Annotated in this window: 45 protein-coding genes and 10 pseudogenes (1 of these 55 running past the window's edge); 24 read left to right on the forward strand and 31 right to left on the reverse strand. The window is 58.4% G+C overall.

Annotated features, from left to right (window positions below; genetic code table 11):
- The 4 genes and pseudogenes from QMO80_RS32400 to QMO80_RS32415 form a co-directional block, all read left to right on the forward strand.
- A complete protein-coding gene (locus tag QMO80_RS32400) occupies positions 1 to 462 on the forward strand; it encodes a helix-turn-helix domain-containing protein (RefSeq protein WP_127758547.1) in 462 nt (153 codons plus the stop codon).
- A gap of 286 nt (positions 463 to 748) precedes the next feature.
- Entirely contained in the window at positions 749 to 1,567 is an 819-nt protein-coding gene (locus tag QMO80_RS32405) for a recombinase family protein (RefSeq protein ID WP_245483064.1), read from the forward strand.
- A 202-nt stretch (positions 1,568 to 1,769) separates the two neighbouring features.
- Positions 1,770 to 1,829: pseudogene (locus QMO80_RS32410) on the forward strand (hypothetical protein); the annotation flags it as partial.
- 634 nt (positions 1,830 to 2,463) lie between these two features.
- A pseudogene (locus QMO80_RS32415) lies at positions 2,464 to 3,026 on the forward strand (transposase); the annotation flags it as partial.
- A 536-nt stretch (positions 3,027 to 3,562) separates the two neighbouring features.
- On the opposite strand, the gene QMO80_RS32420 reads toward QMO80_RS32415, so the two are convergent.
- Positions 3,563 to 4,573 (reverse strand): ATP-grasp domain-containing protein, encoded by a 1,011-nt coding sequence (locus QMO80_RS32420; protein ID WP_127758546.1) that lies wholly within the window; start codon positions 4,571 to 4,573, stop codon positions 3,563 to 3,565.
- A 571-nt stretch (positions 4,574 to 5,144) separates the two neighbouring features.
- Here QMO80_RS32420 and QMO80_RS32425 point away from each other — a divergent pair.
- Together QMO80_RS32425 and QMO80_RS32430 are read left to right on the forward strand one after the other, a co-directional pair.
- Positions 5,145 to 5,753, forward strand: a complete 609-nt coding sequence (locus QMO80_RS32425) for a reverse transcriptase domain-containing protein (RefSeq protein ID WP_283201828.1) — start codon at positions 5,145 to 5,147, stop codon at positions 5,751 to 5,753.
- A gap of 44 nt (positions 5,754 to 5,797) precedes the next feature.
- Entirely contained in the window at positions 5,798 to 6,133 is a 336-nt protein-coding gene (locus QMO80_RS32430; RefSeq protein WP_283201829.1) for a hypothetical protein, read from the forward strand.
- 522 nt (positions 6,134 to 6,655) lie between these two features.
- Here the strand turns inward: QMO80_RS32430 and QMO80_RS32435 are convergent.
- The 21 genes and pseudogenes from QMO80_RS32435 to QMO80_RS32540 form a co-directional block, all read right to left on the reverse strand.
- Complete coding sequence (locus tag QMO80_RS32435; RefSeq protein ID WP_164865588.1) at positions 6,656 to 7,288, reverse strand: 4'-phosphopantetheinyl transferase; 633 nt, start codon at positions 7,286 to 7,288, stop codon at positions 6,656 to 6,658.
- Between the two features lie 1,285 nt (positions 7,289 to 8,573).
- Positions 8,574 to 9,359 carry an ABC transporter permease gene (locus QMO80_RS32440; protein ID WP_127758558.1) on the reverse strand — a complete coding sequence of 262 codons (786 nt, stop codon included), beginning with the start codon at positions 9,357 to 9,359 and terminating at the stop codon, positions 8,574 to 8,576.
- Positions 9,356 to 10,186 (reverse strand): ABC transporter permease, encoded by an 831-nt coding sequence (locus QMO80_RS32445; RefSeq protein ID WP_164865587.1) that lies wholly within the window; start codon positions 10,184 to 10,186, stop codon positions 9,356 to 9,358. The genes QMO80_RS32440 and QMO80_RS32445 overlap by 4 nt, the downstream gene beginning before the upstream one ends.
- A 13-nt stretch (positions 10,187 to 10,199) precedes the next feature.
- A complete protein-coding gene (locus QMO80_RS33105; protein WP_369685959.1) occupies positions 10,200 to 11,312 on the reverse strand; it encodes an ABC transporter ATP-binding protein in 1,113 nt (370 codons plus the stop codon).
- Positions 11,309 to 12,424 carry a PotD/PotF family extracellular solute-binding protein gene (locus QMO80_RS32460; protein ID WP_127758555.1) on the reverse strand — a complete coding sequence of 372 codons (1,116 nt, stop codon included), beginning with the start codon at positions 12,422 to 12,424 and terminating at the stop codon, positions 11,309 to 11,311. Before QMO80_RS32460 ends, QMO80_RS33105 begins: the two co-directional genes overlap by 4 nt.
- Before the next feature lie 126 nt (positions 12,425 to 12,550).
- Positions 12,551 to 13,904 (reverse strand): annotated as a pseudogene (locus QMO80_RS32465) (Glu/Leu/Phe/Val dehydrogenase).
- Between the two features lie 129 nt (positions 13,905 to 14,033).
- The gene (locus QMO80_RS32470) at positions 14,034 to 14,531 is read right to left on the reverse strand and encodes a UPF0262 family protein (protein ID WP_127758581.1); all 498 of its coding nucleotides are present in this window, start codon (positions 14,529 to 14,531) and stop codon (positions 14,034 to 14,036) included.
- A 14-nt stretch (positions 14,532 to 14,545) separates the two neighbouring features.
- Positions 14,546 to 15,718 (reverse strand): annotated as a pseudogene (locus QMO80_RS32475) (acetyl-CoA C-acetyltransferase).
- Positions 15,719 to 15,792: 74 nt separating this feature from the next.
- Positions 15,793 to 16,422, reverse strand: a complete 630-nt coding sequence (locus QMO80_RS32480) for a 3-oxoacid CoA-transferase subunit B (RefSeq protein WP_127758582.1) — start codon at positions 16,420 to 16,422, stop codon at positions 15,793 to 15,795.
- Positions 16,423 to 16,439: 17 nt separating this feature from the next.
- The gene (locus QMO80_RS32485) at positions 16,440 to 17,138 is read right to left on the reverse strand and encodes a CoA transferase subunit A (RefSeq protein ID WP_127758583.1); all 699 of its coding nucleotides are present in this window, start codon (positions 17,136 to 17,138) and stop codon (positions 16,440 to 16,442) included.
- A 39-nt stretch (positions 17,139 to 17,177) separates the two neighbouring features.
- The gene (locus QMO80_RS32490; RefSeq protein WP_127758584.1) at positions 17,178 to 18,074 is read right to left on the reverse strand and encodes an NAD(P)-dependent oxidoreductase; all 897 of its coding nucleotides are present in this window, start codon (positions 18,072 to 18,074) and stop codon (positions 17,178 to 17,180) included.
- A gap of 57 nt (positions 18,075 to 18,131) precedes the next feature.
- Entirely contained in the window at positions 18,132 to 19,895 is a 1,764-nt protein-coding gene (locus QMO80_RS32495; RefSeq protein WP_164865581.1) for a hydantoinase B/oxoprolinase family protein, read from the reverse strand.
- Entirely contained in the window at positions 19,895 to 21,943 is a 2,049-nt protein-coding gene (locus QMO80_RS32500; RefSeq protein ID WP_245483062.1) for a hydantoinase/oxoprolinase family protein, read from the reverse strand. Before QMO80_RS32500 ends, QMO80_RS32495 begins: the two co-directional genes overlap by 1 nt.
- A gap of 108 nt (positions 21,944 to 22,051) precedes the next feature.
- On the reverse strand, positions 22,052 to 22,504 hold the full coding sequence (locus QMO80_RS32505; protein ID WP_127758523.1) for a thioesterase family protein: 453 nt from the start codon (positions 22,502 to 22,504) through the stop codon (positions 22,052 to 22,054).
- A gap of 2 nt (positions 22,505 to 22,506) precedes the next feature.
- The gene (locus QMO80_RS32510) at positions 22,507 to 23,214 is read right to left on the reverse strand and encodes an ABC transporter ATP-binding protein (protein ID WP_127758524.1); all 708 of its coding nucleotides are present in this window, start codon (positions 23,212 to 23,214) and stop codon (positions 22,507 to 22,509) included.
- Positions 23,207 to 23,965: an ABC transporter ATP-binding protein gene (locus QMO80_RS32515; RefSeq protein WP_127758530.1), complete on the reverse strand. Its 759-nt coding sequence runs from the start codon at positions 23,963 to 23,965 to the stop codon at positions 23,207 to 23,209. Before QMO80_RS32515 ends, QMO80_RS32510 begins: the two co-directional genes overlap by 8 nt.
- A complete protein-coding gene (locus tag QMO80_RS32520; RefSeq protein ID WP_127758525.1) occupies positions 23,958 to 24,944 on the reverse strand; it encodes a branched-chain amino acid ABC transporter permease in 987 nt (328 codons plus the stop codon). Before QMO80_RS32520 ends, QMO80_RS32515 begins: the two co-directional genes overlap by 8 nt.
- Positions 24,944 to 25,807, reverse strand: a complete 864-nt coding sequence (locus QMO80_RS32525; RefSeq protein WP_127758526.1) for a branched-chain amino acid ABC transporter permease — start codon at positions 25,805 to 25,807, stop codon at positions 24,944 to 24,946. Before QMO80_RS32525 ends, QMO80_RS32520 begins: the two co-directional genes overlap by 1 nt.
- Before the next feature lie 73 nt (positions 25,808 to 25,880).
- Positions 25,881 to 27,134 carry an ABC transporter substrate-binding protein gene (locus QMO80_RS32530; RefSeq protein ID WP_127758527.1) on the reverse strand — a complete coding sequence of 418 codons (1,254 nt, stop codon included), beginning with the start codon at positions 27,132 to 27,134 and terminating at the stop codon, positions 25,881 to 25,883.
- Positions 27,135 to 27,171: 37 nt separating this feature from the next.
- The gene (locus tag QMO80_RS32535; RefSeq protein WP_127758528.1) at positions 27,172 to 27,945 is read right to left on the reverse strand and encodes an SDR family oxidoreductase; all 774 of its coding nucleotides are present in this window, start codon (positions 27,943 to 27,945) and stop codon (positions 27,172 to 27,174) included.
- The gene (locus QMO80_RS32540) at positions 27,945 to 28,838 is read right to left on the reverse strand and encodes a 3-keto-5-aminohexanoate cleavage protein (protein WP_127758529.1); all 894 of its coding nucleotides are present in this window, start codon (positions 28,836 to 28,838) and stop codon (positions 27,945 to 27,947) included. Before QMO80_RS32540 ends, QMO80_RS32535 begins: the two co-directional genes overlap by 1 nt.
- Positions 28,839 to 29,318: 480 nt before the next feature.
- Here QMO80_RS32540 and QMO80_RS32545 point away from each other — a divergent pair, with 480 nt between their 5' ends.
- Positions 29,319 to 29,927: a GntR family transcriptional regulator gene (locus QMO80_RS32545; protein ID WP_283201830.1), complete on the forward strand. Its 609-nt coding sequence runs from the start codon at positions 29,319 to 29,321 to the stop codon at positions 29,925 to 29,927.
- A gap of 436 nt (positions 29,928 to 30,363) precedes the next feature.
- Entirely contained in the window at positions 30,364 to 31,068 is a 705-nt protein-coding gene (gene traR, locus QMO80_RS32550; RefSeq protein WP_283201831.1) for a transcriptional regulator TraR, read from the forward strand.
- Positions 31,069 to 31,071: 3 nt separating this feature from the next.
- Here the strand turns inward: traR (QMO80_RS32550) and QMO80_RS32555 are convergent, their stop codons facing one another.
- Positions 31,072 to 31,380 (reverse strand): transcriptional repressor TraM, encoded by a 309-nt coding sequence (locus tag QMO80_RS32555; protein ID WP_283201832.1) that lies wholly within the window; start codon positions 31,378 to 31,380, stop codon positions 31,072 to 31,074.
- Positions 31,381 to 31,705: 325 nt separating this feature from the next.
- Positions 31,706 to 31,798, reverse strand: a pseudogene (locus QMO80_RS32560) (conjugal transfer protein TraH); the annotation flags it as partial.
- Positions 31,799 to 32,432: 634 nt separating this feature from the next.
- On the opposite strand from QMO80_RS32560, the gene QMO80_RS32565 reads away from it, so the two are divergent.
- From QMO80_RS32565 to QMO80_RS32575, 3 genes and pseudogenes are all read left to right on the forward strand, one after another.
- The gene (locus QMO80_RS32565; protein ID WP_283201833.1) at positions 32,433 to 33,809 is read left to right on the forward strand and encodes an aspartate aminotransferase family protein; all 1,377 of its coding nucleotides are present in this window, start codon (positions 32,433 to 32,435) and stop codon (positions 33,807 to 33,809) included.
- Complete coding sequence (locus QMO80_RS32570) at positions 33,809 to 35,392, forward strand: M81 family metallopeptidase (protein ID WP_283201834.1); 1,584 nt, start codon at positions 33,809 to 33,811, stop codon at positions 35,390 to 35,392. Before QMO80_RS32565 ends, QMO80_RS32570 begins: the two co-directional genes overlap by 1 nt.
- Before the next feature lie 357 nt (positions 35,393 to 35,749).
- Positions 35,750 to 36,227: pseudogene (locus QMO80_RS32575) on the forward strand (transposase); the annotation flags it as partial.
- A gap of 139 nt (positions 36,228 to 36,366) precedes the next feature.
- On the opposite strand, the pseudogene QMO80_RS32580 reads toward QMO80_RS32575, so the two are convergent.
- A pseudogene (locus tag QMO80_RS32580) lies at positions 36,367 to 37,389 on the reverse strand (reverse transcriptase domain-containing protein); the annotation flags it as partial.
- Between the two features lie 674 nt (positions 37,390 to 38,063).
- Between QMO80_RS32580 and QMO80_RS32585 the strand changes: the two are divergent.
- A pseudogene (locus QMO80_RS32585) lies at positions 38,064 to 38,260 on the forward strand (IS5/IS1182 family transposase); the annotation flags it as partial.
- A 16-nt stretch (positions 38,261 to 38,276) separates the two neighbouring features.
- On the opposite strand, the gene QMO80_RS32590 reads toward QMO80_RS32585, so the two are convergent.
- The gene (locus QMO80_RS32590) at positions 38,277 to 39,161 is read right to left on the reverse strand and encodes a MurR/RpiR family transcriptional regulator (protein WP_283201835.1); all 885 of its coding nucleotides are present in this window, start codon (positions 39,159 to 39,161) and stop codon (positions 38,277 to 38,279) included.
- 656 nt (positions 39,162 to 39,817) lie between these two features.
- On the opposite strand from QMO80_RS32590, the gene QMO80_RS32595 reads away from it, so the two are divergent.
- From QMO80_RS32595 to traR (QMO80_RS32635), 9 genes and pseudogenes are all read left to right on the forward strand, one after another.
- Positions 39,818 to 41,416 (forward strand): ABC transporter substrate-binding protein, encoded by a 1,599-nt coding sequence (locus QMO80_RS32595; RefSeq protein ID WP_283201836.1) that lies wholly within the window; start codon positions 39,818 to 39,820, stop codon positions 41,414 to 41,416.
- Between the two features lie 4 nt (positions 41,417 to 41,420).
- A complete protein-coding gene (locus QMO80_RS32600) occupies positions 41,421 to 42,362 on the forward strand; it encodes an ABC transporter permease (protein ID WP_127758520.1) in 942 nt (313 codons plus the stop codon).
- A gap of 1 nt (position 42,363) precedes the next feature.
- A complete protein-coding gene (locus QMO80_RS32605) occupies positions 42,364 to 43,245 on the forward strand; it encodes an ABC transporter permease (RefSeq protein ID WP_127758519.1) in 882 nt (293 codons plus the stop codon).
- Between the two features lies 1 nt (position 43,246).
- A complete protein-coding gene (locus QMO80_RS32610) occupies positions 43,247 to 44,269 on the forward strand; it encodes an ABC transporter ATP-binding protein (protein ID WP_127758518.1) in 1,023 nt (340 codons plus the stop codon).
- Entirely contained in the window at positions 44,266 to 45,279 is a 1,014-nt protein-coding gene (locus QMO80_RS32615) for an ABC transporter ATP-binding protein (protein WP_127758517.1), read from the forward strand. The genes QMO80_RS32610 and QMO80_RS32615 overlap by 4 nt, the downstream gene beginning before the upstream one ends.
- Before the next feature lie 247 nt (positions 45,280 to 45,526).
- Positions 45,527 to 46,040: pseudogene (locus QMO80_RS32620) on the forward strand (glutamate dehydrogenase); the annotation flags it as partial.
- A gap of 77 nt (positions 46,041 to 46,117) precedes the next feature.
- The gene (locus QMO80_RS32625) at positions 46,118 to 47,761 is read left to right on the forward strand and encodes an MFS transporter (RefSeq protein WP_127758516.1); all 1,644 of its coding nucleotides are present in this window, start codon (positions 46,118 to 46,120) and stop codon (positions 47,759 to 47,761) included.
- 503 nt (positions 47,762 to 48,264) lie between these two features.
- Complete coding sequence (locus QMO80_RS32630; RefSeq protein WP_164865580.1) at positions 48,265 to 48,771, forward strand: UPF0262 family protein; 507 nt, start codon at positions 48,265 to 48,267, stop codon at positions 48,769 to 48,771.
- A gap of 179 nt (positions 48,772 to 48,950) precedes the next feature.
- Positions 48,951 to 49,700: pseudogene (gene traR / locus QMO80_RS32635) on the forward strand (transcriptional regulator TraR).
- Here the strand turns inward: traR (QMO80_RS32635) and QMO80_RS32640 are convergent.
- The 5 genes from QMO80_RS32640 to traA all read right to left on the reverse strand — a co-directional run bounded on the left by QMO80_RS32640 (position 49,660) and on the right by traA (position 55,990).
- A complete protein-coding gene (locus QMO80_RS32640) occupies positions 49,660 to 49,971 on the reverse strand; it encodes a transcriptional repressor TraM (RefSeq protein WP_369685960.1) in 312 nt (103 codons plus the stop codon). The pseudogene traR (QMO80_RS32635) and the gene QMO80_RS32640 overlap by 41 nt on opposite strands.
- Positions 49,972 to 50,282: 311 nt before the next feature.
- Positions 50,283 to 50,912, reverse strand: coding sequence for a TraH family protein (locus QMO80_RS32645; RefSeq protein ID WP_283201837.1), 630 nt, complete (start codon positions 50,910 to 50,912; stop codon positions 50,283 to 50,285).
- A gap of 17 nt (positions 50,913 to 50,929) precedes the next feature.
- The gene (locus QMO80_RS32650; protein WP_283201838.1) at positions 50,930 to 52,192 is read right to left on the reverse strand and encodes a conjugal transfer protein TraB; all 1,263 of its coding nucleotides are present in this window, start codon (positions 52,190 to 52,192) and stop codon (positions 50,930 to 50,932) included.
- Positions 52,161 to 52,691: a conjugative transfer signal peptidase TraF gene (gene traF, locus QMO80_RS32655; RefSeq protein ID WP_283201839.1), complete on the reverse strand. Its 531-nt coding sequence runs from the start codon at positions 52,689 to 52,691 to the stop codon at positions 52,161 to 52,163. The genes QMO80_RS32650 and traF overlap by 32 nt, the downstream gene beginning before the upstream one ends.
- Positions 52,688 to 55,990: a Ti-type conjugative transfer relaxase TraA gene (gene traA, locus QMO80_RS32660; RefSeq protein ID WP_283201840.1), complete on the reverse strand. Its 3,303-nt coding sequence runs from the start codon at positions 55,988 to 55,990 to the stop codon at positions 52,688 to 52,690. The genes traF and traA overlap by 4 nt, the downstream gene beginning before the upstream one ends.
- Before the next feature lie 245 nt (positions 55,991 to 56,235).
- Here traA and traC point away from each other — a divergent pair, with 245 nt between their 5' ends.
- The 3 genes in view from traC to traG are tightly spaced (at most 4 nt apart) and all read left to right on the forward strand, a layout consistent with a single transcriptional unit that may run on beyond the window.
- On the forward strand, positions 56,236 to 56,532 hold the full coding sequence (traC, locus tag QMO80_RS32665; protein WP_127758571.1) for a conjugal transfer protein TraC: 297 nt from the start codon (positions 56,236 to 56,238) through the stop codon (positions 56,530 to 56,532).
- 4 nt (positions 56,533 to 56,536) lie between these two features.
- Complete coding sequence (gene traD / locus QMO80_RS32670; protein WP_127758572.1) at positions 56,537 to 56,752, forward strand: type IV conjugative transfer system coupling protein TraD; 216 nt, start codon at positions 56,537 to 56,539, stop codon at positions 56,750 to 56,752.
- A protein-coding gene (gene traG / locus QMO80_RS32675; protein WP_127758573.1) for a Ti-type conjugative transfer system protein TraG crosses the window boundary here: on the forward strand, positions 56,739 to 57,671 show its 5' portion. It continues 996 nt past the right edge of the window; only the first 933 of its 1,929 coding nucleotides appear in the window; it begins with the start codon at positions 56,739 to 56,741; the stop codon falls past the right edge of the window. The genes traD and traG overlap by 14 nt, the downstream gene beginning before the upstream one ends.

Here is a 57,671-nt window from a genome sequence, read left to right on the forward strand (position 1 = left end):
ATGCCCGCGAAGTACGGCGGCAAGCGATCAAAGATGGATACCCTCATCAACGAGGGCACCTTCAATCCAAGCCCCGAGAAGGTGCGCGACCCGAAGTTCCGCGGCAGCGAGTTCTTCGATCCGCACGACGCCGTCCAGGTCAAATACGAGATGCTGCGGCGCGTCTCCATCGACAACGTCTCGGTAACGGACGCTTCCGACGAGTATGGTGTTTCCAGGCCAACCTACTACCAGGCCAAGGCAAACTTCGACACGAGGGGGATTGCCGGACTGGTGCCAGCAAAGCCGGGTCCCCGCGGACCCCACAAGATCGACGACAAAGTCCTGGCATTTCTGCAGGCACGACTGGTCCCGGGCGAACCCGTTCATGCACGCGAGCTCGCCAAGCTGGTCCGCAACGAACTCGATATCGCAGTTCATCCCAGGACGATCGAACGGGTGTTAAAAAAAACGATCCGTTAGACGTTGTCACGGGACCGGCATGTTCTTCGCCGGCCATCACGGAGCAATACGAGGTGCTGCGCAGCACGGCTCTCGGCGAAGCTCTGCCGCTTAAGGCCCGTAGCGGCCTCATGCTTTTTCTGCGCCGCGGCATGTGGGGATGGGCCCGGGCCGTGCCTGCAGCGACAAGCCCTGATCAAGAGCAGTTTTACCTGTCATCGGCCGTCCGGCCGGCGCACGGGGACCTCAGCGCCGTCGTTCATGTCCTGGCGACCATCGCCATGAGCATCCACCAACGGAGAGCACCATGAATGTACACCTGAAAGTCCAGTCTCATCACCTCGAACGCAGCGCCTACCTCTACATCCGCCAATCTTCGATGCGGCAAGTCATCGACAATACCGAGAGCGCCATGCGGCAATATGCGCTTCGCGGCCGCGCCATCGCCCTTGGTTGGCGAGAAGAGCAGATCATCATCGATAACGATCAGGGTGAATCCGGCGCATCGGCGGTCTGGCGTGAAGGATTTCAGCGGCTGGTCAGCGATGTCGGCATGGGGCATGCCGGGATCGTCATGGGCCTGGAGGTCTCCCGTCTGGCGCGCAACAATGCCGATTGGCAGCGGCTGCTCGAGATCTGCGCCCTTGCCGATACCCTGATCCTCGACGAAGACGGTGTCTATGACCCGGGAAGTTTCAACGACCGGCTCCTGCTCGGCCTGAAGGGAACAATGAGTGAGGCCGAACTGCATGTGATCAAGGCACGCCTGCGAGGCGGCATCCTCAACAAGGCCCGGCGTGGCGAGTTCCGTTGCCCCCTGCCAACCGGGTTGGTCTATGATCATTCCGGCAATGTGACGCTTGAACCAGACATGCAAGTCAGAGAGACGATCGTCCATTTCTTCGAGACGTTCTCTCGCGTCGGATCCGCCTCCCAGACCGTCAAGGCCTTTCGTCAGGAGGGCATTCTCTTTCCCTCACGCCTGCACGACAGCCAGACGGTTTTCCGGCCACTGACGCCTTCGACGGCGATGCGCGTAATGCACAATCCACGTTACGCCGGAGCCTATGCCTATGGCCGCCGCCGCTATCGACGAACCATCGATTGGCAAGAGGATTGTGCGTGAACAAGATAATGATCATTGGACGGCATGTATTCCAGATGCCCATCCCGGCTACATCAGTTGGGAGCAGCATCAGGAGAATCTGAGGATTCTAAAGTCGAACATCTGCCATAAATGGAACGCGGCTGTCGCATCACCTCCGCGGGAAGGCCCGGCGCTGCTGCAAGGGCGGGCCGTGTGTGGGCAATGCGGCAGGCATTTTCGCATGCGCTACGCTGCCCGACGCGGTCGGCAGGAAGCTTGGTACGTTTGTGATCGCGCCCGTAGCAATCGCGGCGAACCCTTGTGCCAGGCGATCGCTGCACCTCCCGTCGACGAAGCCATCGGCATGCTGATCGCCGAGCAGATGACCCCGGCAGCCATCGAACTGGCGATTGAAGTCCGCAAAGAGATCGAAGCGCGACATGAAGAGGCGGATCGGCTGCGCTGTCGCGCGATCGAGCGCGCCCAAACGGAAGCCGATCTCGCCCAGCGCCGTTTCATGCTCGTCGATCCCAATAACCGCCTGGTCGCCGACACGCTCGAAGGCGAATGGAACGAGAAGCTCCGCATCTTGGCTAATGCCCGCGAAGAGCGCGAGCGCGCCCGGGAGAACGATCAATTCATCCTCGATAAGGCCATCCACGAGCGGTTGGTCGCAATGACGGCGGACTTCAAAAAACTCTGGACAAATCCAGAGACCCCGAACCGCGAACGAAAGCGCCTGCTTGCCCACATCATTGAGGACGTCACCCTCCTCAAGCTACCGAAGAGAGGCACAACCAAGGCTCATATTCGCTTCAAAGGCGGCAAAACCCAGACCCTCGTCACCATGAGCCCAAAATCTCCCAGCCAGCAGGTGAAGACGAATCCCGACATCATCGAACTGATCGATACACTCCTCGACAATCATATTTTTTCCGAGATCGCAGAGATTCTCAACGAAAGCAAAGGTGCGCGAATTACTGGCGGACCAGGATGCTCTTTCTGCTATCATCCTGCGGCTGCTGAAGCTTGGCGACAGACTCGCCAACGCGCGACGGATTTGGGCAAAAAGCTTATCACCGATGCCCGAGGTAGTGAAGCATGTCAGATCTTAATGTCAATCCCGGGTATCGGGGCCATCACCGCCACGTCTTATATGGCAGCGATTGAGGATCCAAACAATCTCCCCAAATCCCGATCGGTGGGGGCCTGGCTTGGGCTGACGACCCGCCGTTACCAGTCGGGAGAGGTTGATTATGATGGGCATATCTCCCGTCGCGGCGACGCGCATTTACGGGGGCTGCTCTACGAAGAGGCTGTGACACTCCTCGCCCGTACTCAAGCAACAAGTAGATTGCGCGATTGGGGGCTGAAACTGCGTGAACGGGTCGGATTTAAGCGCGCGGCGGTTGCCGTGGCGCGTAAGCTGGCAGTCATCATGCATGCAATGCTCAAATCAGGTGAGCTTTTCAATACAGCGGAAATCGTGACTGCGTGATCAATCCCTTATCCCTGAAGGTTTTGGCGCTCATGAACTGAACGTGAAGAGCTGTCCCTGCCGGGGACATAGGCTGAGCTATTCCGTTCATTGTGTTGCACCTCTCACTTCAGCAGTGCGCTGTGGACAATGGAAAGCCCCTCCTGCGAAGCCCCATCGTGCGGCGGCCGTGTGTCGACCGCGAAGACGACCATGCTCCCGGGATACAGTTCTATAGCCTCAAGGTGTAAAGACTCATCAGAAAGAAAAGGACTTGCCAAATGGCCCACGATTAGAGGACACAATGACATTGGATGGCGCCGGAAGATCGGGCCGCTTCGAGTGGCTCGGGTTCTTGGCAACGGTCGTTGCCTTCTGCGCCAACGAGATCGGCGTCCATCGACCCATCAACTCCTCCTGCGCGTCGACGCTCGAGTCAGAGGAGAGGAAAACTTCCACGCCATCCGTTCTGTGCCTGCCTCGCTATGTCGCCCCCGAAGCCGTGCGGACGACAGAGTGACGACTCAGCGGCGCTACCGAAAGACGCAACGTCATTCTTAGAGGATAGTGGTTCCGAAATACCGCGTGTGGGCGGTATCCAGGATGCGGTTGACCAAGCTCACTAAGCTATGTCCGATGGTCTCCGCAGCCACGAAATATGACGAGTCCGTTGCGAGTGACGGATTGGCGTTGATCTCTAGGACAAAAGGCTGGCCGGAGCGGTCGATCCTGAAGTCGACACGTGCGTAATCCCGGCACTGGCAAGCGCGGAATGTTGTAATCGAAATATCCCGCAGGACTGTCGCAAGCCTGCTCTCGATCTGTGCCGGGCAAATCTTCGACGGGGCCGCAGCCGCGACGTACTTCGCTTCCCAAGTCATAAGACGCGTTGGGCGGTCGCCGAAGTCATGCTCCACAAGAGGCAACACCTCGAGATCTCCGTTTCCAAGCAGCGGCACGCTGATTTCCCGCCCGTCAACGTATTCTTCCACCAGCGCCTCCTGCGCATACTGCTTGACAATCGCTTCCACGGCCCGCTTTAGCTCATCAGGTTCACGTACGAGCTGCAATCCCAGGCTGTCATCTTCGCGAGGCGGCTTCACTACCACTGGAAATCGCAAGTCGCCGGTATCCACGGTGTCGTAATGCATCACGCGAAAGTTCGGCGTCGGCACGCCGTGTGCGCGGATAAGCCTCTTGGCGATCACCTTGTCTTGCGCCAGCGCATGCCCGAGCGGGCTCGATCCGGTGTACGGAATACCGGCCATCTCGAGAATCGCCGGAACGTGGGTGTAACGGGCTTCGCCTTGAATTCCCGCAGCCAAGTTGAAGACGATTCCCGAAGGGCGGGCTTGCGAATCTGGCGGCATGAACCGCTCGAGCGTCGCGAGCAGTCCTTTATCACCCTCACACAGCAGCACCTCGTGGCCGCCCTCTTGCAGCGCCGCCACCACACCGTCGCTGGAGTCCTGTGGCCAAGCATAAGGCTCCGCCGGCTGCGGATAAGCCTGACCGAACCGGTTGATCACGCCCGTGACATCTTTGTTCCTAACGACAGCTACTCGCATCAGCTACTCCTTGGATGTTTGCCCGTTGTCACATTCATTCACTCGGATTTGGCGTCCGTACCCTGATCTCCAGCTGTACTGTCCGCTCGGTTGGCCTGGTTTGTTCGAGCGAGTGTCATGTGAACTCAAGACCGCGCGACGGCCATGGTCGGAATGAGAATTGTGGCAGTGCACATGCAATTGGCATGCCACCAAAGTGTTGCGAGCAGGAGTACAAAAAGTTCGGGTTTCGCCCTTGGCGGCATGATACTAGCGCCTAAGGGTGTCTGACTTTGAACACAGACGTCGTCAACAGGACACCGGATATAAATCTTAAAGACACGGAACCGGTGGCGAGGATTTGCAGTCGTCATGGTGATAGTGAATCAGACCTGGCGGCAAATTCAATCCCAAAATGCACTCAAACCCGCGTCGGACGCCATGTTGCCGATGCTCCAATCCATTCTCCGTCAGGGATATTGCGCGCCGGCAGTCCGGCGGGTTTATATCCCCAAGCCCGGGAAGATGGAGAAGCGCCCGCTCGGGGTGCCAACCGTATCGGACCGGGCGCTCCAGCGTAGTACCGCTGAGGTTGCTGTCCGCGATCTACGAGCAGGACTTTTTGCCCTGCTCGTTCGGGGGCAGGCCAGAGCTCAGCGCCCACCATGCCCTGTCGACCCTCAACGAGGTGATCTCAGGTGGCACGACGGGCTGGGTGCTGGAGGCGGATCTGAAGAATTTCTTCGGGAGCTTATCCCATGAGTGGATGCTCCGGTTTATTGCACATCGAGTCGGGGACCCGCGCCTGATCAGCTTGATCAGACGCTGGTTGAAAGCGGGCGTCCTTGAAAACGGAGCTGTCCACCCGAGTGACGAAGGAACTCCACAAGGTGGTTCGATCAGCGTTCTGCTGAGCAACGTTTACCTGCACTATGTGCTGGACCTATGGTTCGAGCGCGTCGTGAAGACCCGGTTACGGGGCGAGGCTCGGCTGGTGCGCTACATCGACGACTTTGTGATCTGCTTCCAATATCGCTCGGACGCACTTCAGGTCGAGGAGGCCCTGCGTCACAGGTTGGGGAAATTTGGCCTCACTCTTGAGCCGAGCAAGACCAAGTTGGTCGAGTTTGGCCGTTCGCACAGCGGCACGCGAGCAAACGCGGCAGAAACCGCCCGGAGACATTTTACTTTCTGGGTATGACGCTGTACTGCACGCGGAACCTGAAGGATAACTTTAAGGTTGGCATGCGCACGGAGAAGTCGAGACTTCGACGGAGCGTCTTGTCGCTGCAGGCGCTGATGCGGGAAATGCGGCATCACACGATCAGGAAACAGGTCGGCGCGATTAACGCTGTCCTACGCGGCCACTATGGCTACTACGGTGTCGCCGGAAACTACCGGTCGCTCACCAAGGTCTATAGAGCTGTGGAACGTTATTGGTTGAAGATGCTGCGCAGCCGCAGCCGGGATGGTGGCCATCTCACTTGGGGCGCCTTCCAGCAGATTAAGGAACGGACCCCACTACAGCAACCAAAGCTGCGGCTCCCATACCGGGCGCTGCGAGCACTTGCGATACTGTGAAACAACTGCCGAAGAACGTGGTGCGGTAAATCCGCACGCCACGTTCTGTGGGAACCGGAGGTGGGTGACCACCTCCGGTGACCCGGTGGCGATGGGCAACCATCGTCCCTACCGGGACCAGCAACTCATACCAAGCTTATTCCCTGAGCTCACACGAATAAGCCCGATCCACCGCTGTCGCCAGACGGAGTCAATGCACCGATCAGGTCAGCGCTTGAGCCCATCCCCACATCCACGGCGCAAAAGAGCAGCAAGCCGTTGCAGGCCCATAAACGGCAGCGCACCGCTCAGATTACTGGACGCGATGGCCGACAGTTGGATTGGGCATGCCATAGGGCTTCCTCACCGGCCAGTTCGCGGCGCCGGGGTCTTCTTGCTCTGCCGGTCAACCCCCGATCCGACCGGCCGGGCCGGTTTGCAAGGGCGGAACGGAGGCGAGTGATCCTCCCCCCGCCCTTCCGGGCCATCGAGTATGACGTTCCGTCATTAAAGGAAGAGCAGCCGATGCATGGCGATCTAGATCTAGACAAGGGAAAGGGATGGAATCCCAAAAAAGCTTACGAAGTGGTTCTCAAATAAGCTATAGCTGCCAATCCCGCTATTCATAATCCCATTTATCTTGTCTTCGCCAACGTAGTTTGCGCGGAATGTGCGACCTCTTGGATCTACATGAATCTCTGCTTCATTAAAATCAATCATGACATTTGTAATGGGGTTGACTGCTTTAAACACTGCCTCCTTTGCACTGAAGATTAAGGTTGCGTCGTTTATCAAGCCTATCCCACAAGTGCGGAAGTTTGCAAGTTCCCGATCGGTCAGAACCTCATGAACAAAATCCGAAGAAACGCTACCTTGTGCTTCTATATCTATTCCAATACCACGGAAGGGTTGATCGCTCTTTGTTACGACGACTAAAGCGAGTGTTTGCGAATGAGCAATGCTCCCAACGATTCCTTTCGGCCAAATTGGCTGTCGGAACTCTCCGGTCATAATTGGGGAGGCGGCATGGCCCATAGACGCTAAAGCAACCCGGGCAAAATGCCGCCCCGTCGCATATTCGATACGCCGCTTCTCAACGGCTCGCTCCAGGTGAGCTAATTCACGCGCATAGAGCTCCTGCGTATAATCACAAATCTTTCCGATGACACCAACCAAGTGATTCCCTAACTCGAACTTAACTGGGCGATCCCCATCTAAGCAGGGAAGATAAATGGGTATAGTTTTTTGCATAAGTCACCTATTCTGGCCCGCCGGTCGTGGTCAAGCCTCGCCAGGCGGGCCTTCCGCTCCGGTCGGCTGCCATGGATCTCGCGCTTCAGCTTCTCGATCTCAAGCCGGAGCCGGGCGATCAACGCATCCGTTCCGGACGGGTTCGGCAACAGCAATAGTATTCTTCAGCTTTGCGAGGTCGATTCCGACAAAAGCTTCTCTATAGTCTACCACCGCTTGTCCTCCTGTGATGAGGATCGACTGGCCCGTCCGAGCAACCCTCCGAAGACCAGTGTAGGGCGAGTCACCCAGGCGCGAAGCCGGACAGGACACTCTTATCGAGCACATCTATTGAGCAGTTGAGCTGAATGGTTTTTGCTCTCTATGCTAAGAACGATGATCCCAAAGCCGAACTTGTCGATCTCGAGCAGCTCATATCCTGCGGAAGATGATCCTGGCTCAAAGCCATGCTGAAGACTACCACAAACTGGCGAATCTTCAAGCAATTGCAATTACATAACGCTACTCTGGTTGGCTGCTTGAGGCGCTTGCGATCAACCTTGTCCAGTCGAGGCCGGCAATCAGCAGGCCAAACTATTCAGCCCACATGGTCATTGCGCCGTCCTTGATTGGAGAGAAAGGTAAAGCATCCATTCTCCAGCCTCCAGGATCATTCCTGACCCGTCCCAGTAAACGCAGATTGCTAGGCTTGGCGCGCAAAACGAAGATATCGTCGCAATGGGTCAATCCCTATGCGCCACGCTATCGCAGAAACGCTCGCACCCGGCTCCTGCTTTCGGCTACCGCCTGAGGCCTGAACTCACCTGACCAACGTTGAACCTCTGCCGGCGCGGCCTCTAGGCGACCCGCAACGGCTTCGATCATATTAAGCTTCTGACATAGCAATTCATACCAAGCTTATTCCCTGTCACACGAATAAGCCCGATCCACCGCTGTCGCCAGACGGAGTCAATGCACCGATCAGGTCAGCGCTTGAGGCCATCCCCACATCCACGGCGCAAAAGAGCAGCAAGCCGTTGCGGGCCTATAAGCGGCAGCGCACCGCTCAGAGCACTGGACGCTACGACAGTAGGATTGGGCATGCCGTCGTCGCGGCTATGTTTAGCTGCCGTTCAAAATCCACTCAATCGCTTCGCTTTGCTGACCGAAACCGCAAAGCGTCGGCGGCACGAACTGTCAATTTGCCGCCGTTGTGGGAATGAAATCCGCTCTATTGAAAGCGAATGTCGGAAAATCGGTGTACGACATAGATCAGCACTGTGGTGGCTAGCACCATTAGCGCCGAAATTGCATTTACCGTTGGGCTGACGCCGGCACGCATCTGACCCCAAATCACGATAGGAAGTGTATTGTCGGATCCGATCGTGAAGAACGAAACGCTGAATTCGTCGAGCGACCACGCAATAACAAGAAGCGCCGCACCTACCATGGCACTCCGTATCAGAGGCAACGTCACCCGATAGAATGCCTGAGCGGGGTTCGCTCCGAGTGTTGCCGCTGCTTCGGGGATCTGCGGATCAAGGCTCGCAATTCGGCTGGTGAGTGTAAACACCATGAATGGCAAAGTGATCAATACGTGGCCGATGATAGCGGTCCATACTGAAAGACCTATCCCAAGGCTCGTGAAGAACGATAGCAAAGAGATCCCGAGCAGAAGGTGCGGCAAGAGCAATGGCAGCGCCATCAAACCGGCCAACATCGATGCACGACGGAATCTGAATCTGGCGATGGCGAAGGCTGCCGAAGTGCCGATCAACATGCAGCAGATCGTGGTGCCGAGCGCAACGAACACACTGTTGACCGCTGCCTTACGCATGATCGGATCCCGCGCGACAGAAACGTACCATTCCGTCGTCGGACCCTCGAAAGGGAAAGCCGCAAGTCCTTTCGCATCAAAAGAAAAAAGGATCACGATAGCGATGGGGGCGAAGAGAAATACCAGCAGGACTGCCGTGTATAAGCTAAACGCAAGAGTCGAGAGACGTCCCTGGTTCATGGTCGATCCTTAATTCCGATTCGCCTCAGCAGAGCAGTAACCGCCCATAAGAATATCCCCATGGAAATCACCAAGCTGAACGCAATTGCGGACCCGAGCGGCCAGTCAAATGATAGACCAAATCGACCGACCACAGCGTTCCCGGCAAGCTGCGCTTTGGGTCCTCCGAGAAGTTGAGGGGTGACGAAATCGCCAGCTGCGATGACGAACGCTAGCGCAAACGCTGACACGATACCGCGACTGGCCATTGGGACGGTGACCCTGAAAAAGGCGCCGATCGAAGTGGCTCCGAGGCTCTTTGCCGCCTCGATGCATTGCGCGGAAACTCCGGAAAGAGCCGAAACGAGCGGGAGCATAGCGACTGGTACGAGGATGCTTGTCAAAGTCACGATCACGGCAGCTTTGCTATACGCGAAGGTTTCCAATGGCGCCTCGGTGACACCCGTCCAGCTCAACAGCTGGCTGATCGCGCCATTGCGGCCGAGAAGTGATCGCCATGCGTAAATCCGCACGATGTAGGCTGTGAACAGGGAGACCATCACCAGGAGCAGAATAATTGTCCCTGCCCGCCTGAGCGGGCCGAGAGTGATCGCATATGCCAGCGGAAACGCAAGCACGACTGACGCCAGCCCGATCGCCGATCCCATCCAAAGAGATCGAAGCAGAATCTCACGAAACAGTGGGTCCGTAAAAATCTTGATGTAATTCTCTGGTGAGGTACCGAACGAAATGTCAGCGTAGCTGGTGCTACCGAAAGAATACGCGAATAGCACGCCGCATGGGATAATGAAGAAGACGGCCATGAAGAGGCTGGCCGGCGCAGCCATGAGATAAAACTGCCTAACCATTGGTGTCGTCTTCGATTTGCGCGATTGAGTTGTCCGACCAGGTGAGAAGAACCCGGTCGCCTTGTGAGAATGCGCCGCCCGTACCGGCGAGAACCGGTTGCTGAACCATAACGCTTTGCTCGCCTACCTGGACTAGGTAGCGCCTGAATGCGCCTTGAAAGATCGCCTCTCGAACCTGTCCTGTTACCGAATTTGACTCGGACGCGGCAGGACGGTCTTTCGGCGTCCCCTCAATCATTATGGATTCGGGTCGGAGGCAGACGAGGCCCGCTCCTGTGTCTCGAGCACCGTGAGCATCGAAGCGGATGTTTCCAACAGGCGATTGAAGCAAGGACTTATTTCCCTCACGGCGAAGCGACCCCGTAAAGATGTTCGCTTCTCCCAGAAACTTTGCGCTGAACAGAGTTTTTGGTCGGCTATAAACCTCTTCAGGAGAACCGCGTTGAACGATAGTTCCGCTGTTCATAAGGACGATCTCGTCGCTCATGACCATCGCCTCGTCCTGATCGTGTGTGACGAACAGGAAGGTCGCGCCGATGCTACGCTGGAGTTGGCGAAGTTCAAGCTGCATCGCTTGGCGAAGCTTGAGATCCAATGCTGACATCGGTTCATCGAGCAGCAAAACCGGTGGTCCGGCAGCAAGAGCGCGTGCGAGCGCCACTCGCTGAGCTTGGCCGCCGGAAAGCTGATCGATCGGCCGATCTGCAAAGGCGCTGAGCCTGACGATCTCGAGAAGCTCGCCAACGCGATTGGCAGCCTTCTTTTTCTCCACCCGTTGCAGTGATAAAGCAAACCCGACATTCTGGCTTACCGTCATGTGGGGAAACAGCGCGTAGCGCTGGAAAACAAGGCCAACGGGGCGGCGATGCGGCGGCGTCAGCGACAGGTCTTTCCCCGCTATCACAACGCGCCCTGTTGATTGCCGATCCAGCCCGGCAATGATGCGCATTAATGTCGTCTTGCCGCAGCCCGAGGGACCAAGCAAAGATACAAAGCGGCCAGGCGCCACGTCGAGCGAAATGCTCGACAGGGCGGTGAATGACCCGAACTCCTTAGTGACGCGTCGGACCGAGACTGCGGAAGTTTCAACTACCTGCGAAATCATGACAGCTTGATCCGTTCCCAAGCTTCGGTCCAATCCCGCATGGTTGCGATTTCACCCTCAGCCTCAAGGCCTGGTGGAATATAGAACGTGTTCTTTTCCAGGAAAGCTGGCAGATCTTCGTAAGGATAGAGCTTTCGTTGGTCGTCAGGCAGAAGTGCGACCGCGTCGGCGTTCACAACGCCACAGCCGATTGCAGCGCCGATGATGGCGTTGCCCTCTGCGGAAAGCATCTGATTGAGGAACGAGTACGCCTGCTCCAGATGCGGAGCCTTGGCGGCGATGCAGTATGAATCGCACCAGAGAAATGTACCATCTTCCGGAGGAACATAGGACGCGCCGTCAATGCCCTTTGCCTTCAGCTTTGTGTCGATAAACCGCCATCCAAGCACACTTGCCTGCGCGTCGCCGCGCGCCAGAACGTCAGTAATGTCGCCAAAGCTTGGCGCAATGGTTGTCAGGTTCGCCTTGACCGGCATGAAAGCCTCGGCAGCCTGACTGACCTGAGCTTTCGTCAGCTTGGAGAAGTCGGTGGTTTTGAAGAGTGCCCGAGCAAAGAGCCAGAGGTTTGCGGGGTCGTCCAGCGTGATGAGCTTGCCACGGTATTTCTCATCACCGAGATCTGCCCAATTCTTTGGAAGATCTTTGAAAAGATCTGCCCGGTAGCTCAGCGGATAGTCACTCCAACTCACTGGCATAGCATAGTTCGCACCATTGGACTGCTGCCACGACATGTTACGAAACTGGGTGAAAAAGCGCTCGCTGCTTGGCAGTTTTGCTGCATCGATCGGCTCGACCAGCTTTGTTCTGATCAAGGGCCCGATGGCACTGATGCCGGGCGTGACAACGTCAATCGACCCCACTCCGCCGCTGCGGAGTTTCGTTACAATCTCAGCATTGCCCGTGATGTATTGCGCATCCAGGGTGAGGCCCTGCGCAGCAAGCGGTCCCATCGCCTTCGGGTCATCGTAACCCTGCCAGCCAAGGAACTTGAGAGTCACGTTCAGCGCTTCGGCACTTGCTGCCGCTCGTGCTCTCATTGAAGGAAAAGCTGCAGCGATGCCAACGGCGCCAAGAAGCGCTCCTTGGCGAGCAAGGAATTCACGACGATTCATTTTTATCTCCCAGGTTGTCCGTCAGCGTTCCCGCACTGAATGGCGTTTCAAGTTATTTTTTATGATCTTTGATCAAAGATCATAAAATGTCAATGCATCTCCTCCACAAATATCAATCGGGCATCGTTAGATTCCTATCGCTTCATAGGCGTCGGCGATCTGTCGGATCGACGCGACATAGGCGGCGGTTCGGTAATCACCGAGTTCCGGTTGCTGTTCGATGAGGTCAGCGATGCGTGTCCAGGTGCTGCGCATGACGTCTTCCAGTCCGGACCGGACGAGATCGATTTCAGCGCCGCCTTCGAGAAACTCGTCACGGATATCGGCGGGGAACTCCTTGCCGGTCATGCGTTCCAGCGCCGTTGCGATCGTCTGGTTGCGCCTTTCGCGCCGGCGCCGTTCCATCAGACAAGGGAATATGCGTGAGGTTCTTCACCCACTCGAAGTAGCTTACGACGACCCCGCCGGCATTGACGTAGAGATCGGGAAGAATGGTGATCCCACGGGTGCGCAGAACCTTGTCGGCCTCAAAGGTGACCGGCCCGTTGGCGGCTTCGACGACCAGGTTTGCCTTGATGCGCTCCGCGTTCCCCGCATAGATTGCATTTTCCATCGCCGCCGGAATGAGAACGTCGCATGGCTGCTCGATGCCCGTCAAATCACCCGGATACGACATGGCGCCTGCAAAACCGAGGACGCTGCCGGTTTTGATCTGATGCTGCTTCAGCGCCTCGATCGCCAAACCATCGGCATTGGCGACATAGCCGTCCCGTTCAGCGACAACGGTAACCCGGGCACCGTCTTCTTCAGAGACGAACTTTGACGCATGGTAGCCGACATTGCCGAAGCCCTGAACGATGACGGCTGCACCCTTCAGATCACGCTTGCCGTTCAGGCCGGCAGTGCGCGGATCGCGGAGATAGCTCTGGATGGCGAACTGGACGCCTCGCCCGGTTGCCTCGGTGCGGCCGGCGATACCGCCCTTTGACAGCGGCTTTCCGGTGACGCAGGCGCGCGCATTGATGACATCGGTCGGATTGGCGCGGCGGAACTCGTCCATCATCCAGGCCATTTCCCGCTCGCCGGTGCCGATGTCGGGCGCCGGAACGTTGACGCCGGGGCCGATCAGGCCTCGTTTGTTGAGCTCCTGGGTGAAGCGGCGCGTAATGCGCTCGAGCTCCTGCGGCGTCCATTCGCGAGGATCGATCTTCAGCGCGCCTTTCGAGCCGCCGAACGGCACATCGACCAACGAGCATTTAAGCGTCATCAGTGCTGCCAGTGCCTCCACCTCTTCCCCATCGGCATTCGAGGCATAGCGGATGCCACCCTTCACCGGCTCGCAATGCTCGCTGTGGACCGACCGCCAGCCGATGAAGCTGTACATGCGGCCGCGCAGGCGAACGCCGAACCGAACCGTATAGGTCGAGTTGCACTGCATGATCCGCTCCGCCAGCCCTTCGGGCAGGTCGAGAAACGTCATGGCATGACGGAAGTTCTGGTCAACGCTCTCCAGAAAGCCTGCGGAGCTGGTTTCTCCGGCTTGCACGTTGCGTTGTGGTATTGCGTTCACTGGGGGATTCCTCCTTGTTTGGTCGTTCAAGTGCTGTGCTCAGCTCAGCAAAATTCTTTGGTCTGCATTGCGCACCAGCAGGGCGTAAATCAGCGTGAACAGCCGGCGGGCAGTGTCGTTGTCGATGTTCACCTTCGCTGACAACCGGCTTTTCAGCAGTTCGGCAGCCTCGTTGTGGACGCCGCGCCGGCCCATATCGATTGCCTCAAGCCGCTCAGGCCCTGGATGGCGGACGGCGTCGTAGTAGCTCTCGCAAATGCGGGTGTAATCCTTGAGCAGTCGGCGGAAGGGTGTCAGCGACAGGTAGTAACTGACGACGTGGTCGCCCTGATCATCGGCAACGTGCAGAGCCAGGCGCCCGTCAACCGCTTCGATCCTGAGGCGATAAGGTCCGCCGTCGTGACCGACTGGAATGAATGTATTGGATTCCAGGAGATCGATGACAGCGAGCGCTTGCTCCCGCTCAATTCTGGCGTCCCGGCCACCGAACGACCGGTGGAGCGATACGTCGCAGAGACGGTACTCGGCGGAGGCCATGGCCCTGCCCTCCGTCACATCGCTTCCACGCACATGGCGACGCCCATGCCGCCGCCGATGCAGAGCGTTGCAAGCCCCTTCTTGGCGCCGCGGCGCTTCATCTCGAACAGAAGCGTGTTGAGCACCCGGGCGCCGGAGGCACCGATCGGATGGCCGATGGCGATCGCGCCACCGTTGACGTTGACGATGCCAGGATCCCAGCCGAGGTCCTTGTTGACCGCGCAGGCCTGGGCGGCGAAAGCCTCGTTGGCCTCGACGAGGTCGACGTCGCCGATCGCCCAGCCGGCTTTCGCCAGCGCCTTGCGCGAAGCCGGGATCGGGCCAGTGCCCATGACCTGCGGATCGACGCCGGCCGTTGCCCAGGACACGATACGGGCGAGCGGCTGGATGCCGCGCTTGGAAGCCTGCGCTTCGGTCATCAGCAGCGTCGCGGCAGCGCCGTCATTAAGACCGGAGGCGTTGCCGGCGGTGACCGTGCCTTCCTTGTCGAAAGCCGGACGCAGCTTGGTCATCTTCGAGCGTTGCGCCATGGCGGATGTATTCGTCCTGGTCGACGGTGACGTCGCCCTTGCGGGTCTTGACGATGAAGGGAATGATCTCGTCGGCAAAGCGGCCGGCCTTTTGTGCGGCCTCGGCCTTGTTCTGCGAGGCGAGCGCAAACGCATCCTGCTCCTCGCGGGTCAGCTGCCACTGGCGGGCGACGTTCTCGGCGGTGATGCCCATATGATAACCGTAGAAGGCGTCGGTCAGGCCGTCCTTGATTCGATCATCTTGAAGTCGCCCATCTTCACGCCGCCGCGAAGATGCGAGCAATGCGGCGCCATCGACATGGATTCCATGCCACCGGCGACGATGATCTCCGCATCACCGGAGGTAATCTGCTGCATGCCGAGAGCCACGGCGCGAAGGCCGGAGCCGCAGAGTTGGTTCATGCCCCAGGCCGTCTTGTCCTGAGGGACGCCCCCCTTCATCGCCGCCTGACGCGCCGGGTTCTGGCCCTCGCCCGCCTGCAGCACCTGGCCGAGGATCACCTCGTCGACTTCACCCGCTTCGACGCCTGCGCGCTCAAGCACACCCTTGATGACGGCGGCGCCGAGCTCATGTGCCGGTGTGTTGGCGAAAGCGCCATTGAAGGAACCGACCGCGGTGTGGGCGGCGCTGGCGATGACGATCGATGGGGTGCTCAAGGTGGTCTCCTCTTGGTCCTTGCGAAGCGGGCAGGCGCCGGCTCCAGCATCTCGGCAACAGGTCGGCGGTCGGCCTAGTTGATGATGGTCGCCTCGGTGGCGCTGCGGATCTCGCCGTCGGTGACGCCCTCGGCAATCTCGACCAACTTCAGTCCCCCATCAACGACGTCGAGTACACCGAGATTGGTGATGATCCGATCGACGACACTTTGTCCGGTCAGCGGCAGGGTGCAGACCTTTAGCACCTTGGATTCGCCGGCCTTGTTGGTGTGGTCCATAACAACGACCACCCGCTTGACGCCGGCAACCAGATCCATCGCGCCGCCCATGCCCTTGACGAGCTTGCCGGGGATCATCCAGTTGGCTAGGTCGCCATTCTCGGCCACTTCCATGGCGCCGAGGATTGCCATGGCGATCTTGCCGCCGCGGATCATCGCGAAGCTCTGCGCCGAGTCGAAGAAGGCCGAATGCGGCAATGCCGTCACCGTCTGCTTGCCGGCATTGATGAGATCGGCATCAATCTCACGTTCGGTCGGAAAGGGGCCGATGCCGAGCAAGCCATTCTCCGACTGCAGCGTCACATGGACGCCTTCGGGGATATAATTGGCGACCAGAGTCGGAATGCCGATGCCGAGATTGACGTAGGTACCGTCTTGAAGTTCGCGGGCAGCGCGCGCCGCCATCTGGTTTCTGTCCCAGGCCATGTCTCTTCCCCTGCCCTTCAAGCCGCCGCACGCGTCGTGCGCTGTTCGATGCGTTTCTCGTGCTGACCCTGGATCAGACGGTGCACATAGATCCCCGGCACATGGATGTGATCGGGATCGAGGCTGCCGGCGGGCACGATTTCCTCGACTTCGGCAACGCACATCTTGCCGCAGGTAGCGGCCGGTGGATTGAAGTTGCGCGCCGTCTTGCGGAAGATGAGATTGCCCGACGTGTCGGCCTTCCAGGCCTTGACGATCGACAGGTCCGCGACGATGCCGGTCTCAAGAACGTAGGTTTCGCCGTTGAAGGCCTTCGTCTCCTTGCCCTCGGCCACGACCGTGCCGACCCCGGTCTTGGTATAGAAGCCGGCGATGCCGGCGCCGCCGGCCCGCATCCGCTCGGCCAGCGTTCCCTGCGGATTGAACTCAAGCTCGAGTTCGCCGCTGAGATACTGGCGCATGAACTCGCCGTTTTCGCCGACATAGGACGAGATCATCTTCCTGATCTGCCTGGTCTTCAGCAGCACGCCGAGACCGAAGTCGTCGACACCGCAATTGTTCGACGCGATCGTCAGGTCTTTGGTGCCCACCTGACGGATCGCATCGATCAGCAGTTCCGGTATGCCGCAAAGGCCGAAGCCACCCGCAGCAATGAACATGCCGTCGAACAGCAAGCCATCAAGCGCCGACGTCGGATTGTCGTAAGTTTTGTTCATAATACCCCACAGTTTTTTGAATTTGTTGCCCGGCGCAGCCTATGCGCCCCGGCTGCCTTCAACCATGATCTCAAAAAGCGCCGGAAGCTGCTTCTGCCCGTAACCCCTGGCTTTTGCTTCATCAAACAGACCGCCAAGGAGCTGGATCAAATCAGCCCTCATATTCAGTGAGTTTGCTTGTTCGGAAACGAGCTTGAACGCAGCAGCGTGGACGTCGAGCGTTGCTCCGGGGGCAGTGTAATCGCGCTGTATGATGGCATCCCCGTAACGCTTGGTCGTGCGGTTACGGATGTGCTCCCCGCTGTCAATAATTTCCACAATGACGTCAAGCGGCAAGCCCCTGGCAGAGCACAAGGCAAGGGCCTGGAAATAAGCGAGCCAGGAGCCGTAGATGTAAGCAAACCGTGCGAGCTCAAGGTCGGGAGCTGCGCCGTAGCTCTCCGATATGAACATAGGCTTTTTGCCGAGCGCGTGCAGAACGGGTTCGCAGTGAGCGTAGACGCCACGCGGACCCGAATAGGCAATGATGCAATCTCCATCTCTGACACGCTGCGGCAAGCCCATGATGGCGCCATCCAAATAGAGGATGTCCTCCGGCTGGCATAAGGCCGCCATTTTTTCAGATTCACCGCGGGTGATCGTTGTAAGCTGCACCAGGATCTTCCCTCGCAGGGCCTGTCTTGGGCCGTCGGCCAGTAGCAGCTTTTCGGTCGTCGCATGATCTAAGATGCAGACAACAAGCAAATCGCAGCGCTTAATAACTGCATCCAGATCCGTCGAAGTGAACGCGTCTAGCTTGGCAAGCGGCGCCAACTTCTCAGGGGTTCGGTTCCATACACTGACGTCGAAACCTCCCACCAAAAGGCTCTCTGCCAAGGCGCTTCCCATGCTCCCGGCACCCACGACAGCAACACGACGTACGCTATCAACTTGCATGCAGTTCTCCTCCAGCCATGCTGCCAGGGCCAACCGGCAACATGGCTTCCATGCGCGTTAATGGGACGTGTTCCGATATTCGCGGGTCTTTTGGGCATCGACGACATTGTCGATGATAGCCACCTTGTAGACATCTCGCGCCCGCTCTGGAGAGATCCAGCCTTCGGCCACATCCTTGAGCACGAGATCGACATCACGTTCGAGGGGATTTCCGTATCCGCCTCCGCCGCAGGCAATCCCGATCATATTTTCGCCAGCCTTCAAGGTGATGTTGGAAACCTTGTCGATTGGCGTGACCTGACCTCGGAGATCTCGAACCAGCTGGCCCGCACCATGGGCCGAACCGCCACCGCGAACGCCCCGTGGCGGGTTTTCAGTTCCGTCACTTGCAAAGATGAACGTCATGTCAGCACCGACTGGACCGAATTCGACCCGAATTGCAGGGGCTCCACGGAAGCGGCCTGCTCCCTCGGTGTCCATCAAAAGCCTTCTTTCGCGTACCACGAGGGGATGGAAAAGTTCCGACAGTTCGACGCCGTCAATGTTGCAGATGCCGGCACACCCGACGTTCAATACGGTCAGCCAGCTGTCAGAATACGCGCCCGCAGCACCGGACGTGTGTCCGAGAAACACCATGTTGACGTAGGGTTTCCCGTCACGAGGATCGACCCCCGAAACAGTGCTGGTTGTCGGGCACAAGCTATACCCGACCTCGGCCATCCCGGCGCCTTCGGAAATTTCGGCGATCGCCATTTGCACGCAGTTACCGGCCCGGTCCGCAAGGTTCGTCGTCGCAAGCGAGCAACTGGTTGGATGACGTGGAATGCCGACAACGCAGTTCTCGCGAAGATGAACCCTGATCCTGCGAAAGCTGCCAAAGTTCTTCGGTACGGAGCCATCGATGGAGTTGAACACGCCAATCATACCAGCGGTTCGTGACGTTGCTTCGGTAAGATTGAGACCGCTAGCCAGGGCGTCATGGCAATCCCGAAAGTCGATGTCGATCATCGCCGCTTCTGCATCGACCGTCACCTTGGCCGTAACCGTCACGCCTTCGGGTCCAGTGCCAGGAAATGAATCGTGCTGGGACCGCATGACGGTCGAGCCGCTAGCCAGTTTGCCGATGGCATCGACCATGCGCTTCTCGCTATAGTCAAACCACTGCTCGACAAACGCGGAGAGTTTGTCCCAGCCGATCTCCTTACCCAAGTTCAGCAGTTCGGTTTCGCCGATGCGGGCCGCGCCGATGGTCGCCAGCAGATCGCCATACCATTGGTTAGGCACTCGAATACGAGCGCGGCACATCCGGATGATATCGTCGATGTCCTCATAGTCGCGCTGTATCTGTACACATGGGAAGATCAAAGCTCCCTCTTCGTAGACATCTCTTGCCGTTGCCACCATCGTCGATGGAACCGCGTTGCCAATGTCGGCCTGGTGCGCTTTTGTCACGACCGTGAAGCGGTGGATCCCGTCATCGTCGATAACCGGGATAATGAAACCGTGGTCTGCCGCATGGGAGTTGCCGTGATATGGCGAGTTGTGAATGAAGGCGTCTCCCGCTTTGAGCTTCGGATGAAATTCCAGCATGGATTTCGCCATCAGGTCCGGACCGGAAAGCGTGTGGATCGGAATGGCATCCGCTGAGTACAACAGCTTGCAATCGGCGGTCAGAATGCACGTCGAGAAGTCCCGTGCCCGGTTCAACACCCCCGAACGCCCAGTCCGCAGAATGGTGCTCGACATCTTTCGGTTGATACCGCCGATCCTATTGAACAGGATCGACATCTGTGCCGCGGAAATATTTGCTGGCGAGGTCATTACGCTTTCTCCTTGCCGGAACCAATCGCGCCAGCTTTAGCGAGTACACTTCCGGAACCGGTCAGGCTGAACGATGAGGTGGGGTCAATTACGATCGTGGTGAACGGCGATTCATAAATTGCCGGTCCCCGATATTCCTCGCCGACGCGCATGCTGGAGGAGGATACGATTGCCGTTTCGATGGTCCCGTAGCCGCTGAAGTAGCAAGGCCTGTGGTTGGGACGATCGCCCGTCGAACTGTTGGAAAGGCGACCGAGCGCAGCGTCGCGAAAGCGGCAACGAACACGCGCGATCCAGGTGATGAACTCGACAGGAGAGTTTACGTCATCGAACGTGAAAATCTCCCGATGCTTTGCGTGGAACGCTTCGATCAGCGCGTCAACGTCGGCGTCCGTATCGAAGGAATCCGCTGGCAGCGGAAGTTCTACTTCCCAGACCTGCTTCTCGTACCTTGCTTCGACATAGTATTGGACCGTCGTCTCAAGTGCATCTCTTCCTGGACCCGAGCTGAAGACATCGCATTTCGCCTTGAGGTCGGCGATTATGCCATTCACCTTCTCCCGGTCAAAACGATCAGAGATCGTGTAACCCGTTAGCTGGTGGTCAGCAGCCAGGTCCGACATCAGTGCACCGGCAGCGCTCAAGGTCGCGCTGGTCTCGGGATACAGCAGATTGAGGCAGTTGAGCCGCTTTGCGATGAAGACGGAATTCAGGCCGGCCGCACCACCGCCGCCAATAAGAGTGGCCTCGGAGGGATCGATACCCTGGTTGACGGTAATCTCCTCGATCGCCTGGACCATGTTCTCGGTTGCGATATCGACGATTGCCGCGGCTGCTTCTTCAACTGACACGCCAAGCGGGCCAGCAATTGCCTGCTCAACGGCGGCGCGTGACAGGGACGCGTCGATCTTCATTCGACCGCCGAGGAAGTAGTCAGGGTCGATGTATCCAAGAACGACGCATGCGTCGGTAAAGGTCGGCTCAGTGTTGCCATTTCCGAAGCAGGCGGGACCAGGCATCGCCCCAGCACTTTTGGGGCCGACATGCAGCATCCCGCCTTCGTCGATCCGAGCGATACTGCCACCCCCTGCGCCGATGCTTCTGACATCGACCGATGGAAAACCGGTGTTGTGACCGATATAGGGCTCACCGATCCACATGTCCCTGGTCGTCGGTATGGCGCCGTGACGCACGAGGCTCACGTCATATGTCGTCCCCCCGGTATCGCTGATAATGGCGGTCGAATTGCCGGTATCGAGAACCGAGAAGTGGCGGCCACCAATCGGCGCCGTCGACGGACCAGAGTTCAGCGAATGGATCGGCATCTTCGCCAGTTCGTGAGAGTCGATCATACCTGCCTGAGACGTAAGCACGAGCAGACGGCCGTCAAAGCCGGATTCGCGCAACCGGGCCTCAAGGCGACCAAGGTATTTGCCCATCAGCGGCTTCAGCGAGGCGTCCATACAGGTCGACGATGCCCGTCGGAACTCTCGCATCGACGGATTGAGCTGGTGCGACAAGGTTACAGCCACGCTTGGGAGATGCTCTGCAAGAAGCTCGCCAACCCGGACTTCATGTGCCGGATTGACGATCGACCAAAGAAGGCACACGCCAACCGCTTCCACGTTCTGCTTCTTGAGCCGGTCGATGATCGCCAGCACCGCTGCGTCGTCAAGCGGGGTATCCTCCGAGCCGTCACTCAGCAGACGGCCGGGCACTTCGAAGGTCAAGGCGCGCGGAACGTAGGGCTCGGGATAGCTGATATGATCCGGAAAGGCGCTCGAACGGCCGCCCTCACGAAGAAGGAGAATTTCCGGATGCCCGTGAGAGGTCAGGAATGCGGTCTTGGCGGTGTTGCCGGTGATGATAGCATTGATCGAATGCGTCGTGCCGTGGATGAATGTTCCGCAGGTGGAGAGGAATTCGGACAAGCTCTGACCGAAATCAGTTGCCGCAAGGGTCAACACATTCAAGATGCCCTGGGCCGGATCCGAAGGGACCGTCGACGATTTGAACATCCGCAACGTGCCATCGTCACCCTCGACCATAAGGTCGGTGAACGTTCCCCCAGTGTCACACGCTAATCTCATTTCAGCTCCCTGATTATCTTGGTGTTTACAAAGTGGCTGTCGCTCAATGCGCTGTCAGCGCACGTGTCACGACGCCAAAGATGTTTCCTGCAGGCGAGATGCGAAGCGCTCTTGGGCGGCGCGTCTTACTGCATCCAGAACCGGCAATGATGTACGGCTGCGCAGATCGAACTGCACGGTTGTTGCCTGAAGTCTGGCGGCGACCTCACCCGTGCATTCTATGACGATTTCGTGGATCGAGCCGATCGAACTGCGCCCGATCTTGACGACCGCGCTTCTGACGAACAGCGGCCAGCCGGCCTTAACCTCTTTGAGGTAACCGATCTGATGGGAGACGTCGGCCCAACCGATGGAATTGCCTTCGAGATCGTCGACGGTGTATCCAAGCCTGAAGAAAAGCTGGAAGATCGCGATGTCGAAAACCCGCATATACCCTGTGGTGTTCAGATGGTTCTGCGTGTCACAATCGGCCGGGTAGACCATTGTGCGCGCAGTTTCGATCCAAGTTTCTTCGCTCATCTCTATTGTCCAAGATACGCTGCGGCGACCGCAGGATTGTTGATGAGCCCCGAAGATGGGCCAGATAGCGTGATCGAACCGAGTTCCATCACGTAGGCATTGGTCGAGATCTCCAGGGCAAGCATTGCGTTCTGCTCCACGAGAAGCACACCGGCACCCGTCTCCTTACAGATCTGAACGATCGAGCGCATAAGATGCTCTTCGATGAGCGGGGCCAGTCCGATCGATGGTTCATCCAGAACATAAAGTTTCGGATCGGACATCATCGCTCGGGCAAACGCCAACATCTGCTGCTCGCCCCCGCTGAGCTGGCGTGCCTTCAGAGAGCGCTTTTGCGCAAGAACGGGGAAGATCTCGTATGCGCGGCCCATATCACGGCTGATCGCTCGCTTGTCGCTTCGAAGGTGCGCACCGAGGAGCAAGTTTTCGTGGACTGTCATTCGCGGGAAGAGCTCACGCCCTTCCGGAACCTGGGCCATACCGGCGGCGACAATCGCCGCAGGGCTTGCCGCTGTCAGGTCAACTCCGTTGAAGGTTATGGTGCCGGTCGATGGCGTGATCAGCCCCGAAATCGCGCCGAGCAATGACGTCTTTCCGGCGCCGTTACTGCCGATGAGAGCGGTGATTGCGCCCGCGACGACATCGATCGACACTTTATCGACTGCCTTGATTCCGGAGTAGTCAACTGAGAGATTGCGAACCTCAAGCATGCTTCCCTCCGCGACTTCCCAGATAGGCTTCGATCACCGCGCTGTTGTTGACGATCTCTGAGGGCGGCCCATCGGCAATCTTCTTTCCGAAGTTGATGACGGTCATGTGCGAGCAGAGGCTGAGAACGGTCTTAACGTCATGCTCGACCAGCAGGATTGTGATGCCGCTCTTATTGATTTCCCGAATTGACGCTGCCAACCCTGCCTTCTCGGTCGCATTCAAACCTGCAAGTGGCTCGTCCAACAGAAGCAGCTTTGGCTTTGCGACGAATGCCGACGCTACCGAGAGTGTCCGCTGCATCCCGCCTGGCAGGACACCAGCGGTCTGGTATGCGACATGACCGAGCTTCATGATCTCGATCACTCGATCAACATCCGCTTCAATGGCCTTTGGTCCGGGGTTCTTGAAAAACTTCAGTGGGACCCACGGCGGCGAAAGACGCGCGGTGGCAGCCATACGAATGTTTTCGCGAACTGTTGCCTCGGAATAGACTTTGATGAGCTGGAAGGTTCTCACAACTCCGGCACGGGAGACGACATGCGGCCTCAAGCCGGAAATGCGCGCCCCCTCGAAAAGAATGCTTCCTGTTGTCGGCTTCAAAAACCCACTAATCAGGTTCATCATCGTCGACTTTCCGGATCCATTCGGACCGATCAAGCCGTGTATGTGCCCACTCGAAACCTTGGTAGAGACGCCATCAATTGCGGTAAGGTTGCCAAAGCGACGGGTAACGTTTTCCAATTCAAGCATTGACAGCCTCCTTGTTCGGACGGAGCCGCGAAAGGAGGGATTGAATTCTGGAGTCGATCCCGCCGGGTGCGACCAGGAGGACAAAGATCACGCATATGCCCCATACCAACGGGACCACCTGGGGCACGCCGCGGAATAGCTGCTCGATCCCTGTCAAGAAGATCAGGCCCGCGATCGGTCCGATGTAGCTGCTGACACCGCCGACGATCGCGGACGCGACGATCTTGAACATCAGGGTCGAGCTAAAATCAGCGGGCGAAACAATGCCATTGTAGCTCGCCATGAACCCTCCGGCGATGCCGGCGAGCGCGGATCCGACGACGAATACGAGACTGCGGAACCCCCACGCGTTGATCCCGAGGGAAACCGATAGCTCTTCGTTCCGGCCGACAGCCTGGACGGTCTTCCCGACACGAGAGCGTTCGAACGCGAGCAGCGCAAGCACGACTACGGCCAATACAGCCAGAAGAAGGAAGTGGAAGCTTGTGACGTCTTCGAAGCCTTGGGGGCGTTTGATAAACGCGATCCCGCTCGTTCCACCTGTGATCTCGCGAAACTGGATGAAGCACTGCCGGAGTGCCTCGCCGGCGGCGAACGTTGCCAAGAAGAAGTAGTACTCGCGCGTTCGAAGAACCGGATAGCTAATCAACAGGCCGAAAATCAGGGCGATGAACCCACCGATCGCGATGGTCGTGCCGATCGAAAGATTGTAAGGCGCTTGCGAAAGAAGTGCGACGGAGTACCCTCCGAGGCCCATCGTTGCCACGTGGGCAAATGACCATCCTCCCATGAGCGTAATCAAGCGGTAGCTCACAACCATAAGGCAGTTAAGCAGGAAGATGATGATCACGTCCTTCCAGTAGGACGATACGAAGGCAGGCAGCATCGCCAAGCTGATGAGAAAGCAAACCAGAATTGCAAGTTGTGTCGTCACCGCGATGGATGGAGCAGCAACTGTCTTTGTAGCGGAGCCGCTCATCAGTCTTTCTCCCCGAAGAGGCCTTGGGGCCGGATTGATAGGACGATGAGCATGATGAGTGCGCTGAACATAGCTAGAAACCTGCCGAAGCCTGCGACGGACACCAAGGTGTCAAAGATGCCGAACATCAACGCTGCAGCGACCGCGCCCCAAATTGACCCGATTCCACCAACGATGATGATAATGAATGCCTTCCAGAGAGCGTCGACGCCCATGAAGGGATTGACGCCCGCAACGGGTGCCATGACGACACCTGCGGTTCCCGCCATGGTCGCACCGATGACGACTGCCAATGACCCAACGAGCTTAATGTTGACGCCTTGGAGTAACGCGCCTCTCTTGTTTTGAGCGACAGCCCGCATGGCTCGGCCGAGACGGGAGCGCTCCATGAATAGCCACAGGGCAATGATCATGAACGCAGCTACCACCATGACCAGCACGCGCTGATAGGGCATGATCGCGCCGCCTAAGAACAGGACACCTGGGACAGGCGCCTTAACGATCTGGCCAACCGCGCCAAAGGCCTGAACCACACAGACCTGTAGAATGTAGGAGAGCGAGAGCGTCGCAACATAGATGCTGAGAGGGCGGTCAGCGAGCGGCCTAATAATTGCCGTGTTGGCAAGAAAGCCCATTGCAGCCAGCACCAAAGCGGCCACGCCCGCACCGAAGGCGTAACCGACGATGCTCCCTGTGATCGGGGAGACGACTGCCAACGTCACCCAGGCGGCGTAGGCGCCGACCATGTAAAAGTCGCCGTGCGCGAAATTGACGACTCGCATAACCCCAAAAACGAGTGCCAATCCGATGGAAAAACAGACGTAGAATGAGGTCAACGATAGGATATTCAACGTGATCTGCATGATGCGTTCACCTCGGAAAACCACAGCGGGGGGTTCTTGCGCCAGGCGCAAGAACCTTGTCGATGAAACTTGATCAGTCCTTGGTCACCTGATCGGTCGCTTCAAGTGCGGGGAGCGCGGAAGCCTTGTTCTTCTCCCACCACGAGGCCGTGTCCACTATGTCATCCCGCTTGATCGCTTTGCCGATTTCGTCGATCTGGTAGATCGGCATCGGCGTCGTCAGCAGGTTATTGACGCCGTAGATGTCCACTCCACCCCAAGGAGAGGTCCCGAATATCGGATGTTCAACCGTTGGGCCGCTTTTCAAGGCAGCGAGAACCGACGCACCATCTGGGGTTTTCGCAGCCTTTATACCCGGTTCAAGCGTCGTCATCGATGCGTAAGCCATCGACGTCAGGTAAGTCCAATCCGCCTCACCGTACTTCTTCGCGTATTCGGCGAAAAGAGCATCAAGACGCTCGTCTTGTCCTTTTAGCTGCGCATCGATCGCGTAAGCACTGAAGAACCGGTTTGCGATATCCTCGGGAGCAAGGCGTTCCAACAGGAACTTCAAAGACCACCCTTCGCTGGCAAACAGTCCCTTGTAGCCAAGCTGTTGCATTGCTTCGACCATCAAAGCCTGCTGGCCCGGAGGGAATCCAAGTTCAAGAACGAGGTCTGGTTGGGCAGCGGCAACGGGTGTCACGACCCCCATAATGTCGCTCGCCATAGCCATGTCGTAGGGGGTTTCGTAGACGATCTCGATGCGATCACTGTATGGCGCCAAGCCGGCTTTGAAGTATGCCGCAGCCGTATGGCCGTATGAGGCATCGGGCACCAGGATGGCAACTTTCTTGACCTCGGGATGGTGTTCAACCACATATGCCGCGACATGCATGTAGTTGGCGGGCGCGCCAGTGATTGCACCAATAAGGTATGGGAACTGCTTGCTCAGATAGCCCCCGCCGTAGGTCATGGTGAGGACTTTGTTTTCGGTCACGAAGGAGGCGATTGCCTTGCGAGCCGCAGGGGTCCACGTCTGGAGAAGGAACTGCACGCTGTCGTCCTGCACAGCACGGCGGGCAGAGGCAAGCTCATCACCGGGCGTATAGCAGTTGTTATCGTATGCATGCACTTCGATTGTATGCTGCTTGCCGGAAGCATCAGTAATGCCTCCTTTCTTGTTCAACTCGTCGGCCCACATCTCGACACCGCGTGTGATGGGGATGCCGTACTGGGCACAGGGCCCCGACTGGGGCGTGATCACGCCGACCTTGATCGCGTCGGCGTGCGCCATTGTGGCTATTGTGAGAGCGGCGACTGCCGCGAGAATACTGCGCGTAACCATTTTGTAGTTCCCCTTTTGCTTGAGTTGAAGTTGTGGTCTAGCGGATGACCTCCATGTTTCCGCAAATGCCGAGTGACTGGCCCGAAATCGAGCGCCCTGACGGCGAGCATACAAAGGCGATGAGGTCGGCGATTTCCTCAGGGTCGATCATCTTATGCATGGAGATGTTCTTGAGCTCGTCGGCCCACGCAGCCTCTTCAGAGATACCTAAGAGCTTAGCGCGTTCGGCAATGACGCGGTTCATACGATCACCGTTCACCGATCCGGGCAGAATCGAGTTCACGCGGATGTTAAACTCGCCCAATTCCATAGCGAGAGACTCCGTAAAACCAATCACGCCCCATTTTGCGGCCGCGTATGGTGTCCGGTATGGAAACCCGAGCCGTCCAGCGGCCGACGATAGATTAATAATGCTTCCCGATTTCTGGCGTTTTAGGTGAGGGATCACGTTCCGGCAGAAATAGAACTGCGCATTGAGGTTGACGACAACCGTCTCGTCCCACTGCGTCGGGCTGATGTCTTCAACATTTTTCGTCGGCCCGGCGATCCCCGCGTTGTTGACCAAAATGTCGACACCCTGAAGGGTCGTGATCATTTCTTCAGTGACGGATGCGACCGCCTCGGCGTCGCGAACGTCGCACTGATAAGCCGCGATCTTGGGGTTCTCTCTGCTGAAAGACTCAAGCGCCGCCTCACTGATGTCGCATACTGCAACATTAGCTCCAGTCGAATGAAGCGTACGAGCGACAACGCGTCCAATCCCACTCGCTCCGGCAGTCACTATGGCACGCTGGTTGGAAAGGCTCACCATTACGCACCTGCCTTAAGGCCAAGCCGGTCGCGGGCAGCACTGGAGCTCATAACCTTTGCGCCCATCGCTTCAATGATCGTTTTGGCTCGGTCGACAAGAGCCACGTTGGTCGCAAGTTCACCCTTTTTCAGCCAGATATTGTCTTCAAGGCCGACGCGGACGTTACCGCCGAGGATCACAGCCTGGGCGACCATAGGCAACTGCATTCGCCCAACACCAAAAGCAGACCATACGACATCCTTGCCCTGCGCCATGTCGACGAAAGCCTTCATTGATGTTGTCGTGGCAGGCGCACCGTAGTTAACACCCAGGCAGAACTGAACCATCGCGCTGCCATCGAAATAGCCCTTCTCGAGAAGGTCCATCGCAAGCTGCATGTGACCGAGATCGAACACTTCCAGTTCAGGCTTGACGCCGAAGGCCCTAATCATCTCCGCGCCTTGGCGGATCTGTTCGGAGGTGCTGATGTAAACGAGGTTGCCGGATCCTACGTTGTAGCTCCCGCAATCCAGCGTGCAGATGTCGGGCCTCAGGGCCTCGACATGCACCAATCGCTCCTTCTGGGAAACGAGATCGCTTTCTTTGGCTACGAACGCATAGGGGTCGTCTGCGCCGAACGTCAGATCGCCTCCCATGCCCGCGGTGGTGTTGATGATGATGTCGTTGTTCTTTTCGCGAACAAGTTCAATGACGGCCTTGTAGAGATCGGTACGCCGGCTGCCAACACCGGTCTCGGGGTCGCGGACATGTATGTGCGCAATTGCTGCACCAGCATCTGCCACTGCAAGCACGTCTCTCGCGATCGCCTCCGGCGCTATTGGCACGTTGGGGTTCTTCTTGAAATTATCCCCCGCGCCCGTGACGGCACATGTGATGAAGACGTCATTATTCATACGCTTAGCTCTCCGTGTGTCGGGAACTGCGCAAGCATCCGTACTCCAGCCAACGGGATCCGTCGTGGATTAGCGCAGCCAGTTCTCAAACCGACTGCCCGGGCGATCAAGCTGTTCCCTTATTGATCTTTGATCAAGGATCAGCCTATCCAGATTCAATCGTTTGTCAACGCAAAACAGTGGGTCGGGCACAACGTCGGTGACGAACGGCGCACAGTCGTTGTTTCTAAAGCGAGATTATTGCTTTTTTGGTTCTGCGGCGGGTCTGCAAATCACCGATGGACGGAGTTGATTTTCTTGACATTTGATCAAGTTTCGTCGCTATTTGACCTGTAGATTCGATTTAGAAGCGCTTGCGAAGCGATTAGGCCGCTCTCATCAAGGATGTCCACCATCACTAAGTTCAAAGTACCCCCACTCCGCGAGGTGCCACCCAGTTCAACACTGGACCATGTCTACTCGGAGTTGAAGCACGCGGTTATGGCGGGAGAGTTTCAGCCAGGGCAGCCAATGAGGCTTGAGGAACTTGCTAGCGTGTTTGGGACAAGTCATATGCCCATACGCGAAGCTCTGAACCGTCTTGTCGTAGCGGGTGCCCTTGAGCAGGCTCCCCGTCGCTCCGTTCGCATACCCAGACTAACTGATAAGCAGATCCACGATCTTTTGGCGGTCCGTTTGGTCAATGAAGGTCAGGCAGTCGAGTGGGCAGCAAACCATTGTACGTCGGCCGACATTGCGAAACTGGCGACCCTTAACTCAAAGTTGGACGAGCTTGAGCGCTCTAAGGAGTTCGACGCACGCGCGTATCTAAAGATTAATCAGTCGTTTCACTTTACACTTTACGCTCTTTCACAGAACGAGATCCTCCTGAAAACCATTGAAATTCTTTGGCTTCAAAGCGGCCCGCTGCTTCACTTGCTGACGGCCGGGAAGACGTTGCAGCACGGACACAAGCACCATTCCGAAGTTGTCGCATGTCTTGCTGCAGGGGATGGAGAAGGTGCTAGCGGAGCGCTCAAAAGTGACATCCGAGAGGCGTATGCCACGATGTTGGCGACGCTTGAAAAAGGGTGGCCCGAACGCACCTGACCTTGGATGGTAGATCGGAGAGTGATCTTGATAGGGAACGCGCTAAAAGCTCTTGTTGCGCTTTGGAAAGATGCCTGTGATGATTTCAATTCCGAGCACTCAGGCGCGGCGGTTGCCGCGTGCGGATTCGCCGTTTTTTCAACACACCAACCTTATGAGATTGTCGATTCGGGCGAGGGCGTGGGTTTGCCCGCGCCCTTGAATGTGATTGCCGGACAGCATAATCCCTCATTCAAACGGCTTTCGGGAGATTGCACGCCTCAATCACAATAGGGAGCCTTGCATAGCGGGCTCACGAGACCCCTTCGGCGCAATTACCTCGCACAAGGCAAAGAGATCGAGGACGGGCTGCTGAAGGCCGGGATTGGATTGTGTCCCGAAATCCTGGCCCAACGAAGTGACTTGGAATGTGCCATTATTTGAAGGAGAGTCATATATGCAGCACTGGCTGGACAAGCTGACCGATCTCGCTGCGATTCCTGGCGACGAACAGGTCGTGAAAGAGGCACTGGGCAAGGTCACCAAGACGGCCGGTTTTGAAGGCTACGCCTATATCAACATCCAGCCAAGCCACGCGAGCGCGCTCTCGAGCTACCATCCCGAGTGGCAGGCGGAATACTTCAGGCGCAGGTTCAACAAACTCGACCCGGTCATCAAGCGAGCGCAAACACTGAAGCGGGTATTCGTCTGGAGCAGCGAATGGGATAGACCACGGCTTTCTCCAGAGGAGCAGTCGTTCTTCTCGCTTGCAGCCGACTTCGGCATCCGCTCGGGCATCACAATTCCTGTTAGAATCGCACACGGCGCGCTGGCTATGTTCACACTTGCCTCGTCGAAGCAGGCAATCGACATCGATCGTGAGATTGATCCGGTCGCGGCAGCCGCAGCTGTCGCGCAGCTCCATACGCGCATTCGGTTTTCCGGCCCGACCCCAACGGCCGAAGAGGCGTTGCGCCTTGATCCTAAGGGAGCCAGCTATCTGAGCTGGATCGCTGATGGCAAGACGATGGAGGAGGTCGCAGATCTTGAAGGCGTCAAATACAACAGCGTGCGCGTTAAAATCGAACATGCCCGCAAGCAATTCAACGTGCACACCATAGCGCACCTGACGGCAACCGCGATCCGGAGGAAGCTGATCTGACGATCAGTTCACCGTCACTTTCGGGATATAACCGAGAATGGTGAGAAGCGTGTTTAACGCGGCCATTTGCGCGTGCATCTCGATGCTGGCCTCGATGTATTTGAGATGCTGCGCTCCGCCAGTCGCTCTACCGTCCTGGTAGTCTTCCGGAAGTGCCTGGTAGAGCTCATCAGCCTTGTCGACCAAGAGCCTGTGTTGCCGGATGGCGTCGATGGTTAGGGTTTCTAGATCAGCCGTGGGCAACCCTTGCGTCAACCCGAACACCGGTCGAAGTTCGAGCTTTTCTATCAACGCAGCATCTTCCGAATCCATCTTATTTCCAACCTTGGATATGTCCGCGGTACGCCCCCGCAAACCTAATCCCTGATCCCAAGCCGGGGGTTGGAAACTGTACCTGGACAGTCCTGCGACCTTTAGCACCGGAGCACCTGGACATGCGTCGCAGGCCCACCGGCCGAAAGCCAGAGGATTCTGATGCCGCAACGGCCGGCATCAACCGCCAGATAGGGGTTTCCACACCCCGGGCAGCGCGTACCGCCCTACCCGCCCTTATAGAGGGCTAGATCAATTTTCGCCAGTGCAAACAGGCGGATAAATACCGTTGTAGCAGTGCAGATCTGCACCTCCTCCGCGCTATTCGGAACACCGCTTCCCCCTCGAAAAACCCCAACTGCCTGGCGATGATCGCATCCTCGAACACCTGGCTCACACCGTCTTTCCCGGTCGGATTGCTACTCCTCCATCGTGACGGACTTGCACCATCTACTCCTTGCCGGTCTCCCGGCGCACTGTCATTTCGCCCCAGCCGGAATCGACCCCTGCTGGTCGCACCATCTCTTCCAAACGGTCGAACGTGCGGCGCGCTCGTCTTCGGCTCGCGTCACTGCCAGATTTGTCCGCTTCGGATTTGCCAGGATGCGGCGACATCGTCTCGGCGCAGACGTTTCGAAAATGAACTCATAAATAAAACAATTGTTGCGCCGTAGAGACTGGTCTGCTAGAAGTAGGGACATGAGCCTCGCGGAACCGGTGCCAAAATGAATCAGGAGTATGAGCAACGTCGCCTCAAATCGAAGACTGCGAACATGACGCGATTCAGTGCGGACGTCCCGATTCTGTCTATTCGGGATGTCGACAGGAAGGCCGGCATACTTGATCAGCGACACAGCCTTGTTTCACCCGTAGGGCCCACGTCTCCCACATTCTCACGGCGCCAACGCCGATTTTCTGCTTCTTTGCTCCCTTAGTCGGCGTCGTGCTGAGGCACGTTGTCTTTTGGAGGCGCGACGGCGATCGACGAATTGGCTGCAAACTGACAAACGGCTGTCCCAGTTAGGGGCCGACTGGACTGAAGGGAAAAGATCGTGACCTACGTACTTCATCGCACCTTGGGCGAAGCGCCCATCGTAGCCTCAACAGCAAGCGGCGGGACAATCGAGGACGCTGCCGGCAACGTCTACTTGGATGCCTGTGGGGGCGCTGCCGTGAGCCTTTTTGGACATGCGAACCGACGGCTTATTGAGGCTGCGATCCGTCAGTTGCAGTCTCTCGATTACGTCCACACCAGTTTCTTCACCAATAAAGCATACGAGCAGCTCGCCCAAAAGCTGACAGAAGCATCCAAGGGTGCCTTCTCGCACGCATTGTGTTTAAGCGGTGGCTCAGAAGCGGTCGAGGTAGCGCTGAAAATCGCGCGACAGTACTTCGTCGAGAAGGGCGAAGTGCGACGAAGCCGCTTCATTACCCGGCGGCAAAGCTACCATGGCAATACGATCGGAGCCTTGTCGGTTGGGTATAATGTTAAACGCCGTCACGATTTTCGGCCGCTGTTGTTTGACGTATCCGCCATCTCGGAATGCAACTTCTACCGACACGGTTTGGCGGGCGAAAGTGAAGAAGAATACGCCATGCGGGCAGCCCGGGAGCTCGACGCTGAATTGTCAGCGCAGCCAGCTGGAACCGTAATCGGGTTTATTGCCGAAACGATCGGAGGCGCGACCGCGGGTGCGCTCACTCCCCCAAAAGGCTATCTCCAGGAGATCGCGAAGATTTGCGACAAGCATGGAGTTCTTCTGATCCTGGACGAAATAATGTGCGGGATGGGACGCAGCGGAAAGCTGTTCGCTTTTGAGTGGGAAGGCGTTCGTCCTGATATAGCTACCTGCGGCAAGGCTCTCGGTGGCGGCGTACAACCGATTAGTGCGGTACTGGTCGGCGACAAGATCGTGGGTGCCATTAAGGCCGGGTCGGGCGCACTAAAGGGTGGCCACACCTTTATGGGTCATCCAGTAGGATGCGCAGTCGCCCTTGAGGCGCTGGCGATTCTCACGCAGGACGGATTCCTAGAAGACGTTGTCGCCAAGGGACGAGCACTTGAGGCCCTATTGAAGCAGGCTTTTGCCAGCCATCCGCATGTGGGCGACATCCGAGGACGCGGACTGTTCTGGGCAATCGAACTTGTTAGGAACCGCGCCACCAAAGAACCATTCCCTGCCAACTCGGGGTTGAATGAGCTCATTAAACGCAGTGCATTCACCCGAGGGCTCCTGATCTATCCCGGCGGCGGAACGGTTGATGGAACGCTTGGCGACCATGTCCTTCTCGCTCCGTCGGCTACGGCGGACACCACGGAACTGCACGAGATCGTCGAACGGCTGAGGTTAGCGGTAGACGCCGGCGTGAAGACGGCAAGTGCCCGGGTCGATTCATGGGCTGCAGACAAAGGGAAGAGGGTTATCTAATGAGCGTTGGAACTGCCAACCACCAGCCGGTGGCCACCGGTAAAAAAATGAAGCTGGGTGTCTTCCAGTTGGTGCACGAGGCAAACTCGTTTGCGCTAAACAAATGTGACCAAAAGATATTCGCCGAGGGCCAGTGGGCGAGAGGTCACGACGCAGCCAAGATCGAGCAGAATTCTGACACCGAGTTGGGCGCCGTTTTCAGCTTTCTTGAAACTCACACCGAATGGCAAGTCACATTTTTCCGTCTTGCTTCAGCTTCCCCTTGCGGTGATGTAACGAATGCTTGCTTCTCGGCAGTCCGCGACGAACTTGTTGCCGACATTAAAGCTGACACTTGGGATGCCCTATACCTTTGCCTCCACGGCGCCGCTACGGTCGAGGGTGGTCGCTCGGCGGAATTGGAAGTGCTTCGTGCCATCAGAACGATCCTTCCCGATGTGCCGATAGGAGTTTCGTTCGACATGCATGCAAATCTCGACCCCGAGCTTGCCCACCTCGCGACGATTGCGGCGGGGTACAAGACCCATCCGCACATCGACATTAAACAGGTCGCCGCGAAGGTGCTGAGACTCTTGTTAAGCACCGTACGCGGCGACATTCGTCCGACGGGCGCCATTGTCAAGCTGCCGCTCCTTCTGCCGAGTGCAAACATGCGAACCACCGACGGTCCGATGCGGGAAGTGGTATCCTATGCTGCTCTCGTCGAGCAGCAGCAAGGCGCTCTGGATGTTACAGTCTATGGCGGATTTCCCTACGGCGATTGCACTATGTCGGGCGCCTGCTGCATGGTGTACACGGACAACGACCCTGCTCTTGCCCATCGGGTAGCGCGCGATGTTGCCGGGAAACTGTGGTCCCTTAAAGAGCAGTTCTTCGTTCCTCTCCCGTCGACCAAGGAAGCGTTGCAAAGCATTGCAAATACAACTCGTTACCCGATCGCCATCGCCGACAATGCAGACAATCCGGACTCAGGCGGCATCGCGGATACCCCTTCGCAACTGCGAGCAATACTTGATGCGGACCTTGCGATCCCAACGGCGTTTTGCTTTCTGTTGGATCCGGAACTCGTCGAGCGATGCCATAAGGCCGGTATCGGAGCTCGGTTTCGGGCGAGGCTAGGTGGCCGACTAACTCCGGAATATGGTCCTCCAGTTGAGTGTGAAGTCGAAGTCGTTCGGCTTATCGAAGATTGCTCGTTCAACAATGAGGGACCGCAATGCACCGGCGCAAGGAGGTCCTATGGCCCAACGGCAGTTGTGAAGAGCGGAAACGTAGAGATCGTGCTGGCAACAGTTCGCCATGCAGTTACTGATCCTGGCTTCTATCGGGTGAATGGGATCGACTTCTCGAAGATCAAACTGCTTGCGGTCAAAGCGAAGAACCATTTCCGGGCGGCATTCTCTAGCGTCTTTGCCGATATTATTGCGGTCGACGAACCGGGACCGGCCGCATATGGCTTCACGAATCTAAAGTTTACTCACGTACCCGACGAGTTCTATCCGATGAACCCAACGGCGACTTTTTGGGCGGGGAACGACCCTGAGGAGGAAGTCTTGCTGGAGCAGGAGAAAACTTCAACGTAAAGGCGAAAGGGCGACAAGGGGATAGAGCTCTCGATTTTTGAAATCGACATCGAACGCGGTCGGTGCTTCATCACGACTGTCTTTCCAGACCTCGGTTTTCGGCCGGTGCACTTGACGTACTTGTCATCCCTGAACTATCCGTAGGTCCTTGACATTGCTCGGTAATTTCCATTTTCATGCGGCGCATTGTTGCAAGAAAGGCGCTCGCTGAGGGCGCTTTTTTGCAATATGATTTTGCGGTTTACTGCTTCGGCGAGGCGTGATTCACTTGTTTCGGTCGGCGGCGAATTGAGGAGCGGCGATATCGAGGCGAGCGGCGCGGAACGGGGAGCAGGATCTGTTCCGCGCCCGGCTGGGCTGGCGCAGGCGATCGACTGGCCGCTCTTGAAGCGGCGCTTCGAGCGAGGCGCTCGCGACGGTCCCGGCATGCCGCCGCGGCCAACGCGGCTGATGGCCGGGCTGGCGATCCTCAAGCACACGTTCAACCTGTCGGACGAGGAGCTGTGCGCCCGCTGGGTAGAGACCCCTATTTCCAATATCTGTGCGGCGAGAATTCTTCCGCCACAACCTGCCCTTCGACCGCTCGTCGATGACACGCTGGCGGGGTCGCATGGGCGAGGAGCGGCTGGTGGCGCTGTTGTAGGAAAGCCGTACGCGCCGGGTGATCGTCGATACCACTGTGCAGCCGAAGAACGTCATGTTCCCGACCGACGCCAAGCTAATCCACCGGGCACGCGAGCGATTGGTGCGGCTGGCGACGAAGACCGGCGTGAAGCTGCGCCAGACCTATGTCCAGGTCGGCAAATTGGCGCTGATCAAGCACATGCGCTACGCGTCGGGTAGCGGCGGCGCATTACTGCGCCGCCGCTCCCTAAGAACCGGACAAGCAGATCGCCCTGCATCCGGCTCAAGCCATTTCTTCAGCACCATGATGTGGCACCGAACAACTCGAGAGAGTGCTTTGCGGTCGTGGCGCTCGCGTTTTCCTTGATGACTTTCCTGATCTTGTCGAGGAGCGCCTTGACGCTCCTCGTGGACGGCTTGATCAGTAGTTTGCCGCTGTACTTACGCACATTCTGACCTAGAAAGTCGAACCCCTCCGTAATGTTCGTGATCCGGGTTTTCTCTTCCGAGAGTTCCAGACCCCGACTGGCCAGAAATTTTCTGACCGCAGGTAAGACTCTGTGTTGGAGCACCTCTTTCGAGACGCCGGTCACAACAAAGTCGTCCGCATAACGGATAGCGTTGAGCTGAGCCTTGCTGCGCGCGGATTTCGACGACCCCACGCTTGCATATACTGCTGCCTCAATCCCATCCAACGCCATGTTCGCGATCGTCGGCGAAATAATACTACGTTGCGGGGTCCCCGCCGATGTCTCGAACAGAAGTTCTTCCGGCTTGAAGCCATTTGCGCAGACTCTCCTTGTGCATCGGTATGTGCTTCAGAAGCCAGGGGTGACTGAAGTTGTCGAAACAACCCCGAACGTCGCCTTCCAGAATCCACATTGGCGAAGCGCGCTTGGCCAATGTGATGAAGCACTGAGCGATGGCGTCGGCAGTCGAGCGCTCGGGCCGAAATCCATAGGAGTTCGGGTCCGCCAGTGTCTCGGCCACGGGTTCCAGGGCGAGCTTCCATAAGGCTTACATCGCCCTGCACCGCATGCTGGGAATACCCAGCGGACGCTTTTTGCCGTTACTCTTGGGGATGTAAACAAGCCGCAACGGCATCGTGTGATAACCATGGTGTTGAAGCGACGCCATTCCCTTCCATTTGGCCGCCGGAGTTGACCAGACTTCACCGTCAACACCCGGCGTTCTCTTGCCGCGATTTTCTGTCACTCGCTTCACAGCCAGCATTTCGCCGCCATGTGAGCGGGTCAGCAAACGTTGCAAGGCTTTCACCTTGCCCCATCGGCCTTCGCGAGTTGCTTTGGCGATACGCACTTGAAGTGCTTCACGGTTGCTTCAATGTGCGACCAGTTCGCCTGGTCCCACATTTGCGCAGCGCGCGGGGACGCACCAGCTTTCGTTGCTTTCGCATCGATCGCCGTCATCTGCTTTTCCTCGTACAGCAATTAGTCAATGTTCTCTCGCCATGAATGACCCGGCGGAAGTCTGACCACTTTCGTGTCGGGCGATGTTGCAGCCCGTATCCCGTCCATTACAGCCGGGCGTTCGCTTTCTCCGCCAACCTTTACCCACAGTGCCAACAGCGTTCCTTACGGTTCGCCTGCCGTTTCCGGCAGCGCTATGGGCTTACCCTGTTCCGCATGTGTCTCAGAGCGGATCGGACCCTTCCTGTTCGCCGGCAGCTCGTTGTCCATGATGGCTCAGCATGAAGGAGCCATTCCTTGCTGCGTACCTTTTGGTCCAAGCCTGTCAGCACGTTTGGCTTGTTTTGCTTAACGACGTTTATCGGAAGTTCACATGTGTTGGCCGTAACCGCTCATCCCTAGCGCCTCACCGCCTTCGTGCTGGCAGTTTCCACTTTTGCCTCGCGGCTCGGTGTACCGGGCATCCGGTGGCTACATTGTCCCCGAGGCTTCACACCGAGTTGTTGCCAACGCCGCGTGCCCGGGTAGGGAATGGCTGATGGAGCAACCAGTTTCGTAAGGTTACATAAAGTACTTCTCCTTTGAGACAGAGATACATGCGACTTTCAGGTCGCACCCATGCCAAGCAATTCACGCGGGCCAAACAAGGCTTTGCGGACCCTCAGGATCTATTTCGGCCGTACCGTCCGCGACATTCGCCGCCAGATCGGCAACGACGAGAACTGCGGAGCCTCTTTCCTTGCCGCTCTACCAGGCCTCGACGGTCCTGGAGCAAAGGCAACGCCAGCGTGGGCGGCATGAAGGAGCTGTTCATACGAATTGCTATGCAGTCACTTCTCTTCCCTTTCATTCCAATAGGCGCCTAGTTTGAGCAGCCTCTTCTCAGTTGAAGACAATTCTTCGATCGCCGTCGAACCACAGAAAACGACCTGTCTTGCCACTACGACTTCCAGAAGCGCGTTCACACCGACGAGTGAGGGAAAGAAGGAAGAAATAGATGTTGGCACGGTGAGAATGGCGGTGGCATGGGCCGCCACTGGAGAAACAAGGCTATCGCTGATCAAGTATACCGATGCCCCCAGCTCTTGCGCCAATCGTGCTGCATGGACGGATGCCCGCGCGTATGGATTGAAACTCACCAGCAGCAAACCATCTGCTGCTCGAAGTTTTCCAAGTAAATCGCTTTGAGCGCCACCAGGGTCGTTCACCAGGATGCCGTTCTGACGGAACATCTGGTACAGATAAAAATACTGGTACATAGGCGCAAACGCGCTGCGGACTCCGAACATGAACAGCTTCTCGACCGCCAAAAGCTGGCGAGCAAAGGAGTCAATTCGGTCCAGCCCGTTTCGGCAGAGTATTTCCCCCAGTATCGCTTCATGTTCATGGACGATCGTCGGATAGTGACTGTCAGCGCGAGACGTATCGTTTCGGACTTGCAGCTCTCGAGCGCGGGCCGAGAACGAGGACAGACGCCCCTCTTTCAAGGACTCTGCAAACTGCTTCTTGATGTCGACGTAGCTTGAATGCCCAAGTGCTTGCGCCAGCCTGACTAGCGTTGAGGCAGGTACGCCAGCTTTCTTAGCAACGTCCCGCATCGACAACAGCGCGACGTCCTCAGGGAAGCGCATCATGTATGCAGCGCCCTTTTGATTTTGAGGCGATAGCTGCTCAAACTCCCGGCTCATTTTGGCACCGAATTCTGCGAGGCTCATGTCGCTTCCCTAAACACACCAGTTTCAAATTGCAGCGATTGCGTTGCTTATTTAAGTCACCATGAAACATATGTGCCGCCCGAATTGCAAAGAAAAACGATAAAATTTTCTTCTTGCCAAATGCCCTCCCTCGACAGTTGCCGAGTACGCCTCAACCGAATTCGGGTGCTCACGAGTTCATATGCTGGATTCACCTCATCTCCAAATGCCGCCAACGACTGGATGATCAGTATGGAAATGGCGCGCAGCTTTATTTTCCCATGAAAGCTTGGTTCGATTCAGCGTAATTCCCCTGCGCCATGTGCGCGAAACGTTTCGCACCTTACGAAGTCGCTAGTGACATCCAGCCTCGCCACATTCCAATCGCTCTTTGGTCGCTGCACCAGTTTTCATAGGGAAGAAGGGTATCGAAGCCAAAGGTGTCCTCCTCACCACGCATTGCGGGCAACATTCACGGGTGCCCAAATAGCAAGTACGGCACACATGTTTCATTTTATTACCACAAAACAAACCAATTGTTGCATATTGACCGCAGGCGTGTTAGTACGGAGTGGCCTTACAAGAAATAGACGCACAGCGCGGACGTCGAACCGGACGACCGACAAAATCTCAGCATCGACTGGGGGCAAAAGGGAACCAAAAAATGGGAGTAAAGCATGATGATTTCTAGACGCGACCTCATTAAGTTAAGCGTTACCGCCGGAGCGGCTTTATCGCTCCCGTCGGTCCTGCGGGCGCAGACGGCGCAAGCTGATGGGACGGTTCGGATGGCGATTGGCCTTGCCGCCATTTTCGACCCTATCTTGACGACGTCTGGTGATACCTACACGCACGCGATAGCGATTTACGACACCTTGTTCGGAGTCGACTCTAATCTCGTGCCGCAGCCTCAGATGGTTAATAAGTGGGAGGTTTCGGACGACAAGAAGGCTTATACATTCGAACTTCGAGATGGTCTGCAGTTTCACGATGGTAGCCCTGTTACTGCAGCGGACTGCGTTGCCTCGATTCGACGTTGGGGACAAGCGGATTCCGGTGGAAAGCTATTGATGGAACGCGCCACGCAGATATCTCCAAAGGATGACAAGAGCTTTGTCATTGTGCTTAAGGAGCCTCTGGGAGTTCTTATCGATATACTGGCTGCACCAGGCGGCCTCTTTCTCGCAATTATGCGCGAACAGGATGCAAAACTTCCCGCGACTGAACAGGTAACCGCCAATATTGGTTCTGGACCGTTCAAGTTTAACCATGACCTTGCCAGTCCTGGCGTTTCTTTCGTTTACGACCGCAATGAAAAATACGTGCCTCGCGAGGAGGCTCCTGATGGCTTCGCCGGCGGCAAGGTAGTGATGGTCGACAGGGTCATTCTCCAGAATATCAAGGATCAGCAGACTGCTCTGGCGGCATTGCAGGCCGGAGAGATAGATTTCATGGCAAGCCCGCCGTACGATCTCTTGCCAATTATTGAGAGCGATCCGGGTCTTGGACTGGAGGTATTGAACAGGGCTGGCAACAACCTGTTCCTACGGATGAACTGCCTGCAGAAACCATTCGACAACGTTAAGGCTCGCCGGGCGATGCTTCACCTCGTCGATCAGGAAGCAATCTTGCAAGCTGCCATTGGCGACGCAAGATACACCCGCCCCGTGATTTCTCTATTCGGAATAACACGATACACGAATGACGAAAATACAGGTTGGTTCAAGAAGGGGGGCGACCCGGAGAAAGCTAAACAACTTTTCAAGGAATCCGGATACTCTGGGGAAAAGGTGGTCATCCTTGATCCTACGGACGATGCAGTAGTCGACCATGCGGCGCAATTGCTTGCAAACCAACTGCAGAAGATTGGCGTCAATGCCGAGCTAGCGCCAAGTGATTGGGGTGGGGTCGTAAAGCGCCGATCTGACAAGAGTTCGGTTGCGGACGGCGGCTGGAGCATCTTGGTATCATCCTGGTCCGGCGTCGCTCTCGGTGATCCCATTGGCACTCCTTTTTTTCAGGCGAATGGTAACAAAGCATGGTACGGCTGGCCGCAAGACGACAAATATGAAAGTCTTCGAAGCCAATGGCCCGATGCCGGAGGGTTCGATGAGCGCATGTCGCTCGCGCGCCAGATGCAAAGCCGTTGGTGGGACTTCGTCGGCGCCGTTATGCTTGGCAACTTTGTGCAGCCCATTGCGCGAAGCAAGGCGCTAACAGGTATGGTCGGAGTACCTAAGGTCGTCGTTGCGTTGTGGAACATGGAGAAGGCTTGAAGCCATGGTCTACTACATCCTTCGAAGGATGGTTTCGGCCATCGCCGTCATGGCGATGGTCGGGGCGTTCATCTTCCTTCTTCTTAGGCTGGCGTCGGGGGATCCGGCAGCGATCCTTGCTGGGCCCATGGCCACAGACGAAATGATCGCTGGTATCCGCGATCGCCTCGGCTTTAACGAGCCGCTGCCGATCCAGTTTGTACAGTGGGCAACCAGTATCCTTAGCGGCGATTTCGGGACCTCAATCTTCTCGGGGCGCCCCGCTATCGAGCTTCTTTCGATGCGGTTGGAGCCGACGCTCTCGCTGTCGATGCTGACTATGATCCTTTCAGTTGTGCTCGGGATCTCGTTGGGCATGCTTGCCGCATGGCGACCTAACGGTTTCATCGATCGCTTCCTTACCGCTTTCTCAGCGATCGGGTACTCGGTTCCGGTCTTCGTGTTTGGTTACGTTCTCATTTACGTGTTCGCAATTCGAACAAACTGGCTCCCAGTGCAAGGTTACGCGCCGATCGACAGCGGCCTGTGGCCTTGGTTTTCGCACCTCATTCTTCCGACACTGGCGTTGGGGCTTGCATATATTGCGTTCATTGCCCGAGTGACCCGAGCAAGCATGCTTGAGGTCCTGTCGGAAGACTACATGCGGACGGCGGCCGCCAAAGGCGCTTCGTCCTATGCCATGCTTTTTCACCACGCCCTAAAGAATGCAGGCGTTCCGATCCTGACAGTCATCGGTTTGAGCTTCGCCTATCTTATTGGTGGGGTCGTCCTCACCGAAACGGTGTTCAATATACCCGGCGTCGGTCGGCTCGTGGTCGACGCGATCAACAATCGCGACTATCCAATCATCCAGAGCGTCCTGATCCTGACTTCAGGATTGTACGTCGTCATCAATCTCGCGGTCGACCTTGCCTACACCCTTATCGACCCCCGGATCCGGTACTGATATGACGTTGTCTTCTCCCAAGCTTGAGACTGTGACGGCCACTCCATCAAGGCTCAATAGTCTGGCCCGTCTCGCAAGACGGCATCCCCTGGTCTTCATTGGGGGTGGCCTCCTGCTGCTCCTGATTGTTCTGGCGTTGGCAGCGCCGCTTTACGCGGGCAATCCAGTGGAAATGGATCCCTTTAAGCGGCTTCAACCGCCTTCAGCAGAATTGTGGTTTGGCAGCGACAATCTTGGCCGCGACGTGTTTGCCCGAACGATTTTCGGCGCTCGTATTTCTCTTGTGGTCGGACTGACGGCGGCTGGATGCGCGGCTTTGTGTGGTCTTCTGATTGGCATAGTCGCCGGATACAACCGCCCGTTCGATAACATCATGATGCGCGTTATGGACGGCCTGATGTCGATCCCGACGATCTTGCTGGCCATTGCCCTCATCTCTCTTACCGGTCCTGGCCTCGGAATTCTCATTGTTGCTATAGCGATCCCCGAGACGCCAGCCGTCGCGCGCCTGGTTCGCTCAGTGGTCCTCAGCGTTCGCGAGCGTCCATATGTTGAGGCCGCTCTCTGTGGAGGCGCGCGATTACCCAAGGTGCTGTGGCGACATATTCTCCCGAGCACAATTCCCTCGCTTATGGTGCAAAGCGCCACGGTATGCGCCAGCGCTATTTTGACCGAAGCCGGGCTGAGCTTCCTGGGCGTCGGCGTGCCTCCCGAAATCCCCAGCTGGGGCAACATGATTTCAAGTTCTCGACTTTATCTCGCGATTGCCCCACTGACCATCTTCGCCCCTGGGATCTGTCTCGCGATCACGGTCCTTGCCGTAAATCTCCTCGGCGATGGCCTGCGCGACATGTTCGATCCGCGCGCGAAACGGAGGCGCTGAGATGCTGGTGCAAGACTCATGGGCGCATCGTACAATCGAGAAGGACGTGCTTCTGGATGTTCGAGATCTCGAGACCCACTTCTTCGGTGAAGAGAGCGTCACCCGCGCCTTGGGCGGCGTAAGCTTTCAGGTGAAGAAAGGCGAAACGCTCGGCGTTGTTGGCGAATCCGGCTGCGGCAAGAGCGTGACGGCTCTGTCCATTCTGCGCCTGCTGCCGAAGCTGTCCGCCAGGACGGTGGGCGGCGAGGTTCGCTTCCATGGCCAGAGCCTCCTGGATCTGTCCGAGCGGGAAATGCGAAAGATCCGCGGCGACAAGATCGCGATGATCTTCCAAGATCCGATGACGAGCCTCAATCCTGTTTACACGGTCGGCCGTCAGATTGCAGAAGCGGTGGAAATTCATACCGGTGCCTCCCGTTCGGAGGCGTTGTCAAAGGCTGCAGAGATGCTGCGCCTTGTCCGCATTGCGGACCCCGAGCGCCGCGTGAACAACTACCCCCATGAGATGTCCGGCGGCATGCGCCAGCGCGCCATGATCGCCATGGCGCTCGCTTGCTCACCCGAACTCCTGATCGCTGACGAACCGACGACGGCGCTTGATGTCACAATTCAGGCGCAGATCCTGCGGCTGATCGTCGAGCTGAAGGAGCGCACGGGAACCGCGGTAATGTTCATCACCCATGATCTCGGCGTCGTCGCCGAGACCTGCCAGCGCGTGATCGTGATGTATGCCGGCCGCATCGTCGAGCATGCAACGGTGACGGATCTCTTCGCCAGGCCAATGCATCCATACACCAAGGCTCTCATGCGCTCGGTCCCCGACAGGCGACGCGGGAAAGAGCGCCGCCTGCCGGAGATCCCCGGAATCGTGCCGAGCCTGCGCGAGCCGATTGCCGGGTGCAGCTTTGCGGCGCGTTGTCCGTTCGCCACTGATGTTTGTCGAGGGAAGGCGCCTGTACTTGAAGACTACGGCGCAGATCACGCAGCAGCCTGCTGGCATGTCGAGGAGGTAGTGAGCGCATGAGCGGTCCCCTATTGAAAGTCGAAAAACTGGTCAAGCACTATCCGCTCGGTGGAGGCATCTTCAATAGAGATCCACTGGTTGTGCGAGCGGTCGAGGATGTCTCCTTTTCTGTTGAGGCAGGCGAGACCCTCTGCATTGTCGGCGAATCCGGTTGCGGCAAGTCGACAATCGCAAGGCTGCTGATGCGGCTCATAGACCCGACGGATGGCCGCGTGCTGCTCGATGGAACCGACATTGCGAGCCTCAACAAAGACGAGGTTCGGTATTGGCGTCGTCGGATGCAGATGGTATTTCAGGACCCCTATTCGTCGCTGAACCCACGGCTCACGGCCGGACAAATCATCACGGAACCGGTTGAGAACTTTGAGCGTCTGGACCGGAAGAAGCGCGATGCACTGGCTGCTGAGTTACTGCAAAAGGTAGGTCTGGCGCCTGAGATCATGCATAGGCTTCCGTCCGAATTATCGGGCGGTCAGCGCCAAAGGCTTGGGATTGCGCGCGCGCTATCGCTCAAGCCGGCGATCATCATCGCCGACGAAGCAGTTTCGGCTCTCGACGTTTCCGTGCAGGCCCAGATCCTGAACCTTCTCATGAACCTTCAGGAGGAGTTGGGGATAGCTTTCGTCTTCATCTCGCACGACCTTGGCGTCGTGGAGCATATCGGCCATCGTGTGGCGGTCATGTATCTGGGACGGATTGTGGAACTGGCAACCTGCGAGGCGCTGTTCACCAAACCGGTTCATCCCTACTCCGAAGCGTTGATCGCGGCTGCTCCGGTGCCCGACCCTACGCAGGTTCGGTCAGGGGAGGTTTTGGAAGGCGAGGTCCCAAGCCCAGTCAATCCGCCGCGCGGGTGCGCATTTCACCCGCGCTGTCCCCTCGCGATCGAGCGCTGCGGGATCAACGTGCCACCTTTGGTGCCGATGGCAGACGGGCGTGTCGTGGCATGTCATGTGCGTGCTCCTGTTGCAGACATTCCTGCGCAGCCGGCTATGGCGGTACGTTCATGAACTTAGGCTGAGGTCCCAGCTGAGATACCTAAAGTTCTCAATGCAGGCCACCTGCACCGGTGGCCTGCACAACGGAAATTCGTCTTCCGGTAACAGATATATTCTGCTGCGTCGCAGCAATACTTAGGAGCTTGAGAAAGACACAAGAAATGCAGCCTAAAGGTCCGCATTCAGCCGCTTCGACTACCCTGGCTCCTCGTAGGAACCGGACGTTTCGCGCGATCTGCGAGTTCCGCCGCGCCAAACCTCGTTTCCCGGCGATATGATCGGCATCGAGCAGCCTTGCGACGTCCTCATTCCTGCGGCGATGGAAAACGCTATCCATGCAGGCAATGCCGAGCGCATCAAAGCAAACCTCGTCGTCGAAGCCGCGAACGGTCCGGTGACCTTCGAGGCCGACAAGGTCTTGCGCGCCCGCGGCGTCACCGTCCTTCCGGATCTCTACGTCAATGCCGGCGGCGTTGTCGTCAGCTACTTCGAGTGGGTAAAGAATCTGACGCATATTCCTTTCGGCCTAATGGAGCGGCGCAACCAAACGATTGCCGCGGCGCTAGAAGGCATGACCGGCAAGGAATTCTCCGCCGATATCCGGGACGAGTTCCTCGAAGGCGCCGCTGGAATCGATCCTGTTCGTTCCGGACTGGAAGACGTCATTCGCAGCACGTGGGGGCGCACCGGCGAACTGATCGAGCAGCAACCGGAACTCGGTGAACTGCCGCCTAGCCATCCGGCAGATCGCCGATGCCTATGAGGCCATATGAGCTCTCCCGACAAGACGTCACTTGCACGTTGGAGCGTCTACTCGGGAGAACGCGTCAGTTATCAGGATAGCATAGTTATGCAGTGTGAAGATCCACATTCGGCCGTTTCGCCCACCCTGGCTCCGCTCCGGAACCCGGCATTTCGTGCGATCTGGACAGCAACGCAGATCTCCAGCCTCGGATGGCTCATGCAAACCACGGCGATCAGCTGGCTGATGGCGACGATTTCGGCTTCCGATCTGATGGTCGCGCTGGTTCAGGCTTCGTCGACGCTGCCCGCCTTCTTCCTGTCCATTTTGGCCGGCGCCATTGCCGACAGCTTTAGCCGCCGCGGAGTTATGCTCGCCGGTCACTTTCTGATCGCTTTGGCCTCCCTGACACTGGCGATCTCTGTTGCGCTGGGCCTCCTCAGTCCATGGCTGATCCTGGGATTGGTATTTCTCGCCGGATGCGGCTTTGCCTTGAACGATCCGGCCTGGCACGCCTCGGTCGGCGACATTCTGGAGAAGCGCGACATCCCGGCCGCGGTCACCCTGATGTCGGTCGGCTACAATATCGTTCGAAGCACCGGTCCGGCCATTGGCGGCGCGATCCTGGCCTTCTTCGGACCGCTGGCCGCTTTCGTCCTGGCGGCGCTGAGTGACCTGGTGCCGCTTACCGCGATCGCCCGCTCGAAATGGCACGTGCCCTCATCTTCGCTGCCGCGCGAGCGCGTGGTTACGGCCATTCAGGATGGACTGCGCTTCACCGCGATGTCCTCGGAAATCAAGGCGGCAATCGCGCGCGGGGCGTTGTTCGGCGTGGCAAGCATTTCCATCCTCGCGCTGCTGCCGTTGATAGTCCGGGATCATCTGGCGGGCGGGCCGATCGTCTATGGAGCGCTGCTAGCCGCTTTCGGCGTCGGTGCCTTTTCCGCCGGTTTGAGCAGCAGCTATCTGAGACGGGTCGTGCCTCAGGATCGGTTGATCGCACTTGCCTCGGTCGCCTGCGCGGCATGCTGCTTTCTGCTCCCGCTGACGACATTGATCCCCATTACGGCGCTTGCGCTGGCCATCGGCGGCGCCGGCTGGCTGCTGACTTGGACTGGCGTTGACGTTGCGATTCAGCTGTCGAGCCCAAGGTGGGTCGTCGGCCGGACACTTTCGATCTACTACGCCCTCTCCTATGGTGGCATGGCTGCCGGGAGCTGGATCTGGGGCGCTGTCGCGCAAAGCTACTCCCTGACCATCGCCTTCGAGGGCGCCGCCGTGGTTCTGCTGCTCGTGGCCGCCGCAGCATTCGTGCTGCCGATCGAGCTGTGGGAAGAATCCGAGAAAGAAGCGTCGGAGTTCATACCGCCGTCGCTCGCACTCGACCTGACGCCGAGAAGCGGACCTATCGTCGTCAAAGTCGAATACGCCATTGGCGAGCAGGATCTTGAGGCTTTTCTCGAGTGCATGCGCGAGCGGCGGCGCATCCAGAGCCGGGCGGGGGCACGAAACTGGACGCTCAATCGCAACCTCCTGGTCCCCACTCTGTGGACGGAGACGTTCCGGACGCCGACCTGGACGGACTATCTTCGCCTGAACCATCGGCTATCGCCAAGCGATAAAGAGCTCAGCGAGCGGCTTGCCGCCTTTCATGATGGTGTTGGCGCACCTGAGACCGTGCTGGCGATTGAACGAGGGACAACCCCGGCCCGCGCCCGCAGCCAGCCTATAACCCGCGTCTCGCGTCCCTGAGGTGCTGAGATGCGGCAGAACATCAGACATTGCCAGTATCTGCACCCTGTGCGCTTAAGCGGCGGGTTTGCTGAAACCTCGACGATTGTCTTGGGTCAGCATCGATCGAAGGAAATTCCCGACCTGCGAGCGCCAATTTCCCCGGCCACGCAGGTCACTTGGCTGCCGTCGAACAGGTCCCGGCGGCGGCCGCTTTTTCTTCGATTTGCAATCGTGTCCTTGCCCCCGCCTGCTCGCCGGTGACACTCACGGGGCCGCGACAAGACGATCTCCGCGGCCACGATGGCGGTCGGAAGAGAGTGCGCAGCGATGAGAACCGTCCCCGGTTTCCGCATCGAGTTCGGGGAACGAGGTTTTCGAAAAGATTTTCCTTTTGCCCAGCCTCCCAGGGCAAAGTGGCTGTTGTCGGCCTCGTTCCGGCGGCAGCCACGTCTTTCGACACTGCAAAAAAAACGCGATCGCGTAGTCGACACTATTCGGGGAGGCCTTGCGCGATGAGCTGCATGAGCTCCACGCCATCGCGGTTTCGGCTTTCAGCGATTTCTCTGGAGCGGCCCTTCAACCGCCGCACGGATGCAGCAAAGAAACACGAACATGCTGTCGCCATTTCCGACGTCCTCCACAACAATCGCTTTGCGCCGGTCGAACATTGCGGCGGCCCCTACCGGCTACACCTCGAACTGGTGGTCAGGCGACTGGTGCTCACCGTCACCACAGAGAACGGCGCGCCCGTCCTGTGCCATCACCTCTCGCTGACGTCATTCCGCCGGCTGTTCGGGGACTACCGGATCGTCTGCGAGAGCTTTGCCAATGGCGCAACGCGGCTGCCGCCCGGTCGGCTTGAAGCCATCGACATGGGACGCCGCGCCATTCACAACGAAGCGTCCGCCCTGCTCAGAGAGCGCCTCATGTCAAAGGTCGAGATCGATCAGGAGACGGCCCGACGGCTGTTCACGCTGATCCATCTCATGGTCTCGCAGAACACTAAATTAAGGAGCCCAGGAACGTGAACGCCAAGGCTACTAGCGCAATCGCCTTCTTCTTTTTTTCTCCTGCTTTTGAGACAGCACACTGTCCGACCGGCCGCCTGTGGTCGCGGGATACCGGAAGCGGAAACAGTTGCCCCATTGATCGCCTGGGTAAAACACCCGCCGGACAAAATGGGCACCGCAAATGACGGAGACGCATGATGCAGAATTGGATCGAGAGGCTAACTGATCTCGCTGCCCTTCGCGGCGATCAACACATGCTGAAGGAGGCCCTACAAAGCTTCGCCGGGCGCATGGGTTTTGGCGGCTATGCCTATCTCAATATGCAGTCGGGCCATTGCCATGCCCACTCGAACTATCATCCGGAATGGCAAGCCGAATATTTCAGGCGGAGGTTCAACAAGCTTGATCCGGTCATCAAGCGCGCGCAAACGCTGAAGCGGGCCTTCGTCTGGAGCAGCGCTTCGGACGTACGGAGGCTTTCGGAGGAAGAGCGGTCATTTTTCTCGCTCGCCGCAGACTTCGGCATACGATCAGGCGTCACGGTTCCGGTCAGAATAGCGCACGGCGGGTAGGCACTGTTCACGCTTGCCTCGGACAAGCAAGCGATCGATATCGATCGCGAAATCGATCCGGTGGCAGCCGCGGGCGCGGTCGGACAACTCCACACCCGCATCCAGTTCGCCGATTCAAGGCCCAGCGGCACGGATACAAAAAATGTCGACCCCGAGGGGGCTACGTTTCTCGGCTGGATTGCCGATGGCAAGACGATGGAAGAGATGGCCGATCTCGAAGGCGTCAAATACAACAGCGTGCACTCCAAGATCGAAACCCTGCGGAAGCGGTTCGAGGTGCACACGATCGCGCACCTGACCGCGCAGGCGATCCGCAGGGAAACTGATCTGAGGATCAGTTCGCCGGCACCTTGGGAATATAGCCGAGAATGTTGATCAGCGTGTTCGTTGCGTACATCAGGGCGTGCATGTCAATGCAGGCCCTGATGTAGTCGAGATGCTGCTCACTGCCGATCATCTCTGGAATCTGGTCTTCTTCGGGCAGTGCCTGGAAGTGTTGATCAGCCTTTTTCACCAGGATGCGGTGGGTTCGGATGGCCTCCACGGTCAGAAGCTCCAACTGAGGTTGGGGAAGTCCGTTCGTGAGCCCGTACAGGGCGAATTTCAGGTTTCGCTTGCAATGCAACCGCTTCCAGTCCCATTTCAATCTCCCGGCTTGTCTGCGGTGCGCCCCCGCAAACGTTAATCCCTGATCCCAAGCCGGGGGTTGGAAACTGTGCTAGACAGTCCTGCGACCTTTAGCACCGGAGTACCTTGACATGCGTCACAGGCCCCCGGCCAAACGGTCAGAGGATTTGATGTCGCATCGGCCGACATCAACCGCTAGCAGGAGTTTCCACACCCCCGGACAGCGCGTACTGCCCTACCCGCCCTTATAGAGGGCGAAATCAATTTTCGCCAGTGCAAACAGGCGGATAATTGCCGTTGGCATGGTGCAAATTTGGCACTCTCGCAGACTCATTTCGCACCGATGCCGGACAGGTCGATGCGGATGCCGGCCTTGTTCGGATCATCGTCGAGGGCGGCATCTTCGGCCGGAGCGCTCTTGTCATCCTCACCCGGCTCTTCCGCCCTCCCCGCATCATTGTTCACCGGTTCTTTTTCTTCGGGAGCGCCGACTTCGGCCTTGCCGGGATCCGGCGTGCGGAACACCGCCTCCCCCTCAAAATATCCCGTCTGCCAGGCGATGATCGCGTCCTCGAACACCTGGCTCACACCGTCTTTCCCGGTCGGATTGCCGTACCACCTCAAGACGATCCGGTAGACCCTGGCGAAGAGCGCGGTGCCCATGCGGAGATTGGCGCAGGCATCGACGAGATCGGGTGTCAGCGCGCCTGCCTCGAGCACGCCAAGCCCAGCAGGATATTGGGTGATGCCGACGCGCACGACATTGCGGCCGATATTCTGGCGGACCAGGTCCATCGCCGCTTCCGGCGTTGCGGGTTTGGGCACCAGGACGACTCGGCTGCCTGAGCGTACCGTGACCGCCAGCGGGTCATCCGAGCCGGCCTTGGCGATGAACATCTCGATGATCGCGGGCTTCAACCCGGGATCGGCGCATTGCTTGATCAGTGCCGCATCGACCATCGTATCTTCTCCATGTCTCAGATGTTGAATGCGGTGACGAGCGGCAGGCCGAACAGTCTGGCCCAGGCGGTGGTGCTCGCCTCTTGGATGGCGACGATTGAGGTGCCTGATGTCCACCACCCATTGCCGGCCGCGACGATGATGTCGGGCGAACTCAGCATCGACTGCAGGACGGGCCAGACAATGAGCTGTTCGTAGCAGATCAGCGGCGCGAGCCTCATGCCACCGAGCTCGACGACGGGGTTGGCAACGATATGCGCCCTGGCGCCGCCGCCCTCGCCCGTCCAGGCTTTCCAGGGTTGCCACATGGAACCCGGAACCGGCATCCGCTCACGATAGAGGATCTCCGCCGCTTGCGATGAGATCGCCACCAGCACATTGTCGTATCCATCGCCGTCGAGGACGGCCGCACCGGCGATGACGGTGAGGTTGCGGTCGCGTAAAGCCTCCCTCCACAGACGCTCCACGGTCGGTGTCCAGAAGCCGAGCGCGCTTTCGGCAAGGACGATGAAGCGGTCATCGTCGCCGGCGTTTCGGAGCACTGTGGCAATCAGGACTCGCTGGCGATCCAAAGATGTATCACGCCCAAGGCTTTGACCCAGATCCAGATCGACGCCCTTCCACCCCTCAGCTAGGCTCGGTGCTGTCCAGCTTGCGGCGGACCAGACCCAGACGCTCATCAAGGCGACGGCGGCTGCCGGCCAGTAGAGCGATGTCATCATCGCCAGTCCGGCAGCAGTCGCAAGCAAGCCCCACCATCCCCATCCTGGAAACAGCACGCCCGCCGCGGTGATCGGCTGCGCCCAGCCAGTGATACCGAAGGGCGGCAGCGCCATGACCACCGTTGCCGCCAGATACCGCACCGCGCGGGCTCGATCTGAATCGACCCTGCCCTCACGCGCCTCTTCCGGTCGCCTTTTCCCCGGCCGTCCCTTTCCCGGTCGCCCCCTGCCCGACGGACATGTCCAGGCCACCGCATTCACGAGGACAAAGGAGGCCGAGGCAGCGAGCCAGAGCAAAAGCCCAGGCCAGAGATCGGCGGCATAGAAGTTCGCCACACCTTGCGGCAGACCGCGTGAGGCGGCAAGGAAGTACCCCGCCGAGACTAGGGCCGCGACCAAACGCGACGGAGACGACGCCCAGGGCATGGGAAAAAGCATCGCGACCGGCAAAGCTAGCACGAAGCCGCTCCAGCCAACTGCACCGATGATGATCGCCAGCGCAATCAGAAGTGCGGCGCGTGAGCGCTCACGGATCGACGGTGAGGACCGGGCGGGCAAGCCCGAGCAATCCGGTTTCGGGGATCGGGCCAAAATATCGGGAATCATAGGAGCTCGCAAAACGGGAGTGCAGATAGAGCGTACCCGGCGGCACGATGCCCCCGGCAAAGGCTGTGAGCGGTCGACCGACGCCGTCGGTCCGGCGCAGGCACGAGGACGGCAGCAGCCTGCCGTCGATCCGGACCTCCTTGCCGATTTCAACATGCTGTCCAGGCAGCGCCGCCACGGATTTGATCAGCGGCGCGACGCCACCCGAGCAGAGGCCGCGGGCGAGATAAGAACGCCGGCGCGCCTCCTCGAATAGCGGTGCCTCCGGCGGGCAGACGAAGACCAGATCGCCGGCCGCAATCGCCCGGCTGGGACTCTCGATGCGCCACAGGCCGAGCGGCTCGCTCGGCGTCAGGTTCAGCCGAAAACCGCCAAGCCAAGCTGCGGCCGACAGAAGCGCGACAACCGTCGCCGATGCGCCGAGAACCATGATTGCCCGCCGCCGCGTCATTGTTTCAGGGTCGGGGTCTGGCGTTGAGTGAGGCGCAAATCCTCGGCCTGTTTGAGCGTCGCCGTGGTGCGCTCGTGGGCGGCCAGTTGCTGCGCCGTGCGCATCACCGGCCAGGCCTCTTTCAGGCTTTCCTTTTCGGCTGGCTGAAGGCCGGAGGCCATCTTGTCAAATAGCGGTCCATCGGGGTTGCGCGCGGCATTCGTCAGCAGTGTCCGCTCACCGAAGCGTTCGGAGACGGCCTTGTTGAAGCCGTCGATTTCAAGCTTGGCTTCGCGGTTGCTGATCGCATAGCCAAGGGCCGCGGGAAGATCGTTGCGGTCGATCGCGTCGCGGACGCGCTCCAGCACAGTGCGCGCTTCCGGCGACAGTGCCGGAATGTCGATCGACACGCGTTGACGCAGGGTCTTCTCCTCGCCCTCGATCCGCGCCCGGGCGGTCTCGCGCATCGTCAGATATTGCTCGATGTCGCGCTTCAGCGCCGGCACGTTGATCTCGGCGACGCGGCGCGCTTCGCGATCTGCCTTGCTCGCCAATAGGCCGGTCTTGCCGTTCAACGCGCCGATCGATGCCGGCTCGTCAACCAGTTTCTGCAGGGCCTGTTTGGCGGCATGACCGTCGGCCAGAACGGCTTCGAAGTTCATCGCCCGGAATGCCGTCTCAGGATCGGCAAACACGTAGCGGAAGCGAGTCGACACCTCCTCCCACTGGGCCTTCAGCTCCGGATCATCGCCAAGATTCTGGTCGATCGTTTCGCCGACCGAAAATGCGTGCTGTTTGACGCCGGCCACCATGGGCGCAAGCTCCTTCTTCTGTTTCGGGATGGAGGATTGGAAGAGCCCGAGACGCTCGCCGATGGCGCGCATCCGCCTGGTGAGATCGGCGAGCTTCTCTTTCTGCCGCAGCGTCCAGTCGAGCCGGTCGTGCACAAGCGTGCGCGCGACCTGGACGATGTGCAAGCCGCGGTTTTCCGCAAAAGAAAGCGCCTGGCGGTAGAGCGCACTATTTCGGTAATCGAGCGTCGTTTCCTTGGCATTGCGGCGAGACAGGACCTTTTCCAGCCCGCCATTGAGGCCGAAGGAGCGCTCACCGTAATAGACCTGCAAATCCTCGCGATGGCGTGTCATGGCGACATACGTCAGGTGACGATCGAGCGACAGCGACGCCAGCACCTTAACGCGATCTACGGTGGCGCCCTGGCTCTTGTGGATGGTCGTCGCATAGCCGTGATCGAGGTTGTTGTAGGCGCGCTGTTCGACGGCGACGTGACGCTGGTCTCGTCCTTCGCCGACCGAAACGATGACGCGGTTTGGTGCTGCCTGCATGACCTTGCCGATCATGCCGTTCTTGACGCCGAGGGTAGTGTCGTTCTTGAGGAAGACGATCTGATCGCCGGCATCGAATTGGCGCATGCCGTCGGCCGTTCGGAAGGCGTGCCCATCGCCGACGATCCCGCGCTCGACCAACGTGGCCCTGGCCATGTCGTTAAGCATGCGCACGTCGCGGCGCAGATGCGCGAGCATCAGCGTGGTCTTCGCAGGATCGTAATCGCGGTTCCAGTCGGCGATCAGCTGTTCGACCGCGTCAGCCTTCAGCGTCGATCCGTGCAGCCGGTCATGGGTGCCAAAGGCAACGAGTGCAGCAGCGACGTTACCGCGCGCCAGATCAAGGGAGGCAGCCCGCATCCAGTCTTCACGCTGGCGGTAGATCGTCTCGAGTTCGGCATAACCGATGCGATCGGCAATCGCCCGGAAGGCCGCACCGGCCTCGATCGGCTGCAACTGATCGGGGTCACCGACGAGAACCAATTTGGCACCCGCCCTGACCACGGCCTCGACAAAACCGGCCATCTGCTTTGAGGCGACCATGCCGGCCTCGTCCATGACGAAGATCGTCCTGGCATCAAGGCCGTGCCGACCGCGTTGCCAGCGCAGTTCCCAGGAGGAGAGCGTACGGCTTTGAATGCCGGCTTCCATCTCCAGTCCCTCGGCCGCCTTGCCCGCGAGCGCGCCACCAACGACGCGATAGCCAGCTGCTTCCCATGCTTCCCGCGCCGCCTTCATCATCGTGGTCTTGCCGGCGCCAGCGCGGCCGACGATCGCAGCGATCCGCACCGGAGCTGCGACATGCTCGATTGCGGTCTTCTGCTCATCCGAGAGACGCGCGTGGCGGGCGAATGTCGCCTCCAGCACTTGCCTCGGAACGCTGTGCGAGGTTTGCCGCGTGAGCCAAATAGCGCGATTGGCCATCTCCGCTTCGAGCGCGATCATCGCCCGCGTCGTATAGCGCGCCGGGACGCGTTCGCCGGTGGCAAAATCGATCGTGTCGCGCTGCAGGCGCAGCACCTCGGACTGTTGGAGAATGCGCGCCATCAACTGCTGGAAGAGGCTGGGATCGTCGACATAGCGATGCAGCACCTTGGCGATGTCTTGGTTGTTGAAAACGCTTTTCTCCCGCGTGATCAGGTCGAGCGCGGCCGTCGGATCGCGAAGGATGCGGCGGGTGTTCTCAGTGCGGCGCGCCTCGTTCAGTTTGAACCGTTCGAGCTCTGGCCGGACGCCTTGGCTCTCGGCCTTACGCTCGATCGCCTTGGCGCCAACGCCGAGGTGGATGGTCGGTTCGAGCTCGATACCCTGCTTCTCGTAGGAGCGACCATCGACCCGCAGCGAAATTCCGTTTAGCGCCAGATGATGATTCTGGCGCTCGAACCAGCCATCGCGGAGCGCATTGAACTCGGCAGCACCTCCGGCCCATAGTTCGTAGACGATTTTGCCCGCTTTGGTCTTCAGCGGCTGGCCGTCCTCGCCCGTCACCGCGACCTTCTTGGCCCCGAAACCGTCCTCGGCCAGCGGCCGCAATGTCGTCATCAGATGGATATGCGGATTGCCGGGATTGTCATGGTAGACCCAATCGGCAACCATGCCCTTCGACTGCACGTGTTTGTCGACAAAGTCGCGCACCAGCGCGATGTTCTGCTCGGCGGTCAGTTCGACCGGCAGTGCAATCGTCAGGTCCTTGGCGAGCTGCGCATCGGTGCGTTTCTCGAAGGCCTCGACACGGTTCCAGAAGGCTTCCGATGCGCCCGAAACCGCGCGATCGGCAATCAACGTCCGCGCCCAGTCCGGCGCATCGGCCGGCAGCGCAAACTCCTCGTGCAGCAGGCCCTGCTTTCGGGTGTAGTCGATCGTGCGCGCCTCGCGCTCGTAGTCCATTTTCGCGCAGTGCCGATAGGCCGCCGACAGCACGGAGCTGCGGCCTTCGCCGCGGCTGACGATGCTGACGGAGAAATGGGCAATGGCCACGGTGCGAGAAACTCCCGGTTCAGACCTCGTTCTCTCGTAAGAAGCGGCCCCGCCAGGGTGGCAAAACGAGACGTCGCGACAGCGACGTATAATTGCGCCCTTGGATCCGCTCTCATCGAGCGGCGGGATCATGCCGCAAAGCGTCGGCTTTGCCGACATGCAGATCTGCACCTTGGCCTGACGGCCCTTTCAGGGGAGTCTGTCGCTGCTGACGCACCACCAGAGACCGAGGAGTTGCAAACGGAATGAAGAAGCCATCATCGAAGATCAGGGAAGAAATCGCCCGACTGCAGGAACAGCTCAAAGCCGCCGAGACACGCGAGGCTGAACGGATCGGTCGTGTCGCACTGAGGGCGGGCCTGGGCGAAATCGAGATCGACGAGACCGAGCTACAGGCGGCGTTCGAGCAGGTTGCGCACCGGTTTCGCGGAGGCACCGGAGCGGCGACCGGGAAGAAAAATGCCGGTGATGGCAGGTCCAGTAGCGCATCGGCCGCGAAGGACGAGACTGGCGCGGCTCAGAGCAGCGCTGGCGAGGCTTGAGCGGATGGGGCGGACAATTGCGAACGATGCCCGGAAGAAGGACACCCGTGAGAAGATCGAGCTCGGTGGCCTGATCGTCAAGGCCGGGTTGCGCTACGAGAAACGAGCGCTGTTGCTCGGGCTGCTGATTGATGCGGCCGGACGCATTCGGGGCGATGACAGCGAGCGGGCGCGATTGACGGCGATCGGGACGGAGGCGTTCGGCCATGTCGCTGAATAGACTGTTGCTGGCCCTGCTGCCTGCGACGATCATGATCGGAGCAACCATCCCTGTTCCCGGGATCGAGCAGTGGCTCGCAGGCTTCGGCAAGACAGCGCAGGCGAAGCTCATGCTCGGTCGCGTCGGTCTGGCGCTTCCCTATGCGATCGCGGCCGGCGCCGGGTTGATTTTTTTGTTCGCGGCGAATGGTGCTGCGCACATAAAGGCTGCGGGCTGGAGCGTCGTGATCGGGAGTCTGGCCGTTGTGCTGGTCGCCGTCTTGCGCGAAACGATGCGGCTCCTTGGCATCGGCGCAAGCGTGCCAGTTGGCCAATCCGTCCTCTCCTATGTCGATCCATCGACCGCGATCGGCGCGGCCGCTGCGATGCTCTCCGGCATCTTCGCGCTGCGCGTTGCGGTCAGTGGCAATGGGGCATTTGCGAGAGCCGAGCCACGGCGGGTTCGGGGAAAACGCGCCGTCCATGGCGACGCCGACTGGATGAGCATGACGGAAGCGGCAAAACTCTTTCCGGAAAGCGGCGGTGTCGTCATCGGAGAGCGTTATCGCGTCGATCGCGACAGCGCAGGAGCAAGGTCGTTTCGCGCTGACAGCGTCGAGAGCTGGGGCACCGGTGGCAAGTCACCATTGCTCTGCTTCGACGGCTCGTTCGGCTCGTCGCACGGCATCGTCTTTGCCGGCTCCGGCGGCTTCAAGACGACATCGGTGACCGTGCCGACCTCCCTCAAATGGGGTGGCAGTCTGGTAGTGCTCGATCCGTCCAGTGAAGTTGCGCCGATGGTCATCGATCATCGCCGCAAGGCCGGTCGCAAGGTGATCGTGCTTGATCCGGAGACGCCGGCGATCGGCTTCAACGCGCTTGACTGGATCGGTCGTTTCGGCAGCACGAAGGAAGAGGATATCGTTGCGGTTGCCACCTGG

Origin of the sequence: Rhizobium sp. BT03 (assembly GCF_030053155.1) — a bacterium.
Classification (GTDB): Bacteria; Pseudomonadota; Alphaproteobacteria; order Rhizobiales; family Rhizobiaceae; genus Rhizobium.

What these genes read in the sequence shown, in the direction of transcription:
- QMO80_RS32400 (WP_127758547.1), top strand. Translation starts at nt 1, where the DNA reads ATGCCCGCGAAGTACGGCGGCAAGCGATCAAAGATGGATACCCTCATC.
- QMO80_RS32405 (WP_245483064.1), top strand. Translation starts at nt 749, where the DNA reads ATGAATGTACACCTGAAAGTCCAGTCTCATCACCTCGAACGCAGCGCC.
- QMO80_RS32420 (WP_127758546.1), bottom strand. Translation starts at nt 4,573, where the DNA reads ATGCGAGTAGCTGTCGTTAGGAACAAAGATGTCACGGGCGTGATCAAC.
- QMO80_RS32430 (WP_283201829.1), top strand. Translation starts at nt 5,798, where the DNA reads ATGCGCACGGAGAAGTCGAGACTTCGACGGAGCGTCTTGTCGCTGCAG.
- QMO80_RS32440 (WP_127758558.1), bottom strand. Translation starts at nt 9,359, where the DNA reads ATGAACCAGGGACGTCTCTCGACTCTTGCGTTTAGCTTATACACGGCA.
- QMO80_RS32445 (WP_164865587.1), bottom strand. Translation starts at nt 10,186, where the DNA reads ATGGCTGCGCCGGCCAGCCTCTTCATGGCCGTCTTCTTCATTATCCCA.
- QMO80_RS33105 (WP_369685959.1), bottom strand. Translation starts at nt 11,312, where the DNA reads ATGATTTCGCAGGTAGTTGAAACTTCCGCAGTCTCGGTCCGACGCGTC.
- QMO80_RS32460 (WP_127758555.1), bottom strand. Translation starts at nt 12,424, where the DNA reads ATGAATCGTCGTGAATTCCTTGCTCGCCAAGGAGCGCTTCTTGGCGCC.
- QMO80_RS32470 (WP_127758581.1), bottom strand. Translation starts at nt 14,531, where the DNA reads ATGGCCTCCGCCGAGTACCGTCTCTGCGACGTATCGCTCCACCGGTCG.
- QMO80_RS32480 (WP_127758582.1), bottom strand. Translation starts at nt 16,422, where the DNA reads ATGGCCTGGGACAGAAACCAGATGGCGGCGCGCGCTGCCCGCGAACTT.
- QMO80_RS32485 (WP_127758583.1), bottom strand. Translation starts at nt 17,138, where the DNA reads ATGAACAAAACTTACGACAATCCGACGTCGGCGCTTGATGGCTTGCTG.
- QMO80_RS32490 (WP_127758584.1), bottom strand. Translation starts at nt 18,074, where the DNA reads ATGCAAGTTGATAGCGTACGTCGTGTTGCTGTCGTGGGTGCCGGGAGC.
- QMO80_RS32495 (WP_164865581.1), bottom strand. Translation starts at nt 19,895, where the DNA reads ATGACCTCGCCAGCAAATATTTCCGCGGCACAGATGTCGATCCTGTTC.
- QMO80_RS32500 (WP_245483062.1), bottom strand. Translation starts at nt 21,943, where the DNA reads ATGGTCGAGGGTGACGATGGCACGTTGCGGATGTTCAAATCGTCGACG.
- QMO80_RS32505 (WP_127758523.1), bottom strand. Translation starts at nt 22,504, where the DNA reads ATGAGCGAAGAAACTTGGATCGAAACTGCGCGCACAATGGTCTACCCG.
- QMO80_RS32510 (WP_127758524.1), bottom strand. Translation starts at nt 23,214, where the DNA reads ATGCTTGAGGTTCGCAATCTCTCAGTTGACTACTCCGGAATCAAGGCA.
- QMO80_RS32515 (WP_127758530.1), bottom strand. Translation starts at nt 23,965, where the DNA reads ATGCTTGAATTGGAAAACGTTACCCGTCGCTTTGGCAACCTTACCGCA.
- QMO80_RS32520 (WP_127758525.1), bottom strand. Translation starts at nt 24,944, where the DNA reads ATGAGCGGCTCCGCTACAAAGACAGTTGCTGCTCCATCCATCGCGGTG.
- QMO80_RS32525 (WP_127758526.1), bottom strand. Translation starts at nt 25,807, where the DNA reads ATGCAGATCACGTTGAATATCCTATCGTTGACCTCATTCTACGTCTGT.
- QMO80_RS32530 (WP_127758527.1), bottom strand. Translation starts at nt 27,134, where the DNA reads ATGGTTACGCGCAGTATTCTCGCGGCAGTCGCCGCTCTCACAATAGCC.
- QMO80_RS32535 (WP_127758528.1), bottom strand. Translation starts at nt 27,945, where the DNA reads ATGGTGAGCCTTTCCAACCAGCGTGCCATAGTGACTGCCGGAGCGAGT.
- QMO80_RS32540 (WP_127758529.1), bottom strand. Translation starts at nt 28,838, where the DNA reads ATGAATAATGACGTCTTCATCACATGTGCCGTCACGGGCGCGGGGGAT.
- QMO80_RS32545 (WP_283201830.1), top strand. Translation starts at nt 29,319, where the DNA reads ATGGCGGGAGAGTTTCAGCCAGGGCAGCCAATGAGGCTTGAGGAACTT.
- traR (WP_283201831.1), top strand. Translation starts at nt 30,364, where the DNA reads ATGCAGCACTGGCTGGACAAGCTGACCGATCTCGCTGCGATTCCTGGC.
- QMO80_RS32555 (WP_283201832.1), bottom strand. Translation starts at nt 31,380, where the DNA reads ATGGATTCGGAAGATGCTGCGTTGATAGAAAAGCTCGAACTTCGACCG.
- QMO80_RS32570 (WP_283201834.1), top strand. Translation starts at nt 33,809, where the DNA reads ATGAGCGTTGGAACTGCCAACCACCAGCCGGTGGCCACCGGTAAAAAA.
- QMO80_RS32590 (WP_283201835.1), bottom strand. Translation starts at nt 39,161, where the DNA reads ATGAGCCTCGCAGAATTCGGTGCCAAAATGAGCCGGGAGTTTGAGCAG.
- QMO80_RS32595 (WP_283201836.1), top strand. Translation starts at nt 39,818, where the DNA reads ATGATGATTTCTAGACGCGACCTCATTAAGTTAAGCGTTACCGCCGGA.
- QMO80_RS32600 (WP_127758520.1), top strand. Translation starts at nt 41,421, where the DNA reads ATGGTCTACTACATCCTTCGAAGGATGGTTTCGGCCATCGCCGTCATG.
- QMO80_RS32605 (WP_127758519.1), top strand. Translation starts at nt 42,364, where the DNA reads ATGACGTTGTCTTCTCCCAAGCTTGAGACTGTGACGGCCACTCCATCA.
- QMO80_RS32610 (WP_127758518.1), top strand. Translation starts at nt 43,247, where the DNA reads ATGCTGGTGCAAGACTCATGGGCGCATCGTACAATCGAGAAGGACGTG.
- QMO80_RS32615 (WP_127758517.1), top strand. Translation starts at nt 44,266, where the DNA reads ATGAGCGGTCCCCTATTGAAAGTCGAAAAACTGGTCAAGCACTATCCG.
- QMO80_RS32625 (WP_127758516.1), top strand. Translation starts at nt 46,118, where the DNA reads ATGCAGTGTGAAGATCCACATTCGGCCGTTTCGCCCACCCTGGCTCCG.
- QMO80_RS32630 (WP_164865580.1), top strand. Translation starts at nt 48,265, where the DNA reads ATGAGCTCCACGCCATCGCGGTTTCGGCTTTCAGCGATTTCTCTGGAG.
- QMO80_RS32645 (WP_283201837.1), bottom strand. Translation starts at nt 50,912, where the DNA reads ATGGTCGATGCGGCACTGATCAAGCAATGCGCCGATCCCGGGTTGAAG.
- traF (WP_283201839.1), bottom strand. Translation starts at nt 52,691, where the DNA reads ATGACGCGGCGGCGGGCAATCATGGTTCTCGGCGCATCGGCGACGGTT.
- traC (WP_127758571.1), top strand. Translation starts at nt 56,236, where the DNA reads ATGAAGAAGCCATCATCGAAGATCAGGGAAGAAATCGCCCGACTGCAG.
- traD (WP_127758572.1), top strand. Translation starts at nt 56,537, where the DNA reads ATGGGGCGGACAATTGCGAACGATGCCCGGAAGAAGGACACCCGTGAG.